This window comes from Kitasatospora sp. NPDC057936 (genome assembly GCF_042887525.1).
Taxonomy (GTDB): Bacteria; Actinomycetota; Actinomycetes; order Streptomycetales; family Streptomycetaceae; genus Kitasatospora.
The window spans coordinates 38,520-92,715 of sequence record NZ_JBHVPD010000014.1; the positions used below are offsets into that span (position 1 = coordinate 38,520).

The 54,196-nt window shown below is 74.2% G+C and carries 57 protein-coding genes (1 of these 57 running past the window's edge); 29 read left to right on the forward strand and 28 right to left on the reverse strand.

What is annotated here, in order from left to right; translation table 11 throughout:
- Positions 1-199: 199 nt before the first annotated feature.
- Positions 200-505, forward strand: coding sequence for an MTH1187 family thiamine-binding protein (locus tag ACFVU9_RS10300; RefSeq protein WP_380436267.1), 306 nt, complete (start codon positions 200-202; stop codon positions 503-505).
- A gap of 26 nt (positions 506-531) precedes the next feature.
- On the opposite strand, the gene ACFVU9_RS10305 is transcribed toward ACFVU9_RS10300, so the two are convergent.
- A complete protein-coding gene (locus ACFVU9_RS10305) occupies positions 532-1,017 on the reverse strand; it encodes a DoxX family protein (protein WP_387591885.1) in 486 nt (161 codons plus the stop codon).
- A gap of 220 nt (positions 1,018-1,237) precedes the next feature.
- On the opposite strand from ACFVU9_RS10305, the gene ACFVU9_RS10310 reads away from it, so the two are divergent.
- From ACFVU9_RS10310 to ACFVU9_RS10335, 6 genes are all read left to right on the forward strand, one after another.
- Positions 1,238-1,819 (forward strand): TetR/AcrR family transcriptional regulator, encoded by a 582-nt coding sequence (locus ACFVU9_RS10310; RefSeq protein WP_387591888.1) that lies wholly within the window; start codon positions 1,238-1,240, stop codon positions 1,817-1,819.
- Between the two features lie 130 nt (positions 1,820-1,949).
- Positions 1,950-3,377 (forward strand): MFS transporter, encoded by a 1,428-nt coding sequence (locus tag ACFVU9_RS10315; RefSeq protein WP_387591891.1) that lies wholly within the window; start codon positions 1,950-1,952, stop codon positions 3,375-3,377.
- Complete coding sequence (locus tag ACFVU9_RS10320) at positions 3,374-4,135, forward strand: SDR family NAD(P)-dependent oxidoreductase (protein WP_380500523.1); 762 nt, start codon at positions 3,374-3,376, stop codon at positions 4,133-4,135. The genes ACFVU9_RS10315 and ACFVU9_RS10320 overlap by 4 nt, the downstream gene beginning before the upstream one ends.
- Before the next feature lie 405 nt (positions 4,136-4,540).
- Positions 4,541-5,461: a carbohydrate ABC transporter permease gene (locus tag ACFVU9_RS10325; protein ID WP_380436279.1), complete on the forward strand. Its 921-nt coding sequence runs from the start codon at positions 4,541-4,543 to the stop codon at positions 5,459-5,461.
- Positions 5,458-6,342, forward strand: a complete 885-nt coding sequence (locus tag ACFVU9_RS10330; RefSeq protein WP_380500524.1) for a carbohydrate ABC transporter permease — start codon at positions 5,458-5,460, stop codon at positions 6,340-6,342. Before ACFVU9_RS10325 ends, ACFVU9_RS10330 begins: the two co-directional genes overlap by 4 nt.
- A gap of 44 nt (positions 6,343-6,386) precedes the next feature.
- Positions 6,387-7,781, forward strand: coding sequence for an ABC transporter substrate-binding protein (locus ACFVU9_RS10335; protein ID WP_380500525.1), 1,395 nt, complete (start codon positions 6,387-6,389; stop codon positions 7,779-7,781).
- A gap of 64 nt (positions 7,782-7,845) precedes the next feature.
- Here the strand turns inward: ACFVU9_RS10335 and ACFVU9_RS10340 are convergent, their stop codons facing one another.
- Positions 7,846-8,115 (reverse strand): helix-turn-helix domain-containing protein, encoded by a 270-nt coding sequence (locus ACFVU9_RS10340; RefSeq protein WP_380500526.1) that lies wholly within the window; start codon positions 8,113-8,115, stop codon positions 7,846-7,848.
- Between the two features lie 107 nt (positions 8,116-8,222).
- On the opposite strand from ACFVU9_RS10340, the gene map reads away from it, so the two are divergent.
- The 3 genes from map (at position 8,223) to ACFVU9_RS10355 (ending at position 10,253) form a co-directional block, all read left to right on the forward strand.
- Positions 8,223-8,990 (forward strand): type I methionyl aminopeptidase, encoded by a 768-nt coding sequence (map, locus tag ACFVU9_RS10345; RefSeq protein ID WP_380436285.1) that lies wholly within the window; start codon positions 8,223-8,225, stop codon positions 8,988-8,990.
- 85 nt (positions 8,991-9,075) lie between these two features.
- Positions 9,076-9,768, forward strand: a complete 693-nt coding sequence (locus tag ACFVU9_RS10350; protein WP_380500527.1) for an HAD-IA family hydrolase — start codon at positions 9,076-9,078, stop codon at positions 9,766-9,768.
- A gap of 59 nt (positions 9,769-9,827) precedes the next feature.
- Complete coding sequence (locus ACFVU9_RS10355; protein ID WP_380436289.1) at positions 9,828-10,253, forward strand: acyl-CoA thioesterase; 426 nt, start codon at positions 9,828-9,830, stop codon at positions 10,251-10,253.
- 5 nt (positions 10,254-10,258) lie between these two features.
- Here ACFVU9_RS10355 and ACFVU9_RS10360 read toward each other — a convergent pair whose 3' ends face one another.
- Entirely contained in the window at positions 10,259-11,557 is a 1,299-nt protein-coding gene (locus tag ACFVU9_RS10360) for a YibE/F family protein (protein ID WP_380500529.1), read from the reverse strand.
- Positions 11,558-11,752: 195 nt separating this feature from the next.
- Between ACFVU9_RS10360 and ACFVU9_RS10365 the strand changes: the two genes are divergently transcribed.
- Both ACFVU9_RS10365 and ACFVU9_RS10370 read left to right on the forward strand, forming a co-directional pair.
- Positions 11,753-13,246 (forward strand): alpha/beta hydrolase, encoded by a 1,494-nt coding sequence (locus ACFVU9_RS10365; protein WP_387591898.1) that lies wholly within the window; start codon positions 11,753-11,755, stop codon positions 13,244-13,246.
- A gap of 181 nt (positions 13,247-13,427) precedes the next feature.
- The gene (locus tag ACFVU9_RS10370) at positions 13,428-15,680 is read left to right on the forward strand and encodes a transglycosylase domain-containing protein (RefSeq protein ID WP_380436295.1); all 2,253 of its coding nucleotides are present in this window, start codon (positions 13,428-13,430) and stop codon (positions 15,678-15,680) included.
- Between the two features lie 85 nt (positions 15,681-15,765).
- Here ACFVU9_RS10370 and ACFVU9_RS10375 read toward each other — a convergent pair whose 3' ends face one another.
- Positions 15,766-16,341: a hypothetical protein gene (locus ACFVU9_RS10375; RefSeq protein ID WP_387591902.1), complete on the reverse strand. Its 576-nt coding sequence runs from the start codon at positions 16,339-16,341 to the stop codon at positions 15,766-15,768.
- 124 nt (positions 16,342-16,465) lie between these two features.
- Complete coding sequence (locus ACFVU9_RS10380) at positions 16,466-17,014, reverse strand: RBBP9/YdeN family alpha/beta hydrolase (RefSeq protein WP_380436299.1); 549 nt, start codon at positions 17,012-17,014, stop codon at positions 16,466-16,468.
- 209 nt (positions 17,015-17,223) lie between these two features.
- Between ACFVU9_RS10380 and ACFVU9_RS10385 the strand changes: the two genes are divergently transcribed.
- From ACFVU9_RS10385 to ACFVU9_RS10395, 3 genes are all read left to right on the forward strand, one after another.
- Positions 17,224-17,790, forward strand: coding sequence for a DJ-1/PfpI family protein (locus tag ACFVU9_RS10385; protein WP_380436301.1), 567 nt, complete (start codon positions 17,224-17,226; stop codon positions 17,788-17,790).
- Between the two features lie 213 nt (positions 17,791-18,003).
- Positions 18,004-18,519, forward strand: a complete 516-nt coding sequence (locus ACFVU9_RS10390; protein WP_387591905.1) for a hypothetical protein — start codon at positions 18,004-18,006, stop codon at positions 18,517-18,519.
- A 51-nt stretch (positions 18,520-18,570) separates the two neighbouring features.
- Positions 18,571-19,101, forward strand: a complete 531-nt coding sequence (locus ACFVU9_RS10395; protein ID WP_380436307.1) for a gamma carbonic anhydrase family protein — start codon at positions 18,571-18,573, stop codon at positions 19,099-19,101.
- Here the strand turns inward: ACFVU9_RS10395 and ACFVU9_RS10400 are convergent.
- Positions 19,098-20,318 (reverse strand): MFS transporter, encoded by a 1,221-nt coding sequence (locus tag ACFVU9_RS10400; RefSeq protein WP_380436309.1) that lies wholly within the window; start codon positions 20,316-20,318, stop codon positions 19,098-19,100. The two genes, ACFVU9_RS10395 and ACFVU9_RS10400, sit on opposite strands and share 4 nt — an antisense overlap.
- A gap of 214 nt (positions 20,319-20,532) precedes the next feature.
- Between ACFVU9_RS10400 and ACFVU9_RS10405 the strand changes: the two genes are divergently transcribed.
- The 3 genes from ACFVU9_RS10405 (at position 20,533) to ACFVU9_RS10415 (ending at position 21,982) form a co-directional block, all read left to right on the forward strand.
- Positions 20,533-20,772 (forward strand): DUF2277 domain-containing protein, encoded by a 240-nt coding sequence (locus ACFVU9_RS10405; protein WP_380500536.1) that lies wholly within the window; start codon positions 20,533-20,535, stop codon positions 20,770-20,772.
- Between the two features lie 73 nt (positions 20,773-20,845).
- Positions 20,846-21,082: a DUF6296 family protein gene (locus tag ACFVU9_RS10410; protein ID WP_380436313.1), complete on the forward strand. Its 237-nt coding sequence runs from the start codon at positions 20,846-20,848 to the stop codon at positions 21,080-21,082.
- A gap of 57 nt (positions 21,083-21,139) precedes the next feature.
- The gene (locus tag ACFVU9_RS10415) at positions 21,140-21,982 is read left to right on the forward strand and encodes a hypothetical protein (protein ID WP_380500537.1); all 843 of its coding nucleotides are present in this window, start codon (positions 21,140-21,142) and stop codon (positions 21,980-21,982) included.
- A gap of 43 nt (positions 21,983-22,025) precedes the next feature.
- Here the strand turns inward: ACFVU9_RS10415 and ACFVU9_RS10420 are convergent, their stop codons facing one another.
- The 5 genes from ACFVU9_RS10420 to ACFVU9_RS10440 form a co-directional block, all read right to left on the reverse strand.
- Positions 22,026-22,361 carry a hypothetical protein gene (locus tag ACFVU9_RS10420; protein ID WP_380436317.1) on the reverse strand — a complete coding sequence of 112 codons (336 nt, stop codon included), beginning with the start codon at positions 22,359-22,361 and terminating at the stop codon, positions 22,026-22,028.
- A gap of 139 nt (positions 22,362-22,500) precedes the next feature.
- Positions 22,501-22,668, reverse strand: a complete 168-nt coding sequence (locus tag ACFVU9_RS10425; protein ID WP_380436319.1) for a hypothetical protein — start codon at positions 22,666-22,668, stop codon at positions 22,501-22,503.
- 113 nt (positions 22,669-22,781) lie between these two features.
- A complete protein-coding gene (locus ACFVU9_RS10430; protein ID WP_380500538.1) occupies positions 22,782-23,996 on the reverse strand; it encodes a cytochrome P450 in 1,215 nt (404 codons plus the stop codon).
- A 66-nt stretch (positions 23,997-24,062) separates the two neighbouring features.
- Positions 24,063-24,296 (reverse strand): ferredoxin, encoded by a 234-nt coding sequence (locus tag ACFVU9_RS10435; protein WP_380436323.1) that lies wholly within the window; start codon positions 24,294-24,296, stop codon positions 24,063-24,065.
- A 200-nt stretch (positions 24,297-24,496) separates the two neighbouring features.
- Positions 24,497-26,041 carry an ATP-dependent DNA ligase gene (locus tag ACFVU9_RS10440; RefSeq protein ID WP_387591912.1) on the reverse strand — a complete coding sequence of 515 codons (1,545 nt, stop codon included), beginning with the start codon at positions 26,039-26,041 and terminating at the stop codon, positions 24,497-24,499.
- Between the two features lie 409 nt (positions 26,042-26,450).
- Here ACFVU9_RS10440 and ACFVU9_RS10445 point away from each other — a divergent pair, with 409 nt between their 5' ends.
- A complete protein-coding gene (locus ACFVU9_RS10445; RefSeq protein ID WP_387591915.1) occupies positions 26,451-27,278 on the forward strand; it encodes a CAP domain-containing protein in 828 nt (275 codons plus the stop codon).
- A 124-nt stretch (positions 27,279-27,402) separates the two neighbouring features.
- Complete coding sequence (locus ACFVU9_RS10450; protein WP_387591918.1) at positions 27,403-29,022, forward strand: sigma-70 family RNA polymerase sigma factor; 1,620 nt, start codon at positions 27,403-27,405, stop codon at positions 29,020-29,022.
- Positions 29,023-29,040: 18 nt separating this feature from the next.
- On the opposite strand, the gene ACFVU9_RS10455 is transcribed toward ACFVU9_RS10450, so the two are convergent.
- Complete coding sequence (locus tag ACFVU9_RS10455; protein WP_380494165.1) at positions 29,041-29,262, reverse strand: hypothetical protein; 222 nt, start codon at positions 29,260-29,262, stop codon at positions 29,041-29,043.
- 267 nt (positions 29,263-29,529) lie between these two features.
- Between ACFVU9_RS10455 and ACFVU9_RS10460 the strand changes: the two genes are divergently transcribed.
- On the forward strand, positions 29,530-30,627 hold the full coding sequence (locus ACFVU9_RS10460; protein ID WP_387591922.1) for a chemotaxis protein: 1,098 nt from the start codon (positions 29,530-29,532) through the stop codon (positions 30,625-30,627).
- 6 nt (positions 30,628-30,633) lie between these two features.
- On the opposite strand, the gene ACFVU9_RS10465 is transcribed toward ACFVU9_RS10460, so the two are convergent.
- The 5 genes from ACFVU9_RS10465 to ACFVU9_RS10485 form a co-directional block, all read right to left on the reverse strand.
- The gene (locus tag ACFVU9_RS10465; protein ID WP_387591925.1) at positions 30,634-31,329 is read right to left on the reverse strand and encodes a hypothetical protein; all 696 of its coding nucleotides are present in this window, start codon (positions 31,327-31,329) and stop codon (positions 30,634-30,636) included.
- An 89-nt stretch (positions 31,330-31,418) separates the two neighbouring features.
- Complete coding sequence (locus tag ACFVU9_RS10470) at positions 31,419-32,180, reverse strand: L,D-transpeptidase family protein (protein ID WP_387591928.1); 762 nt, start codon at positions 32,178-32,180, stop codon at positions 31,419-31,421.
- Between the two features lie 50 nt (positions 32,181-32,230).
- Complete coding sequence (locus ACFVU9_RS10475; RefSeq protein ID WP_387591931.1) at positions 32,231-33,082, reverse strand: hypothetical protein; 852 nt, start codon at positions 33,080-33,082, stop codon at positions 32,231-32,233.
- Positions 33,069-33,593, reverse strand: coding sequence for a SigE family RNA polymerase sigma factor (locus ACFVU9_RS10480; RefSeq protein WP_380436341.1), 525 nt, complete (start codon positions 33,591-33,593; stop codon positions 33,069-33,071). The genes ACFVU9_RS10475 and ACFVU9_RS10480 overlap by 14 nt, the downstream gene beginning before the upstream one ends.
- A 350-nt stretch (positions 33,594-33,943) precedes the next feature.
- On the reverse strand, positions 33,944-35,473 hold the full coding sequence (locus tag ACFVU9_RS10485) for a M1 family metallopeptidase (protein WP_387591935.1): 1,530 nt from the start codon (positions 35,471-35,473) through the stop codon (positions 33,944-33,946).
- Between the two features lie 283 nt (positions 35,474-35,756).
- Here ACFVU9_RS10485 and ACFVU9_RS10490 point away from each other — a divergent pair, with 283 nt between their 5' ends.
- Complete coding sequence (locus ACFVU9_RS10490; RefSeq protein WP_387591938.1) at positions 35,757-36,653, forward strand: carbohydrate kinase; 897 nt, start codon at positions 35,757-35,759, stop codon at positions 36,651-36,653.
- Positions 36,654-36,665: 12 nt separating this feature from the next.
- Here the strand turns inward: ACFVU9_RS10490 and ACFVU9_RS10495 are convergent, their stop codons facing one another.
- Positions 36,666-37,196, reverse strand: a complete 531-nt coding sequence (locus ACFVU9_RS10495; RefSeq protein WP_387591941.1) for a GNAT family N-acetyltransferase — start codon at positions 37,194-37,196, stop codon at positions 36,666-36,668.
- A gap of 210 nt (positions 37,197-37,406) precedes the next feature.
- Here ACFVU9_RS10495 and ACFVU9_RS10500 point away from each other — a divergent pair, with 210 nt between their 5' ends.
- Positions 37,407-38,465 (forward strand): polysaccharide deacetylase family protein, encoded by a 1,059-nt coding sequence (locus ACFVU9_RS10500; protein WP_380500546.1) that lies wholly within the window; start codon positions 37,407-37,409, stop codon positions 38,463-38,465.
- Between the two features lie 35 nt (positions 38,466-38,500).
- On the opposite strand, the gene ACFVU9_RS10505 is transcribed toward ACFVU9_RS10500, so the two are convergent.
- The 4 genes from ACFVU9_RS10505 to ACFVU9_RS10520 all read right to left on the reverse strand — a co-directional run bounded on the left by ACFVU9_RS10505 (position 38,501) and on the right by ACFVU9_RS10520 (position 41,271).
- Positions 38,501-38,938 (reverse strand): YchJ family protein, encoded by a 438-nt coding sequence (locus tag ACFVU9_RS10505; RefSeq protein ID WP_387591944.1) that lies wholly within the window; start codon positions 38,936-38,938, stop codon positions 38,501-38,503.
- A gap of 64 nt (positions 38,939-39,002) precedes the next feature.
- Positions 39,003-39,659, reverse strand: a complete 657-nt coding sequence (locus tag ACFVU9_RS10510; RefSeq protein ID WP_380436353.1) for an NADPH-dependent F420 reductase — start codon at positions 39,657-39,659, stop codon at positions 39,003-39,005.
- Positions 39,660-39,787: 128 nt separating this feature from the next.
- On the reverse strand, positions 39,788-40,861 hold the full coding sequence (locus ACFVU9_RS10515) for a polyprenyl synthetase family protein (protein ID WP_380436355.1): 1,074 nt from the start codon (positions 40,859-40,861) through the stop codon (positions 39,788-39,790).
- A complete protein-coding gene (locus ACFVU9_RS10520; protein WP_380494136.1) occupies positions 40,858-41,271 on the reverse strand; it encodes a hypothetical protein in 414 nt (137 codons plus the stop codon). The genes ACFVU9_RS10515 and ACFVU9_RS10520 overlap by 4 nt, the downstream gene beginning before the upstream one ends.
- 212 nt (positions 41,272-41,483) lie before the next feature.
- Here ACFVU9_RS10520 and ACFVU9_RS10525 point away from each other — a divergent pair, with 212 nt between their 5' ends.
- Positions 41,484-41,861, forward strand: coding sequence for a hypothetical protein (locus tag ACFVU9_RS10525; protein ID WP_380436359.1), 378 nt, complete (start codon positions 41,484-41,486; stop codon positions 41,859-41,861).
- Between the two features lie 85 nt (positions 41,862-41,946).
- Here the strand turns inward: ACFVU9_RS10525 and ACFVU9_RS10530 are convergent, their stop codons facing one another.
- Positions 41,947-43,572 (reverse strand): cytochrome bc complex cytochrome b subunit, encoded by a 1,626-nt coding sequence (locus tag ACFVU9_RS10530; protein ID WP_380436456.1) that lies wholly within the window; start codon positions 43,570-43,572, stop codon positions 41,947-41,949.
- Between the two features lie 398 nt (positions 43,573-43,970).
- Here ACFVU9_RS10530 and ACFVU9_RS10535 point away from each other — a divergent pair, with 398 nt between their 5' ends.
- From ACFVU9_RS10535 to efeB, 3 genes are all read left to right on the forward strand, one after another.
- Entirely contained in the window at positions 43,971-44,279 is a 309-nt protein-coding gene (locus tag ACFVU9_RS10535) for a hypothetical protein (RefSeq protein WP_380436361.1), read from the forward strand.
- Positions 44,280-44,535: 256 nt separating this feature from the next.
- The gene (gene efeU / locus ACFVU9_RS10540; protein WP_387591949.1) at positions 44,536-46,620 is read left to right on the forward strand and encodes an iron uptake transporter permease EfeU; all 2,085 of its coding nucleotides are present in this window, start codon (positions 44,536-44,538) and stop codon (positions 46,618-46,620) included.
- Complete coding sequence (gene efeB, locus ACFVU9_RS10545) at positions 46,620-47,975, forward strand: iron uptake transporter deferrochelatase/peroxidase subunit (RefSeq protein ID WP_387591952.1); 1,356 nt, start codon at positions 46,620-46,622, stop codon at positions 47,973-47,975. The genes efeU and efeB overlap by 1 nt, the downstream gene beginning before the upstream one ends.
- 69 nt (positions 47,976-48,044) lie before the next feature.
- Here efeB and ACFVU9_RS10550 read toward each other — a convergent pair whose 3' ends face one another.
- The 3 genes from ACFVU9_RS10550 to ACFVU9_RS10560 all read right to left on the reverse strand — a co-directional run bounded on the left by ACFVU9_RS10550 (position 48,045) and on the right by ACFVU9_RS10560 (position 51,137).
- Positions 48,045-49,436, reverse strand: coding sequence for an ATP-binding protein (locus ACFVU9_RS10550; protein WP_380436367.1), 1,392 nt, complete (start codon positions 49,434-49,436; stop codon positions 48,045-48,047).
- Positions 49,433-50,116 carry a response regulator transcription factor gene (locus ACFVU9_RS10555; protein WP_359971215.1) on the reverse strand — a complete coding sequence of 228 codons (684 nt, stop codon included), beginning with the start codon at positions 50,114-50,116 and terminating at the stop codon, positions 49,433-49,435. Before ACFVU9_RS10555 ends, ACFVU9_RS10550 begins: the two co-directional genes overlap by 4 nt.
- A gap of 64 nt (positions 50,117-50,180) precedes the next feature.
- Positions 50,181-51,137, reverse strand: coding sequence for a helix-turn-helix transcriptional regulator (locus ACFVU9_RS10560; RefSeq protein ID WP_387591956.1), 957 nt, complete (start codon positions 51,135-51,137; stop codon positions 50,181-50,183).
- Positions 51,138-51,196: 59 nt separating this feature from the next.
- Here ACFVU9_RS10560 and ACFVU9_RS10565 point away from each other — a divergent pair, with 59 nt between their 5' ends.
- Positions 51,197-51,673 (forward strand): hypothetical protein, encoded by a 477-nt coding sequence (locus ACFVU9_RS10565; protein ID WP_387591958.1) that lies wholly within the window; start codon positions 51,197-51,199, stop codon positions 51,671-51,673.
- A gap of 110 nt (positions 51,674-51,783) precedes the next feature.
- Entirely contained in the window at positions 51,784-53,253 is a 1,470-nt protein-coding gene (locus tag ACFVU9_RS10570; protein ID WP_387591961.1) for a glutamate synthase subunit beta, read from the forward strand.
- A 33-nt stretch (positions 53,254-53,286) separates the two neighbouring features.
- Here ACFVU9_RS10570 and ACFVU9_RS10575 read toward each other — a convergent pair whose 3' ends face one another.
- On the reverse strand, positions 53,287-53,856 hold the full coding sequence (locus tag ACFVU9_RS10575) for a hypothetical protein (protein ID WP_380436372.1): 570 nt from the start codon (positions 53,854-53,856) through the stop codon (positions 53,287-53,289).
- A 218-nt stretch (positions 53,857-54,074) separates the two neighbouring features.
- Positions 54,075-54,196, reverse strand: partial view of a TolB family protein gene (locus ACFVU9_RS10580; protein ID WP_387591964.1) — the final stretch only. 1,324 nt of this gene lie beyond the right edge of the window; only the last 122 of its 1,446 coding nucleotides appear in the window; the start codon falls outside the window, past its right edge; the stop codon is at positions 54,075-54,077.

Below are 54,196 nucleotides of genomic sequence, written 5' to 3' on the forward strand. Positions count from 1 at the left end.
CCTTGGGGTGGGGCGCTTTGGTGGGGGGCCCCAAAATATGGCTCAAATTTTTTGAGTTTTAATTGTGGGGTAAACAAAATCGAAAATTTTTGGGGGTGTGGGTGGGGGCGCGGGGGAGGGGGGCTCTTGGGGCGGCGCGGGGGCGGCGCCGGGGCGCGCCCCCCCCCGCGCACCAGTGCCGTTCGAGAGGAGTGCAGCCGTGATCGCTGCGTTTTCGGTCACCCCGTTGGGCATCGGCGAGGACGTGGGGGAGGCGGTCGCCGCCGCCGTCCGCGTCGTGCGGGCGAGCGGGCTGCCCAACCGCACGGACGCGATGTTCACCAGCGTCGAGGGGGAGTGGGACGAGGTGATGCCGGTGATCAGGGCGGCGATCGAGGCGGTGAAGGCCTACAGCGGCCGGGTGAGCACGGTCATCAAGATCGACGACCGGGCCGGCGTCACCGACGGCCTCACCGCCAAGGTCGCGTCCGTCGAACGGCACCTCGCGGAGGGGGAGCGGTCCTAGCCCGGCCGGCACCTCGCGGAGAACGGTCAGGGCTGGCTCACCCGGGCGCGCTCCGCCGCCGGCTCCGTGGCGTGGTCGGCGGCCTGGGCCCGGCCCGGCAGGAGCCGGTCCAGGGCGTACGGGCCGGAGCCGATGGCGGCGATGGCGAGGAACGCCCAGCAGAACATGACGGACGGCTCGCCGCCGTTCTGCAGCGGGAGCAGCGCGTGCTGCTGGTGGACGGTGAAGTAGGCGTAGGCCATCGAGCCGGAGCAGAGCAGCGCGGCCCAGCGGGTGCCGAGGCCGACCGCGACGAGGAGGCCGCCGGCCAGCTGGATCAGGGCGGCCCACCAGCCCGGCCACTGGCCGAACGGGACGGTGCCGCCGCCCTTGGCGCCGCCGAGGACGCCGAACAGGGAGGCGGCGCCGTGGCAGGCGAAGAGCAGGCCGACGACGACCCGGAAGGCCGCCAGGGCGAGCGGGCGGGTGGTGTCGGTCACGGCGCGCGGGGTGGTGGGGAAGTGCACGGACATGGGGCAACGCCTCCTGGTGTGGGGGAGGAGGGGTGGTCGGCAAGGGTAGCTATGGTCTAGTCCACTTGACAATGGTCCGTCAGATTCCCCTCGACTCTGGCGAATTCCGTCAAGTCGGCCGGCGTGCGGGCCGGCCGTCGATCGGCAGGAGAAGAGTCGGATGAGCCCCTTGCAAACTTCTATATTGACCGAGCGGTCCAGAAAGGTTTAGCGTTCCACCATGGCGCGAACGAAGGAATTCGACCCGGACGCGGCGCTGCAGGCGGCCCTGGAGCTGTTCTGGCGGCGCGGCTACGAGGCCACGTCCATGGCCGACCTGGTCGAGGGGCTCGGGATCGGCCGCGCGAGCCTGTACGCCACGTTCGGCAGCAAGCACGAGCTGTACCTGCGCGCGCTGGAGCGCTACGGCGAGCAGACCGACCCGGTGCTGCTCGCCGAGCTCTCCCGGCCCGGGCCGGTGCTGCCGGCGGTCCGCGCGGTGGTCCGCCGGTACGCGGCGGAATCCACCGGGAGCGAGCGGGAGCGCGGCTGCTTCGTCGTCAACACGGCGGTCGAACTGGCGCCGCACGACCCGTCGGCCGCGCGCCGGGTGGAGGCGAGCCTCGGCCACCTGGAGGCGCTGCTGACCGCCGCGCTCGTGCGCGCCGAGGCGCAGGGGGAGCTGTCCGAGGGGCGCGACCCCCGGGCGCTGGCGCGGACGCTCATGGTGCTGATGCAGGGCATGCGCGTGATGGGCAAGGTCGCGGACGGGTCGGCGCGCGTGCGGGACGCCGCCGAGCAGGCGCTCGTGCTGCTGGGCTGACCGAGGTCGCGGGGTGGCGGCCGCGCGGCCTTTTTGTGTCCTTATTCTGAACCGAACGGTCTACATAGGGGGAGTGGTCATGAGGGGGTTGTCCATGCCGGGCTCTCGGGCTCCGGCGAAGGCAACGGCAATGGCAGCGGCAATGGCAACGGCGCGAACAGGCTTCGCGCTGCTCGGCGCCGTCCAGGTCGCGCTGATCTTCACGCTCATGCTCCTCACCGTCCCGCTGCCCTTGGTGGCGCGGCAGTTCGGGCTCGGCCCGTCCGGCGTGCTGGTGCTGAGCGCGGCCTACGGGCTCTCGTTCAGCTCGCTGCTCCTGCTCGGCGGGCGGCTCGCCGACCGGTACGGCGGGCGCCGCGTGTTACGGGCCGGGCTCGCCCTGTTCGGCGCGGCCTCCGCCGCCTGCGCCGTCGCGCCCGGCTTCGCCGCGCTGTTGGCGGGCCGGTTCGGCCAGGGTGCCGGTGCGGCGCTGGTCGCCCCGGCGGCGGTCGCGGTGGTCCGGGCGCTGCACCCGGGGGCCGCCGACTACCGCCGGGCGATGGCGACGTGGGGCGGGCTCTCGGTGCTCGGGGCGACCGCGGGGAGCCTGGTCTCGGGCGTGGTCACGGCGTGGGCGTCCTGGCGCTGGCCGTTCGCCGTGCCCGTGCTGGTCGCGGCCCTGGCCCTGGTGCGCTCCGGTGGCCTGCCGCCCGCCGAGTCCGGTCGTGGGTCCGGGCCGGGCCTGGACCTGCGGGGTGCCGTCCTCGCCACCGCCGGTGTGTGCGCGGCCAGTTACGGTCTGGTCGCGTCCACCGACCACGGCTGGGGCACGTCCGTCGTGCTCGCCCCGCTCGCCGCCGGGCTCGTCCTGCTCCTCGCCTTCGCCGCCGCCGAACGGCGCGCCGTCGACCCGCTGCTGCCGCCCGGCTTCCTGGCCGACCGCCGCCGCGCCACCGCGCTCGCCGCCGTCATGGTGACCGCCACCGGCACCGCGCTGACCTTCCTGCTGCTCGCCCTCTACCTCCAACAGGTCCGCGACTGGGGCGTGTTGGCCACCTCGGCCGCCTTCCTCCCGTACGCGGCAGCGTTGGTGCTCGCCGGCCGCCTCGCCGCGCCGCTGACGGCCCGGTACGGCGCCGTCACGGTCACCGCGGGCGGCCTGGCCGTGGCGGCGACGGGCCTCGCCCTGCTGGCCGGCCTCGCACCCGGCAGCGGGTACGCCGTCGGGCTGCTGCCCGGCCTGCTCCTCCTGCCCGCCGGGGCCGGACCGGCCTTCGCCGGCGCGGCCGTCCTCGCCACCGGCGGGGTGCCGCCCGAGCGGACCGGCCTCGCCGCCGGCCTGTTCAACACGGCGATGGAACTCGGCCCCACGGCCGGCGTCGCCGCCCTGATGGCGCTCGCCGCCACCCGGCCGACCGTCGTCGGCGGCTACGCGGCGGCCTTCGCGGCCGGCGCCGCCGCCCTGGCGCTCACCGGCGCCGCGGTCGCGACGCTGCCCCGCTTCACCCGCACTACCCGCACTACCCGCACCACCAAGTCATCCGAAAGCACGATCCACATCAAGGAGTTCACGTCATGAGCAAGCGCTTCGCCGACCGCGCCGTCCTCGTCACCGGCGGCGGCACCGGCATCGGGCGCGCGGTCGCGCTCGCCTTCGCCCGGGAGGGCGCCCGGGTCGCCGTCGCGGGCCGCACCGGGGGCCCGCTCGCCGAGACCGTCGAGCTGATCGAGCGCGAGGGCGGCAAGGCCGTCGCGCTCACCGGCGACGTCACGGACGGCGCGGACGCGGCCCGGCTGGTCCGTGAGACCGTCGAGCACCTCGGCGCACTGGACGTCGCCGTCAACAACGCGGGCGTGTTCGGCGGCGCCGGCCCGGTCGCCGACATCGACGAGGCCGAGTGGGACCGCGTCATCGGCATCAACCTGACCGGCACCTTCCTCGCGATGAAGCACCAGATCGCCCACCTGCGCGCCAACGGCGGCGGCGCGATCGTCAACATCTCCTCCAACATCGGCGTGCACCAGCGCGTCGCCGGCCTCGGTGCCTATGCCGCCAGCAAGGCCGCCGTCACCGCGATCACCCGGGCCGCCGCCCGCGACCACATCGCGGACGGCGTGCGGATCAACCTGGTGAGCCCCGGCCCGGTGGAGACGACGATGTCCACCCGCCCCGGGGAGAGCGCCGCGGACAAGGCCGAGCGGATGAAGGACGCCGTCCCGCTGGGCCGGACGGGTTCGGTCGAGGAGGCCGCCGCCGCGGTCCTCTACCTCGCCTCGCCCGAGGCCGGGTACACCGTCGGCGCCGACCTCGTCCTCGACGGCGGCGTCACGGCCTGACGAGCGCACCACGGCCCAACGGTCCGGCCACGCCGGGCCGTTGGGCCGCAGCATTTTCAAAGCGCGTTCAACGCTTCCTCCGTACGGGCCCTGGCCGCGATGAGGTCGTCCTCGATCACGAGCACCAGTGCGTCCGGCCGGGCCTGACGAACGCCCAGGCGCCCTCCCGCCCCCGCAAGGTTTCGGCCATTCCGGCCCGCACGTCGACGATCCCGTCGTTCACGTGGGAACCGTACGCCGCACCACCGACGGCCCGAACGCTGCTCCGCGCACGACCGTCCGGATTTGACGCGAACGCGTAATCCCGTGGTCACCGGTTGATCACCGCAGGGTTCCCGGCGCGTCGCACGGGCAGGACACGGTTTCGGCCGGAACCGACATCACGAAAGGCGGACGCGCTCACCCATGCCGACCGCACCGCACCCCGCGCCCCACCCGCGGCGCAGCCGCCGCTGGGGCGAACACGGCCTCGCCTGGGCCTTCCTGCTGCCCTCGCTGGCCGTCTTCGTCCTGTTCATCGGCTACCCGCTGGGGCGGACCCTCTACCTGAGCGCCCACGCCAACGACCTGTTCGGCGCGCCCTCCCGCTACGTCGGGTTTCAGCACTACACCGACCTGCTGAGCTCCGCCGACTTCGGCCGCACACTGGTCACCACCGCCCTGTTTACGCTGCTCACCGTCGTGCCCGGGGTCCTCGGCGCGCTCGTGCTGGTGCTGCTCCTGGAGAACCGGATCCGCGGTGTGCGGCTGCTGCGGTCCGCGTTCGCGCTGCCGTTCGCCTTCTCGGTGGCCAGCGCGTCCGTGGTCTTCGCGGTGTTCTTCAACCCCGCGAGCGGGGTGATCAACGGTCTGCTCTCGCACGTCGGCCTCGGCCCGGTGGGCTGGCTCACCGACGACCGGTACGCGCTGGTGTCCGTCGCCGCCACGACCGTGTGGATGAACCTCGGCTACAACGTCCTGGTGCTCTCGGCCGGCGTCGGATCGATCCCCGGCGAGATCATGGAGGCGGCGCGGCTGGACGGCGCGACCGGCCTGCGGCTGGCCCGTTCGATCACCGTGCCGATGCTCGGCCCGCACCTGTTCTTCCTCACCGTGGTCTCCACCGTCCACTCGCTGCAGAGCTTCGGCCAGATCCACATCCTCACCAAGGGCGGTCCGGACGGCGCCACGCGCACGCTCGTCTACTCCGTCTACGAGAAGGCGTTCGCGTACGGCTCCAGCGACTTCGGCACCGCGAGCGCGCAGGCCGTCGTGCTGCTCCTGGTCGTCCTCGCCTGCACGGCCGTCCAGTTCGGCGTCCTGGAGCGGAAGGTGCACTACGCATGACCACTGTCGTCACGGAGGCCGCCGAGCCCCGTCGCCGCACGGGCGTCCTGGCCGGCCGGTCCCCGCGCGAGCTGCTCGCCCGCGCCGCCGTCTACCTGGTGCTCGCCGTCGCCGTCGTCACCGTGGCCTTCCCGGTGTACTACGCGGTGGCCGGCGCCTTCATGGGCCCGTCCGAACTCTCCTCGTACCCGCCGGCGCTGGTGCCCCACTCCGTCACCGGGCGGAACTTCTCCGGCGCCGTCGAGACCATCCCGCTGGCCCGCCAGTACGCCAACTCGGCGATCACGGCGACGGCCATCACCCTGGCCCAGCTGTTCACCTCGATCCTGGCCGCGTACGCCTTCGTCTTCCTGCCGATCCGGGCGCGGGCCGTGGTGTTCGGGGTGTTCCTGGCGACGCTGATGGTCCCCTGGGAGGCCATCATCATCCCCAACTACCTGACGCTGTCGGACTGGGGCCTCGGCAACACCTACTTCGGCCTGGTGCTGCCGTTCCTCGCCTCCGGCTTCGGCACGTTCATGCTGCGGCAGTCCTTCCGCCAGCTGCCCGCCGAGCTGCGCGACGCGGCCCGGATCGACGGCGCCGGCCACTGGCGCTTCCTGTGGAAGATCGCCGTCCCGCTCAACAAGCCGGCCCTGGCGGCGTTGTCGATCTACGTGTTCCTGTCCGCCTGGAACCAGTACTTCTGGCCGCTCATCATCACCCGCACGGCGAACATGCAGACGCTGCAGATCGGTCTGACCTCGCTGCGCGACTCCGAGATGTCCGACCCCGGCCTGATCCTCGCCGGCGTCGTCCTCTCGCTGCTGCCGACCCTCGCCCTGGTGGTCTTCGGCCAGCGGTTCATCGTCCGCGGCCTGACCGCGGGCGCCGTGCGCTGATCAGCTCGTCCGTCCCTCCCGCACCCCACAGAGAGAGAACCCCCGTGAAGAAGAGTGCACGCGCGCTCGCGGCCCTGCTGGTGGCCGGCCTGTCCCTGACCGCCTGCAGCTCCAGCGGCTCGACGTCGGGCTCCGGCGGCTCCGGTGACGCGGCGGCCCCCGGCGCCCAGGCCCTCGACCAGGCATCCGGCGTCACCACCGTCGAGTTCTGGCACTCGATGACCGGCAAGAACGCCGACGTGCTGAACGGCCTGGTGAGCCAGTTCAACGCGGCCCACCAGGGCAAGATCGAGGTCAAGGCGGAGTTCCAGGGCAAGTACGACGACCTGGTCGCCAAGTACAAGGCCGCGGTGCAGCAGAAGGGCACCCCCGCCGTCGTGCAGGTCTACGACATCGGGACCCGCTTCATGATCGACTCCAAGCAGACGGTCCCCGCCCAGGCCTTCGCGGACAAGGACGGCTACTCGCTCGCCGACCTCGACCCGAACATCCGCAACTACTACTCGGCCGGCGGCAAGCTCCAGAGCATGCCGTTCAACTCCTCGATGCCGCTGCTCTACCTGAACACCGACGCCTTCAAGGAGGCCGGCCTCGACCCGGCCAAGCCGCCGACGAACCTCGCCGAACTCGGCGACCTCGCGCAGAAGCTGACCAAGAAGGACGCGAGCGGCCAGACGGTGCGCTACGGCTTCGGCGCCGCCATCTACGGCTGGTTCGTCGAGCAGCTGCTGGCCGAGTCCGGCACGATGTACTGCGACCAGGACAACGGGCGCAGCAACAAGGCCGGCAAGGTCGTCTTCGACTCCGCCCAGGGCGCGCAGATCGTCCAGTGGTGGGCCGACCTGGTCAAGAACGGCTACGCGGCCAACACCGGGCGCAACACCGACGACGCCCAGGCCGCGTTCAAGGCCGGCACCGTCGCGATGCACCTGGAGTCCACCGGCGTCCTGAGCGGCTACACCCAGGCGGCCAAGTTCACCGTGGGCACCGCCGCCTTCCCGAAGGTCGCCGCGGGCGACCAGGGCGGCCCGGTGATCGGCGGCGCCTCGCTGTGGATCAGCGGTCCCGGCCACTCGGACGCCGAGAAGCGCGCCTCCTGGGAGTTCGAGAAGTTCCTGACCTCGCCGGAGCAGCAGGCCGCCTGGCACAGCGGCACCGGCTACTTCCCGGTGAACACCAAGTCCCTGGACGACCCCAAGGACAAGGAGTGGGTGGCCAAGTACCCGCAGTTCCAGACCGCCATCGACCAGCTGAAGGCCACCAAGCCGACCCCGGCCACGGCCGGCTGCCTGCTCGGTGTGATGCCGCAGGCGCGCAAGGGCGTCGAGACGGCCATCGAGCAGACGATCAAGGGCTCGAAGACGGCGCAGCAGGCGCTCGCCGACGCGGCCAAGGAGCTGCAGCCGGCGATCGACAGCTACAACAGCTCGGTCGGCTGACGCCCTCCGTCGATCCGAAGGCGACGCCCGCCCGGTGCACCTGCGCCCGGGCGGGCGTCCGCGTTCACGCCGACAGCGCCTCGCCGTCCTCCGGCAGCGCGCAGGCCGCGGCGATCTCGTCGAGCGAGAGGTCGAGCGCGTAGGCGAGCGCGGCGATCGTGAAGAACGACGGCGTCGGCGCCCGGCCGGTCTCGATCTTGCGCAGCGTCTCCGCCGAGATCCCCGCCGACGCGGCCACCTCGACCATGCTGCGCGTGCCGCGCGCCTCGCGCAGCAACGCCCCGAAGCGCTCGCCGCGCTCGCGCTCCCACGGGGTCAGCGGAGTCCTCACCATGCTGCCGATCCTAAGCCTTCCCGGGCGGAGAGGTGTCCCTTTCCCGCCCTCGACCGTGATACAAATACCGGTATAAGAATTGGATTCCGAGAGGACGCCCCACCCCCATGGTCGAGATCAAGTCCGACGCCGCCCTCGCCGCGATGCGCGAAGCCGGCCGCGTCGTCGCCAATGCCCACGCCGCCATGCAGGCCGAAGCGGCGGTCGGGGTGAGCCTGCTGGAGCTGGACGAGATCGCGCGAGGAGTGCTGCGGGCGGCCGGGGCCACCTCGCCGTTCCTCGGGTACCGGCCCTCCTTCGCGTCCGTCCCGTTCCCGGCCGTCATCTGCGCCTCGGTGAACGACGCCGTCGTCCACGGGATCCCCGACGGCTACCGGCTGCGCGACGGCGACCTCGTCAGCATCGACTGCGGCGCTCTCCTCGACGGCTGGGCGGGCGACGCGGCCGTCAGCTTCACCGTCGGCACCGCCCGGCCCGAGGACACCGCGCTGATCGACACCACCCGCCGCGCCCTGGAGGCCGGGATCGCCGCCGCCGTCGCGGGCAACCGCACCGGCGACATCGGGCACGCCGTCGGCACCGTCGCCCGGAGCGCCCGCTACGGCCTGCTGGACGGCTACGGCGGCCACGGCATCGGACGCCGCATGCACGAGGACCCGCACGTGCCCAACGAGGGCCGCCCAGGCCGGGGCTACCCGCTGCGCCCGGGCCTGGTGCTGGCCATCGAGCCCATGCTCATCGCCGGCGGCCGGGACGACTACGCCACCGACCCCGACGGCTGGACGCTCCGCACCACGGACGGCGCCCGCGCCGCCCACATCGAACACACCGTCGCCATCACCGAGGACGGCCCGCGGATCCTCACCCTCCCGTAGGGCGACATGTCCGTCCGCTGAACGTCCGCCGTCGAACCGCCGGACGCCGGCGAGCCCGCCCCCGGTGCCCGGTAGTCTCGGCGGCGTGACCAAAGGCGTGATGTTCGACTTCTCCGGGACGCTCTTCCGCGTCGTCTCCACCGCCCGGTGGCTCGACGCCCACACGGCCGCCGCCGGCCCGGCGCTGACCGACCGGGAGCGGGCCGAACTGGTCGCCCGCCTGGAGGAGTTCGGCGCCCTGCCGGGCGGCGTGGCGCCCCGGCGGATCCCGGCGGACGTCCAGGAGGCCTGGGACGTCCGGGACTTGAGCGCCGAGCTGCACCGGAGCGCGTACACCGCGCTGGCCCGCGCCGCCGAGCCGCCCGCCGGGCTCGACGTCGACACCCTCTACGACACGCACATGGCCCCGGCCAGCTGGCAGCCCTACCCCGACGCCGAACCGACGCTGCGCGAGCTGCGCCGCCGCGGCGTCCCGGTGGCCGTGGTCAGCAACATCGGCTGGGACCTGCGCCCGGTCTTCCGCGCGCACGGCCTGGACGAGCTCGTCGACGTCTACGTCCTGTCCGTCGAGGTCGGCGCGCAGAAGCCGGACCCGGTCATCTTCGAAGCGGCCTGCGCACGGCTCGGCCTCGCGCCGGCCGACGTCCTGATGGTCGGCGACGACCGCACCTGCGACGGCGGCGCGACGGCCCTCGGCTGCGCGTTCCACCCCGTCGACCACCTGCCGGTCGACCGCCGCCCGGCCGCCCTCGCCCCGCTCCTCGACCTCCTCCCGTGAGCCCCTGGTGACCGACGCCACACGGTGGCCCCGCCGGCCCCCGGAGTAGCGTGCCGACCATGACCGATCACGACTTCACGACGCGGGTGACGGTCCGCGGGTACGAGACCGACACCCAGGGCCACCTCAACCAGTCCGTCTACCTCCAGTACGCCGAACACGCCCGCTGGGAGTACCTCCGGGCCGCCGGCATCCGCCAGGCCGAGCTGGTCGCCAAGGGCGTCGGCCCGGTGGTGCTGGAGACGACCGTCAGGTACCTGCGCGAGCTGCGCGCCGGCGACACCGTCGACGTGAGCTGCGCGTTCGTGTGGCGCGACGGCAAGACCTTCCAGGTGGTGCAGCGCATCACCCGCACCGACGGCGTCGTCGCGGCCGAGGTCACCGGTGTCGGCGGCATCCTCGACCTGACGGAGCGCCGGCTGGTCGCCGACCCCCGCGAGGCGCTGCGCGCCGCCGCCTCAGACCCGGCGCTGCTGGGCCTGTAGAGCCCCTACGCGTGCCGGTGCCGACCGCCGCGCGCCGCCGCCCCCGGGTGGTCGGCCGCGGCGATCAGCGCGGCCAGCGCGGTGGTCACCGGCACGGAGGCGACGAGCCCGATGCTGCCGACGAGGGTCCGCGCGATCTCCTCGGCGACCAGCTCGCTCGTCGCCACGTCGATCACGTTGCGGTGCGCGATCGAGAACAGCAGGAGCAGCGGCAGCGCCGCGCCCGCGTACGCAAGCACCAGGGTGTTGACGGTGGACGCGATGTGGTCGCGGCCGATCCGCATGCCCGTCCGGTAGAGCTTGCGCACACCCATGCCGGGGTCGGCCGCGTGCAGCTCCCAGATCGCCGAGGTCTGGGTGACCGTCACGTCGAAGAGCACGCCGAGCGAGCCGATGACGAACCCGGCCAGCAGCAGGCCGCGGATCTGGATGCCCGGGTACAGGTCGTGGACCAGCCCGGTCTCCTCCGACGTGTTGCCGGTCAGGTGCGCCCAGGAGGCGAACACCAGGCTCAGCACGCCGATCAGGACGAGCGAGACGAGCGTGCCGAGCACCGCGACCGACGTCCGGGCGGACAGCCCGTGGCACAGGTAGAGCGCGATCAGCATGATCGCGCTCGCCCCGACGATGGCCACCAGCAGCGGGTCCGAGCCGCGCAGGACGGCCGGCAGGATGAACAGCGACAGCACCGCGAAGCTGATCGCGAGCGCGACCAGCGCGGCCAGCCCGCGCCACCGCCCGACGGCGACCACGGCCACCGCGAAGACGCCCGCGAGCACCCCCATCGGCAGGTTCCGGTCGACGTCGACCACGCTGTACTGGAGGTCCGGCGGAGCGTCCGGCGCGTACGTGAGGACGACTTCCTCGCCCACGTCGTACTGCCGCGGCTCGCCCGGGTGCACGACGACGGCGAAGGTGCGGCCCTTGTCCGGACCGGTGGTCACCTCGACGGTGTCCTGCCGGCAGGTGCCCTGGTCGGCCGGGTTGACCGCGCTGCACGGCAGTTCCTGCACCCTGGTCACCCGGCCGTGCCGGACCTGCTGGTCGAACCCGACCCCGGTGCGCGGGTGCGACGGCACGCCGCCGGGCCACAGCACCACGAGACCGGCCAGGACGGCCAGCGCGAACGGGATGAGCACGGCGGCGATGATCCGGCGCAGGCGGGCGGAGACGGGCGCCGCCGGTCCGTGGGAGTGCCCGTGCCCGTGCGCCGCGGCCCCCGCCCCGCCGTGCCCGTGCTCCTTGCCGTGCCCGTCCTGGTGACCTTCCTGCCCGTCGTCGTGCTCGTGCGTCCCCTCGTCCACCTCACGCCTCCTCAGCAGTCGCGCGGCTGCCAAGGTCCGCCGCAGCCCCCCGAAATCATCGGCGCCGGACCGGCCGGACCACCGCAGTGACCAACCCGTGGGCGTGCCGCAGCGGCCGGGCGGGGGATTACCCTACCGGGGACCGGCCGGTTGGCCGGATGGGGTCAAGTGGCGTTCCGGCGAAGAATTCTGACCATGCCGAACACGAAGTCGAACCTCAAGCGGGCCGCCGCCGTCGCCGCGGTGGCCGCGCTCTCCCTCACCGCCCTGCCCGCCGCGGCCGCAGCCGCCGACCGTCCGGGCCAGGGCCTCGCCTGGACCTCCTGCCAGGGCACCGTCGACCCCCGCCAGCAGTGCGCCACCGTCACCGTGCCGCTGGACTACGCCGATCCGCACGGCGAGCAGATCACGATCGCCGTCTCCCGGATCCGCGCCGCCAAGCCGGACGAGCGCCACGGCGTGCTGCTCACCATCCCCGGCGGGCCCGGCGGCTCCGGCCTGAACCTCCCGACGAGCGCGGCCCGGCACCTGCCGCAGTCCGTCCTCGACCGCTTCGACCTGGTCGGCTTCGACCCGCGCGGCGTCGGCCGCTCGACGCCCGTCGGCTGCGGCCTGGACACGCCCGACCTCGCGATGGTCAAGCTGCGCCCCTGGCCCGCCGCCGACGGTTCGATCGACGAGAACCTCGCCACCGCCCGCCGGGTCGCCGAGACCTGCGCCCGCAACGGCGGCCCGGTGCTGCGCAGCATCTCCACCCGCAACGAGGCCCGCGACATCGACCGCGTCCGCCAGGCCCTCGGCGAGCGCCGGCTCTCCGCGTGGGGCACGTCGTACGGCACGTACGCGGGCGCCGTCTACGCCACGATGTTCCCCGGGCGCACCGACCGGGTCGTCCTCGACAGCAACGACGACCCGGACCCGTCCCGCGTCGAGCGCGGCTGGCTCGCCAACTTCGGCCCCGGCGCGGAGGACCGGTTCCCCGACTTCGCCAAGTGGGCCTCGGCACCCGGGAACCCGGACCGCGTCGCGGACAGTCCCGAGGAGGTCCGCCCGCTCTTCCTCGACCTCGCGGCCCGCCTGGACCGCGCGCCGCTGCCCTGGCCCGGCGCCAACCCGGCCGAGCTGAACGGCAACGTACTGCGCGAGACGATGCTGCAGAGCCTCTACGCGGACGCCAAGTTCCCCGACCTCGCCCGCCTGATGCTGGCCGGTCTCGGGCGCCGTCCGCTGCCGGCGCCGGTCACGCCGCCCGAACAGGCCGTCCAGAACACCATCGCCGTCTCGGTCGGCACCCTGTGCAACGACGTCGCGTGGCCCACCGACCCCGCGGCGTACGCCCGGGACACCGCCGCCGAGCGCGCCGCCCGCCCGCTCACCGCCGGCATGCCCGTCAACGTCATGCCGTGCGCGTTCTGGCCGTTCAAGCCCGCCGAGCCGCCGACCCGCGTCACCTCCCGCGGCCCGGCGAACGTGCTCCTCGCCCAGAACCTCCGCGACCCCGCCACCCCCTACCAGGGTGCCCTGAAGCTCCGTGAGGCGTTCGGCCCGCGGGCCCGCATGGTGTCGATCGACTCGGGCGGCCACGACGCGTACGCCGCCAACGGCAACGCCTGCGGCGACGCGGCCGTCACCGCGTTCCTGCTCACCGGGCGGCTCCCCGCCGAGGACGTGACCTGCCCGGCCGGATGACGCGCACATGATCCACGCGTGCCAAACCGGGCGGGGGCCGACAAACCGTGAGTGATCGCCCCGGCCTCCGCCCGGACGTGTGACCGATCGTCTCGAATGAGTCGAACCTGTCGCGGTTTTGTGACAAAGCTTGGCCAACACCCGCTCCTCAGCGGCTTTTCGTGGCCGTAGTGTTCCAGCTATGTCACGGAAGAGCCGCATACCTGCCCCGGACCCCGGCGACACGTGGGTGCCACGACCCCGGCGCCGGGAAACTCCGCTCGGGCTGGTCGGGCACACGGCCACGTTCCTCGGCAGCAGTGTGCTCGGTGGCGTCCTGCTCGCGGGGATCGTGCTCCCCGGGGCCGGCGCGATCGGGCTGGGTGCGAAGAACGGTGCGGAAAGCTTCGAGAGCATCCCCGACGACTTCAAGACGCCTCCACTGACGCAGGCGACGCAGATCTTCGACGCCAAGGGCGGCCTGATCGCCAAGGTCTACGAGCGGGACCGCACGGTCATCCCGGCCGAGCAGATGTCACCGCTGATCAGGCATGCCCAGGTGGACATCGAGGACGCCCGCTTCTACGAGCACGGCGCCGTCGACCTCAAGGGCATCCTGCGGGCCATCACCAAGAACGCGGAGAGCGGCGCCACCGTCCAGGGCGCCTCCACGCTCACCCAGCAGTACGTGAAGAACGTCAACGTCGAGAAGGCCGGCGACGACCCGGTCGCGGTCGCCGAGGCCCAGCGCAAGACGCTCGGCCGCAAGATCCAGGAACTCAAGTACGCCATCAAGCTGGAGGAGGACCTGACCAAGGACCAGATCCTCACCAACTACCTGAACATCACCTTCTACGGGCACCAGGCGTACGGCATCGAGGCCGCCTCCCAGCGCTACTTCGCCAAGGACGCCAAGGACCTCACCCTCCCCGAGGCGGCCATGCTCGCCGGGCTGGTGCAGAACCCGTCCCAGTACGACCCCAAGCTCCACCCGGTGGCCGCGCAGAAGCGCCGGGACACCGTCATCGACAAGATGGTGGAGAACAAGCACATCACCGCCGATCAGGCCCGGGAGGCCAAGGCCGCGCCGCTCGGCCTCAACTACCGCGACCCGCAGAACGGCTGCATCACCGCCAGGGCGGGCATGGGCTTCTTCTGCGACTACGTGCGCCACGTCGTCAAGCAGGACCCGGCGTTCGGCAAGAGCGCCGCCGACCGCAAGAAGCTGTGGGACCAGGGCGGCCTCAACATCTTCACCACCATGGACCCGGAGAAGCAGGCCGCCGCCCAGAAGGCCGTTTCCGACCTGGTGTACGTGACCGACCCGGTCTCGGCGGCGATGACGATGGTCGAACCCGGCACCGGCGACATCCTCGCGATGGCCCAGACCCGCCCGTACGGCCTCGCGAAGGAGAAGAACGAGACCGTCGTCAACTACAACGTCGACGCGGTGATGGGCGGCGGCATCGGCTTCCAGCCCGGCTCCAACTTCAAGCCCATCGTGGCCGCCGCCGCCTTGGAGGCGGGGCTGCCGCCCACCCAGTCCTACTCGGCGCCGAACCGGATGGACTGGCCGACGATGTCGACTTGCAACGGCACGTGGAAGAACCTGAGCAAGGGCAAGAAGGAAGGCACCATCCCGAACGAGAGCGCGAGCGAGGTCGGCCCCTACGAGCTCAAGGAGGCCATGGCCAAGTCGGTCAACACCTACTTCGTGCAGATGGAGCAGGAGATCGGCCTCTGCGCCGTCAAGCAGATGGCCAACAAGCTGGGCGTGACGGCCAAGGCCAGCGGCGAGGCGCTCCAGGAGGTGCCCGCGATCGGCCTCGGCACGCAGGAGGTCAGCCCGCTGACCATGGCCAACGTGTACGCGACCTTCGCCGCCCGCGGGAGGTACTGCGCGCCGGCCGCGATCACCCGGATCTCGACGGTCGACGGCAAGGACGTCCCCGTGCCCCCCGCCAAGTGCGACCAGGTGATGTCCCAGAACACCGCGGACGTCGTCAACACCGTGCTCCTCGGCGTGACCGAGAAGGGCACCGGCAAGGACCTCGGCCTCGACGACGGCCGCCAGATCGCCGGCAAGACCGGCACCACCGACGAGAAGAAGTCGGCCTGGTTCACCGGCTACACCGGCAACCTGGCCGGCTCGGTGTGGCTGGGCAGCCCGGGCACCAAGGTGCCGATGAAGAACATCCGGATCGGCGGCCACTACCAGGAGGAGGTCTTCGGCGCGACCGGCCCCGGGCCGATCTGGCGGCAGGCGATGAGCGACGCGGTGAAGTCCATGCCGGAGGACGACTTCACGACCGTCTACATCCCGGACCCGCCGCCCAAGCGCGACCCGGCCGGCCCGAGCGGTAGCCCGTCCGCCTCCGGCAGCCCCGGCGGCACGACCCAGGGCCCCGGACGCCCGCACGGCACGCCCACACCCGACCACTCCGACGACGGCTGAGCCGGGCGGACGGCGGACGGCAGATGGCGGACGACGGACGGAGGGCCCCGCAGGAACGCTCCTGCGGGGCCCTCCGTCCGTTCGCCTACCGCGCCTCCACAGGCTCGCCGGTGTCCGGGTCGAGGGTGAACACCCGCTGGTAGGCGTCCGTCACGATGGTGATGCGGTCCCGGCCCGTCCAACTCGCCTGCACCAGCCGCCCGTCGCCCGGCGCACCGCCGACGTCGGCCAGCGTCCAGCGGCGGGCGTCCCAGCCGCTGCCGGACTCCAGCAGCACCTGCCAGTGCTCGCCCGGCTCCGGCCCCGTCCCGTACGAGCGGTGCACCACGACGAGCGCCCGCTCGGCCCCCGCCGGGGCGCTCTCGCGGCTGCGCGTCTCCGCCGCCGACACCTTGTGCACGGCGACCGCGCCGAGCAGGAACACCACCCCGGCGGTGACCGTGACCGCCCGGGTGGCCGACCGCACGGCACTGCGCCGGTCGGCCAGCCACGCGGCGCCGATCATCGCGGCCAGCGCCGCGCCGAGCAGCGCCTCGGGCCGGTTCAGCAGGTCGGCGACCTGCATCCGGCCGCCGGAGCGGCTCTCCCACTGCCCCACGGTGTAGAGCAGGACGGCCGCCAGCCCGGCGCCCGCGAGCGCCCGCACCAGTGTGCGCCGCATCCGCGGCGTGACTCGTCCGCGCATCCCCCGTCGTCCCCCCGGTCGTCGGTGCGAGGGCTCCCGGAGGGGGAGCCTCGGTGTCGTTGCCCGTCTTCGGTTGCCCGTCTTTGGTGGCCCGCTGCCGTCAGAGCTCGGCGAGCAGTGCCCGGCCCGCCGGCCAGTCTCCCAGTCCGGCCGCCGAGTTGAGGTGCCCGTGGGCCCCGGCCTCGACGAACCGGGCACCCCATGCCCCGGCGAACTCCCGCGCCCGATCGGTCGTCACCCACGGGTCGTCGGTGCTGGCGACCACCACCGCGGGGAACGGGAACGGCGCCAGCGCCACCGGGCGGAAGCCCGCCAGCACCGGGACGTCGGCGTTGTCGATGTCGGCGGGCGCGACCAGCAGCGCACCCCGCACGGCGGCCGTCCGCTCCGCGGCGGCACCGGCCACCCAGCGCGCCGCCGTGATGCAGCCGAGGCTGTGCGCGACGAGCACCACAGGCCCCGCCGCCGCGGCCTCCGCGACCGCGGCGTCCACCCGGGCCACCCAGTCCCCGGCCTCCGGCCGGTCCCAGTCGGCCTGCTGGACCCGACGGAACGCCTCCGGCTCGGCCTCTTCCCACCGGGTCTGCCAGTGCTCGGGCCCCGAGTTCTCGTAGCCCGCCAGGACGAGGTAGGTGGTGCGGTCCGACATGTGACTCCTTGGAACGTGGTTCGTGCGGTGAGGAGTCTAGGACGGCCAGGGCCCGGCGCGCACGGCCCTTTCGGGGCGCGCGAGAACCGTCACGCGCCGCAGTTCACCCGGTGCGCCCTGTTGCGAACGCCGCGGCGGGTGCGGGAGGTTGTACCGGGCCCGCGGCCCGTTTCGTGCCTGACGATCGATCACACGGAGGGATGTCGGCGATGACATCGAAGATCCTGCTCGTCACCGGGGACGCCGCCGAGTCGCTGGAGGTGCTCTACCCGTACCAGCGGCTGCGCGAGGAGGGCTACCAGGTCGACATCGCGGCGCCGACGAAGAAGCGCCTCCAGTTCGTCGTGCACGACTTCGTCGACGGATTCGACACCTACACGGAGAAATCGGGCTACACCTGGCCCGCGGACGTCGCCTTCGCCGACGTCGACCCGGCCGACTACGTGGCGCTCGTGATCCCCGGCGGCCGGGCCCCCGAGTACCTGCGCAACGACCCCGAGGTGCAGCGCATCGTCCGCCACTTCTTCGCGGGCGACAAGCCGGTCGCGCAGATCTGCCACGGCCCGCTGATCAGCGCCGCCACCGGCGACCTCGCCGGCCGCCGCAGCTCCGCCTACCCCGCGCTCGCCCCGGACGTGAAGGCCGCGGGCGCCGAGTTCGTCGACGCCGAGGCCGTCGTGGACGGCGTGGTCGTCTCCGCCCGCGCCTGGCCCGACCACCCCGCCTGGCTCCGCGCCTTCATCGAGGTCCTCCGCACGAAGGCCCCCGCCTCCTGACCTGCGCCCCCGCCGCGCCCCCGCCCCACCCCGGGGGCGCGGCTCCGGCGACCCCTCAGGGTCGGCCCCCTTCCCAGGGGGGAGGCCCCCCGTGCCGTCCTGCCCCCGGAGACTGACGACTCCTCCGCACCCGGACTGCCATGGTGGCAGCGGCCGGGACAGCGACGGGCGCCGAGTCCCGCCGGCCCGGCCAGGGACCAGGGAGGACGGCACATGACCACCGACCCAACCACCCCCACCCGGCGCCGCCCGCTCGTGCGCGCCGCCGTCGCGGCCGCCGTCGGCGCGGGCCTGCTCGCGGCACTCGCCCCGGCCGCGAGCGCGCGGCCCGCGGAGCGGCTGTCGGTCACGGCGGATCAACGGACCGACCACGCCGCCCTCGACGCCGCCCTCGCGGACCTCACCACCAAGCGCTACACCACCGCCGCCCTCGGCGCCGTCCGCGAACACGGCCGCCTGCTGCGCCCGGCCGAACTCGCCGCGATGCAGCAGACCACCGCCCGCGGCGGGGGCCACGACTACGGCCTCGGCCTCCAGCGCATGGACACCCCGTGCGGCACCTTCTGGGGCCACTCCGGAGGCATCCCCGGCTACAACACGATGATGCTCGGATCGGCCGACGGCGGGCGCCAGTTCGCGACCTCGCTGACGCCGTACGAGCTGACGGACCAGGCGGGCGCCACCGCGGCGCTGAACGCGCTGATCACCACCGGAACGTGTGGCGGCTGACGTGCGGCGGCTAAGGTCCCTTCTCGAAATCCCTTACGAGGAGGACGAGACATGGCAGAGCCGCTGATCGCCGCCGTCGGGGGCAGGGTGCCCGCCGTCGATCCCGGGGCGTTCGTCGCACCCAACGCCGTCGTGGTCGGGGACGTGACCGTCGCCGCCGGGGCGAGCGTCTGGTACGGCGCGGTGCTGCGCGGCGACGCCGAGGCCATCGCGGTCGGCGCGGGCAGCAACATCCAGGACAACTGCACCCTGCACGCCGACCCGGGCTTCCCGCTGGTGGTCGGTGAGCGGATCTCCGTCGGGCACAACGCGGTGCTGCACGGCTGCACCGTCGAGGACGACGTCCTGGTCGGGATGAACGCCACCGTCCTCAACGGCGCCCGGATCGGCGCCGGTTCGCTGGTCGCGGCCGGTGCCGTGGTGCCGCAGGGGATGCAGGTGCCGCCGGGTTCGCTGGTCGCCGGTGTGCCCGCGAAGGTCCGGCGCGAGCTGACCGAGGACGAGCGGGCCGGGATCAAGCTCAACGGCGCCGGCTACCAGCTCCTGGCCGACGCCCACCGGGACATCGAGCCCGTCGGCTAAGGCGTGCCCCAGACGGCCGCGGCCTCCCGGGCCTCCCCGGCCGGCACCGGCGCCGCGGGCGCACCGTCCGCGGGCCGGCGCCGGTCGGCGGCCCACGCGAGCAGCGCGACCACCGCGCCCGACGCCGCGAGCCCGGCGCCGACGAGGGTCGGCGAGGTCCAGCCGAGGCCGGCGTCCAGCGCGAGGCCGCCGAAGTACGCGCCCTGGGCGTTGGCCAGGTTGAACGCGCCCTGCACGGTCGCCGAGGCCAGCGTCGGCGCACTGCGCGCCTTCTGCATGACGAGGGTCTGCACGGCCGGCACGATCGCGAAGCCGAACAGCCCGATCAGCACGACGGTCACGGCCGCCGACCACTCCGCGTGCGCGGTCACCGCGAAGAGGCCGAGCGCGGCGGCCAGCAGCAGGAACGCCGCGCAGACGGTCGGTCGCAGCGCCCGGTCGGCGGCGAAGCCGCCCAGCACGTTGCCGATCGTCATCCCGACGCCGAACAGCGCGAGCACCAGCGTCACGGACCCGGTGGCGTACCCGGAGACCTCGGTGAGCAGCGGCGTGATGTAGCTGTAGCACGCGAAGAACCCGCCGCACCCGAAGACGACGGTGGCCAGCGCCAGCCACAGCTGCCCGCTGCGGAAGGCGCGCAGCTCGTGCCGGAGCCCGGACTGGGCGGGGGAGGGCAGGTGCGGCACGAGGCGGGCGATGGCGAGCGTGCCGGCGGCGGCGATGAGGACGACGACGAGCATCGTCGCCCGCCAGCCGAGGTGCTGCCCGAGCAGGGTCGCGGCGGGCACGCCGACGATGTTGGCGACGGTCAGGCCGGAGAACATGACGGCGACCGCGCGGGCCTTCTTGTCGGGGGCGACCAGTTCGGCGGCGGCCACCGCTCCGGCGCCGAAGAACGCGCCGTGCGGCAGCCCGGTGACGAGCCGGGCGGCGGCGAGCGTCCAGAAGTCGGGGGCGAGCGCGCACAGCAGGTTGCCGGTGGCGAAGACCCCGGCGAGGGCGACCAGCACCGCCTTGCGCGGGCGTCCGGCGGCGAGCGCGGTGAGCAGCGGAGCGCCGATCACGACGCCGACGGCGTACGCGGAGATCAGCCAGCCGGCCTGGGGGATCGAGACGTGCAGGCTGTCCGCCACCTGGGGGAGGAGCCCCATGGCGGCGAACTCGGTGGTGCCGATGGCGAACGCGGTGACGGCCAGGGCGACCAGCGCGAGAGGCAAGGGGGTGGCTCCGGGGGAGAAGTGCGGACGGATCGGGGCGCATTCGTTCGTCCGGCATCCTAATCCGCCCGGGTGACGGTCCCGTAAGCCGATCATGACGGGCCGGTGACGCGGGGTGGTGCGGAGGCGGCCGGCCGGGGCGGACACGCCGGGTGACGTCACGGGCTCGTCGGAAGGGCTCGCCAGCGGGCCGCCCGCGCGGGAGACTGGGGGCATGTGCCGCAACATCAAGACGCTGCGACCCCCCGTGACTCCCGACGCCGACGAGGACGACTTCCGCGCCGCCGCGCTGCAGTACGTCCGGAAGGTGTCCGGGTTCCGCGCCCCGGCCGCGCACAACCGGGAGGCCTTCGACCGGGCCGTCGAGGCGGTCACCGAGGCGACCGCCCGGCTGCTCGACGAACTGGAGGTCCGCGGCGCTTCCGCCCGGGCCACGGCCGAGGCCACCGCGTAGACCGCCGCCCACCGGGCCGGGAGACGGCCCCGGGACGCGGGCAGGGCGTACAGGTACCAGGAGGAGGTCGGTGATGAACCCGCCCACACGTTACGCACTCACCTTCCCCGGCACCCCCGGCACCCAGGCGCCGCAGGACGTGGTCGTGGTCGCGCGCACGAGCGCGACGGGCCCGGGCGGCCATCCGGTGTACGAGGACGCGAGCGGCATCGTCCGGGCCGAGATCAGCGACGCCGGCGAGGTCCGCATGCTCGCCAGCGGCGGTCACCAGTCCCCGCACCTTCCGGTGCACGCCGAGCCGCTGCCATAAGGGCCGGAGGGCGCGACGAACCGACTAGCACCCGCCCGGACCGGGTAGCGGATGTGCATGGCAATCTTCCGCAAGCCCGGCCGTTCGGACCGCTCCGAGCCCGGTGCCGCCGTCCCCGAGCAGCTCGCGGACGAGCTCGCCGGCCTGGTCGAGGAGGCCGAGCGGCCGGTCGGCGAGTGGCAGGTGGCCGAGTACCGGGCGGAGGGCGGCCGCGGCCGGTCCCTGGTGCGCGGCGTCGCCCGGCGGCTCGGCACGGGTGGCCGCGCCGCCGCCAAGGGCGCCGCGATCGGCGGCCGGGCGCTCACCGAGCAGCTCGTGCGGGCCGCGCCGCGCATCCCGGTCCGCAGCCTGGCCACGCTGCGGGCCCAGCACCCCGGCGCCGCCGACCCCGAGCAGCTCGCCGACCTGCTGGTGCTCGGCGCGACCAGGGCGTCGGGCGCGCTCGGAGCGAGTGTCGGCGCGGCGGCGATGCTGCCGGTGCCGCCCGCGATGCCGGTGGAGATCGCGGCCGAGACGCTCGCCGTGGCGGCCGTGGAGGTCAAGCTGATCGCCGAGCTGCACGAGGTCTACGGCGTCCCGGCGACCGGGAGCGTCACCCAGCGGGCCACCGCCTACCTCTCCGCGTGGGCCAACCGCCGGGGCGTCGACGCCACGCTGCTGGCCCGCCCGGCGGGCTTCGCCGCGCTGGCGCTCGGCGCGGAGGTGCGCCAGCAGGTCCGGCGCCGGCTGACCCGCAGCTCGCTGCGCCGGCTGCCCTCGGTGACGCCGCTGCTGGTCGGCGCGGGCATCGGTGCCACCGTGAACCGGCGCGACACCCGACGGCTGGCCGGCGAGGTCCGCGAGGACCTGCGCCGGCGCCGTCCGGCGGACGCCTCCTACTGGGACGCCGCCGCGCGGTAGCCGACTGCCCGGCTACCCCGCTGGCCGGCTCCCCGCTGCCCGGCTACCCCGCGACGGGCGGTGCCGCGGCGCCGCGGCCGGCCTTGACGCCGTTGACCATCGCCTGGTGGATCGCCCGCGCGGTCGTCTCGTCCGCCGCCGGGACGGGGCTGCCGGACACCGTGTACCAGTCCAGCGCGCCGGTGTACTGGACGGTCAGCCGGGCCTCGCCGTCCACCCACGTGGTGTGCACGGTGAGGTCGCCGGAGATCGGCCCGACCTCGGCGGTGGTGACCCCGCCGGGCCCGCTGATGATCGACTGCGTGGTCCAGGTCGCCCACGAAGCGCGCGGGTCCGCGGGCGGCTGGACCCGCCCGCCGCCCTGAGTGTGCTCGGTCATGCGCCTATCCTCCCCCGCCGGTCGGCCGCCCGTCCGGGAGCGACACCAGCGGTAGCCGGAGGCCGCCCGGGACGTCCGGGCGGCCTCAGGGCGCGTCTTCCGGCTCGGACCGGAAGACACGCCCTCGTCCGTCAGCTGGTCAGCTGCTGCTCGTACCGTTCTCGTCCAGCATGGGTTCGCCTTCCGCCCGGGACTCGTCCTGCGCGTGAAGGTTCTGCATCGAGGTGACGCCCTCCTCGGGGTCCGCGGCGCGGACGTCCTCGTCGGTCTCGGTGCTCACGTGGGCCCGGTCGCTCATGTCGGTCATCTGCGGGCTCCGTCTCCTCGGCCGGTCCGGGCACGCCTCGACGGGGCGCGGCAGGCCGGGTCTGTCGTTCGCCCTTCCAGCCTGCCCCCGCCCCGGCCCGGGGGCCAGCCGGGTCACCAGGTGACGGGCAGCGACTTCAGTCCGTAGATGATGTTCTCGGAGCGGAACCGCAACTCGTCCTCGGGCACCGCGAGCCGCAGGCCGGGCAGTCGGCGGAACAGGGTGGCGAGCGCGATCTGCAGCTCGGCCCGGGCCAGCGGCTGGCCGAGGCACTGGTGCACGCCGAAGCCGAAGGCCAGGTGGCGCCGGGCGTCGCGGTCGAGGTCGACGTCGTCGGGCGAGGTGCGGTCGGGGCCGCCGAACATGCCCTCGTCCCGGTTGGCGGTGGACAGCATCGCGAAGACGCCGTCCCCGGCCCGGATGAGCGTGCCGTCCAGCTCGATGTCCTCGACGGCCACGCGCGGCAGGCCGGTGTGGACGATCGTGGTGTGGCGCAGCAGTTCCTCGACCGCGCCGGGCACGGCGGCCGGGTCGGCGAGCTTCGCGATCCGCTCGGGCTGCCGGAGCAGCAGCACGGTGGACAGCCCGATCATGTTGGCGGTGGTCTCGTGGCCGGCGATCAGGAGCAGCACGCCGGTGGAGGCGATCTCGCGCAGGGTGAGGTCGTCCCGGGCGGCGAGGCGGCTGAGGATGTCCTCGGCCGGGTGCTCCTTCTTGTGGGCGGCGAGTCCGCCGAGGTAGTCGAGGATCTCGTCGTTGGCCCGGGCGACCTCCTTCTTGGGGGCGGAGGTGTTGAGCAGCGTGGCGCTGAGGGCCTGGAACATCTCCCGGTCCTCGTAGGGGACCCCGAGCAGGAGGCAGATCACCAGCGACGGGACCGGGAGGGCGAACGCGCCGACCAGGTCGGCCTCGGTGACGCCGTCGGTCATCCGGTCGAGGGCGTCGTCGACGATCTGCTGGATCTCGGGCCGCATCGCCTCGACCCGCTTGACCAGGAAGTCCCCGGTGACCATGCGGCGCAGCCGGGCGTGTTCGGGGTCGTCGAGCCGGATGAACGCCGGGTTCTCGGCGATGAGTTCACGCCGGTCGGGGGCGAACAGGGGGAAGGCGGGGTGGCGGGCGTCGGCGCTGAAGCGCTGGTCGGACAGGACGGTGCGCACCTCGGCGTAGCCGGTCACGAGCCAGATGGGGGTGCCGTCGGGCAGGGCGGCGCGGCTGACGGAGCCGGTGCGGGCGGCGTCGGTGTAGGCGGGCGGCGGGCTGAACGGGCAGCGCATGTCGTGCGGGGCGGGCAGCACCGGGGTGGTGGGCGCGGGCGTGGTCGTCAAGGCGGTACTCCTCGGCGTCGCGGTGGGGATCTCCCGGGTGGGGTCGGGTGGAGCGCAGGCGCTGGGCTAACGGCCGGTCGCGGCGGGTCCGTCGGCCGGGGCGGTGTCCTCGGTGACGGTGATCGCGCCGCACGGGCAGAGTTCGGCGGCGAGTCTGAGGTCGGGGTACTCGCTCGGCTGGAAGGTCGTCCGGCGCAGTCTCACCAGACTGTCGTGGTCGTCCTGGTCGAAGATCTCCGGGGCGTTCGAGACGCACAGGCCGGAGCTGCAGCAGCGGTCCCGGTCGAGGCTCACCTTCATGGGCGTTCCCTCCTGCACTCGTTGCTCGTTGGCAATGCCAACCTGGGCATTGCCAACCTAACCCGGTGGTGCGGCGCACCCGGAGGGTGTCGTGGCGGGTTTGCGCAGATTGGCCGATTCGGTCCGGGATGGAACGACCTTTGGCAGCACGAGGTTTGATTTGACGTCAGTTTGTCAAGGGTGGTTCGGCGCGACCCCGCTCACAGCCCTTCGGCGGCCGCGATCTCCCGGACGGCGGCGACCGTGTCGGCCTCGGCCGGGTCCTTGTCCGGCCGGTAGCGCACCACCCGGGCGAAGCGCAGGGCCAGCCCGGCGGGGTAGCGGGGGCTGCGCTGGACGCCGTCGAAGGCGATCTCCACGACGAGTTCCGGCCGGACCCGCACGGTCCAGTCGTCCCGGCCGGTCTCCCGGGCGAGGAGTTCGGCGGTCTGCCAGGCCAGCGTCTCGTCGGTGAGGCCCTTGAACGTCTTGCCGAGCATCACCCACGGGCCGAGCCCGGGCTCGCCCGCCGCCCGGGCGCCCAGGTGCAGGTTGCTGAGCCGGCCGCGGCGCCGGCCGCTGCCCCACTCGGCGGCCAGCACCACGAGGTCCAGGGTGTGCCGGGGCTTCACCTTGATCCAGCCCGCGCCGCGCCGGCCGGCCGCGTACCCGGCCGCGGGGTCCTTGACCAGCACGCCCTCGTGGCCGAGGGCCAGCGTGTCGCGGAAGAACGCCAGCGCCTCGGCGCGGTCCCCGGTCTCCGTGCGTGCCACCCGCAGGCCGGGCGGCACCACGTCGGCCAGCGCCGCCCAGCGCTCGCCGCCGGGGCGGTCGACGAGGTCCTCGCCGTCGTGGTGCAGGAGGTCGAAGAAGTAGGCGCTGAGCGGCACTTCGGCCCGCAGCCGGTCCGGGTCCCGGCGGGTGGCGGTCCGCGCCGCGGTCTCCTGGAACGGGCGCGGGCGGCCGTCCGGCCCGAGCGCGATCGCCTCGCCGTCCAGCACGGCCGAGCGCAGCGGCAGCGCGAGCGCCGCCTCGGCCACCTCGGGCACGCGCGCGGTGATGTCGTCCAGGCTGCGGGTGAACACGGCGACGTCCCCACCGTCCCGGTGCACCTGGACCCGGATGCCGTCCAGCTTCCACTCCAGCGCCGCCGGGCCGGTGCGCTCCAGCGCCGAGGCCACGTCGGGTGCGGACGCGGCCAGCATCGGCCGCACCGCGCGGCCCACCTCCAGCCGGAACGCGGCCAGCGCGGGCACCCCGCCGGTCAGCGCCGCCGCGGCCACCGCCCGGGCCGAGCCGCGGAACATCAGCGCCCGCCGCACCGCCGCGACCGGCACCCCGGCCGCCTGCGCGACGGCGTCCCCGACCACCGCGTCCAGCGCGCCCTGGCGCAACTCGCCGACCAGCACGGCCCGCAGGAACCCCTGCTCGACCTCGGTCGCCCGGCCGAACAGCTCCGTCAGCAGCCGCCGCCGCTCGCCCTGCGCCCCGGCCCCGTGCACCGCGGCGATCCGCTCCAGCTCCCGCTCGACCTCCCGCGCCCCGAGCTCGCCGGGCCCGTCGGCGGGCGGCGGAAGGTCGCGCAGGCCCGCGTACCCGACGCCGGTGCGCAGCCGCTGCGACTCGCCCGACAGGAGTGCCACGGCCGCCGGTGCCTCGTCCGGTCCCAACTCCCGCAGGCACGCGGCGAGCAGCGCGGTCTTCGCCTTGCGGCCGGACTCGGCGGCGACGGCCCGGGAGGTGAGGGCGAGCTCGCGCAGGGCCATGGCACCTCCTCGGGCGGACGGCTTCGGACACCTCCAGAATCCCTGTCGGGCCTCCGCAGCGCCCGCCGGGAGACGCGGCACGGAGACACGGCACGGGGGCACCGTCCGGACGGTGCCCGGTCCCCGCGGCGGGGTCCGTGACCGGTCCGCCGGACATTCGTTCGGAATTTTTTGTTATCGGCGGCGCGCCGGAGGGTCTCCCAGGTGTCGGCACCCGACCGCCGACCCGGACAGAAAGCGTGGCCAGGTGAACAGCGAAGACAGGACGACCATCCTCCCGGCGACCGGATCGGCCGACGGCGCGGGCGGCCGTTCCGGAGGGCGTGCCGCGCGCCGGGCAGCCGAGCGGCACACCGATCGCCACGGAGGGCGCGGCAGGCGGGGCCGCAGGCGCGGCGCGTTCGTCCCGGTGTCGACGGTCGTCGTCGCGGTGGCCGGGACGGGCCTGCTCGCGGCGCTGGCGGGCGCCGGGTACGCGGCGTACGCGGGCAAGCAGTCCGACCGGGACCCGGGGCAGGCGGTGGCACTGGACGCGCTGATGGCCGCCGAGGCCGGCACCCACGAGGGCATCCAGGTGCCCGGGGCCGGCGGGGGGCCGGCCCTCGTGCCCGGTACACCGCAGTCGCCCGTCAACCTGTCCGCGACCGACCCGGGCACCCCGTCGCCCACCGCGACCGCCACCGCCACGGCTTCCGCTTCCGCCACGGCTTCCGCTTCCGCGACGCCCACCCCGACCGCCACCGCCACCACCAAGCCGACCCCGACCGCCAAGCCCACCACCGCCCAGCGCACCGCCACGGGGAGCGCCCCCGCGGCGACGTCCGCGCCCACCCCGGTCGGCGGCGGCGCGTCCCCCTCGTACGCCCAGCAGGTCGTCGACCTCGTCAACGCCGAGCGGGCCAAGGCCGGCTGCGACCCGGTCGCGGCCGAGCCCCGCCTGGCCACCGCCGCCCAGTCGCACAGCGACGACATGGCCGACCGCAACTACTTCGACCACGCCAGCCCCGAGGGCTACCACGCCGACCACCGCATCGAGGCGACCGGCTACCGCTGGAGCACCTGGGGCGAGAACATCGCCCGCGGCCAGAAGGACCCGGCCGCCGTCATGGACGCCTGGATGAACAGCCCCGGCCACCGCGCCAACATCCTCAACTGCGCCTTCAAGCAGCTCGGCGTGGGCGTCCGGACCGGCTCCGGCGGCCCGTGGTGGACCCAGGTGTTCGCCGCCCCGGCGTGACCCCGCCGCGGGCCCGTCACCGGCCCGTTTTCCGATTCCGCGCAAATTGTTGTTATCTGATCACTCCCCAGGGGTCTCCGAGGAGGCATCGGCGGGCGGAAGACGGCAAGACGGAGTGCGGACGATGAACGCTGACGTGCAGAACGCTGACGTGCGCAACACAGACGTGCGCGGCACCGGGACGACCCTGGTGCGCGCCGCCCAGGCGGGCGACCGGCAGGCCCAGGAGGCGCTGGTCGCCGCCTGGCTGCCGCTCGTCTACAACGTGGCCGGGCGCGCGCTCGGCGGGCACGCCGACGTCGACGACGTCGCGCAGGAGACGATGATCCGCGCCCTGGACGGCCTGGAGGGGCTGCGCGACCCGTCGTCGTTCCGCTCCTGGCTGGTCGCGATCACGATGAACCAGGTCCGTCGCCGGCACGCCGCGGGCCAGCAGCAGCCGACCGTCGGCGGCCTCGACGAGACGTGGGAAGTCGCCGACCCCCGCGCCGACTTCACCGACCTCACCATCCTGCGGCTCGGCCTCTCCGGCCAGCGCCGGGAGGTCGCGGAGGCGACCCGCTGGCTCGACCCGGACGACCGCGAACTGCTCTCCCTGTGGTGGCTGGAGGCGAACGGCGAGCTGACCCGCGCCGAACTCGCCGAGTCGCTCGACCTCAGCCCGCAGCACACCGCCGTCCGGGTGCAGCGGATGAAGAAGCAGCTGGAGTCCGGCCGCGTGGTCGTCCGGGCGCTCGGCGCCTACCCGCGCTGTCCGGAGCTGGCCGAGGTCACCGCCGGCTTCGACGGGACGCCGAACTCGGTGTGGCGCAAGCGCATAGCCCGGCACATCCGCGGCTGCGCCACCTGCGACCGGCTGGGCCGCGACCTCTTCCCGGCGGAGGGGCTGCTCGCCGGGCTGGCGCTGGTGCCGATCCCGATGGGGTCGCCGGTGCTGCTGCACTTCAAGGTCACCGCGGCCGCGGTCGCCTCCGCGGCGGGGACTGGCGCCACCGGCGCGGGCGGAGCCGGCGGCGCGGCGGGCACCGCGGGCGCCACCGGGGCCGGCTCGCACGGCGGCTGGGCCGCGCTCGCCGCCAAGAAGGCCGTCCTGGTGAGCGGTGCGGCGGCCGCCGTGGCGGTCACGACGCTCGCCCTGGTCTGGCCGGCCCCCGCCGAGAAGCCGCTGGAGGCGGCACCGGAGCCGACCACCCCGGCCGCCGCGCCCGACACCCCGACCTGGACGCCGCTCGCCCTCCCGGTACCGGCCCCGGCGGCCGTGACCGACACTCCGACGCCGACCCCGAGCCCGACCGACACCCCCACGGCCACGCCCACGCCGACCCCGTCGCCCACCGCGTCCAGGGCGACCGCCCCGCCCAGCCTGGAGCGCCAACTCGTCGACCTGGTGAACGCCGAACGGGCGAAGGCCGGTTGCGCCCCACTGCGGATCGACCCGCGGCTGCACGGAGCCGCCCAGAAGCACGCCGACGACATGGTCGCCCGCAACTTCTTCGACCACGTCAACCCCGACGGCGTCCACCCCGACGCCCGGATCACCGCGGCCGGCTACCGCTGGTCCCAGTGGGGCGAGAACCTCGACCGCGGCACGACCAACCCCTCGGCCGTCGTGTCGCACTGGATGGACGGCGGCATCCACCAGTCCAACCTGCTGGACTGCGGCTTCAAGGACGTCGGCGTCGGCGTCGCCGCCGGGCCGGCCGGCACCTACTGGGCCCAGGACCTCGGCGCCCCGCTCTCCTGAGCCGGGCCGCCGCCCCGACTACGCGGGCGTGACCGGGACGAGCCCGTCCGCCTGCCCGGTCACGTAGCCGGTGGCGTGCCCGACCACGCCACCGGCGTCGCCGACCTGCCCCGGCGCCAGGTCGGCCGTCGAGCCGAGCGGTGCGGGCAGACCCTCCTGCCCGCCCACGGCGCTGGCGTGCGCGCTCGGGGCGGTCAGGGAGGCGACGACACCGACGGCGAGCGAGGCCACGGCAAGCATGCTGCGCTTCTTCATGCCCGGGCTAACGAGCCCGCACCGCGCGGGTCACGGGGCAGGGGGCGCGGGCCGGGCGCGCGGGTCGGGGGCCTGGCGCGCGGGCTACGGGCCCGGCGCGCGGGCGTTCCGGTGGCGGGGGGCTTAGGAGCGGGGTGGGATGGGGAGGGGTTCCGGAACGAATCCGGCAAATCGATCTTTCCGCCCCTCCCTTCCGGCCGGGTTCGCCGACCGTCCCAGGCCCCGCCACCCCCGCGACACGAAGGGCACCCGATGCACGCAGCCGAGCTCACCTCCGCCGTCCTCGCCGAGCTGCGCCGCCCCCGGCGCTACCCGGCCGTCTCCGTCCTGTTGCCGACCCACCGCAGCGAGCCCGACAACACCCAGGACCCGGTGCGCCTGCGCAACCTCGTCGCCGAGGCGAAGGCCAGGCTGCAGGCCGACGAGGCGGTCAGCCGGGCGGACCGGCTGGACGTCGTCGAGCAGCTGGACCGCGCGCTCGCGGAGGTCGACCTCGTGCACGCCGAGGACGGCCTGGTGATCTTCGCGGCGCCCGGCGAGCACCAGGTGTGGTCGCTCCCGCGCTCGGTGCCGGCCCGGGTCGTCGTCTCGGACACCTTCCTGACCCGCAACCTGGTCGCCGCGTACGTCTCCGGCGCGCCCTACTGGGTGCTCACCGTCTCCGCCGACCGGGCCGCCCTGTTCAGCGGCTCCGGGCCGAAGCTGGTGCCGCACGACGGCGGCTTCCCGGTCGACCAGGTCCGGCCGGACTGGGACGTCGAGCGCACGGAGCGGATCGGCAACGTGCCGAGCACCTTCACCGACGAGGAGACCCGCAGGTTCCTGCGCTCGGCCGACACCGCCCTGGCCGCCGTCCTGGAGGCCGACGCCCGCCCGCTCTACGTGCTCGGCGAGGCGGCGGCGATCTCCCTGCTCGACGACGTCGGCACGGCGGCCAAGCGCGCCTCCGCCCAGGTCGCGCGCGGCGGACTCGGCCACGCCTCCCCGGCCGCGGTGGCCGAGGCGGTCCGGGCGACGGTGGCCGACCAGGGCCGCAAGGCCGTCGCCGAGGTCCAGGAGCGCCTCAGCCAGGCCCAGGGCGTGAAGGGCCTGGCCGCCGGCATCGACGAGGTCTGGCAGAACGTCGCGCAGGGCCGGGCCGCCGTCGTCGCGGTGGAGGAGGACTACTGGCAGCCCGTCCGGGTGACGGACACCCACCTGGTGCCCACCGACGACGGCGGGCCGGACGTGCGCGTGGACATGGTCGACGAGATCGTCGAGCGCGCCCTCGACACCGGCGCCCGCGTGCAGTTCGTCCCGTCCGGCGAGCTCGCCTCGCGCGACCACATCGCGGCCGTCCTGCGGTACTGACGCCCGCTACGCCCCGGGGTCCAGGCCGAAGCGGGCGGCCACCCGGTCGGCCAGGTCGGCGGCCGGCGTGGCGCCGTCGACGGTCAGGACGTCGAGCCGGTGGCCGGCGGCCTGGGCACGGACCTCCGCGTCCCAGAGGGCGTCGCGCGCGAGCCGCTCGGCGAGCACCGCCGAGGGGTCGCGGCCGCCCCACGTGGCCCGCGCGCGCTGCGGATCCGCGTAGCGCGCGCGGAGCACGTCCCGCCGGAACTCCGCGGTCGGCAGGAGGAAGACGGCCTGGCCCGGCCGGCTCAGCAGCGGCGCGAGGTCGGCGGGCAGGATCCCGAAGTAGTCGACCAGGACGATCCGGTCGGTGGGCATGGCGAGGAGGTCGTCGACGACGAAGCCGAGCATCTCCCCGTGCATGCTCGGCATCGCGCGCAGCACCTCGTCCGCCGTGCGGCCGTCCCACATCGCACCCGGCGGCAGGTCGCGCAGGGCGGAGAGGTACGGGTGCTGCTCCGGCGTGCAGAGCGTCAGCCACCGGTGCTCCGCGAGGTCGCCGTCGTACACCGGGAGACCGTGGCGGGCGGCGAGCAGGCGGGCCAGGGTGCTCTTGCCGCTGCCGGTGCCGCCGGCGATCCAGCGGACGTGGGCCAGGGACGCGGAAGTCGAGGGGAGGGAGTCTCTGCTGGTCCCGGTGTCCGGGAGAGAAGAGGTCATGGGTGCCAGGGTCCCCCTCTCCGCCCGGAAATTGCAGTCTTGTTCTTCCCCGGCCGATCGCCGAATCTGGAAGAGAGGGGATGGACAGCTCACCGCGCCAGCGCCGCCGCGTCGCCCATGACGACCACCGGGTGCAGCGCCGGGTCGAGCGCGCGGAGCAGCTCGCGCATGTCGTCGACGCGCAGGCCGACGCAGCCGTGGGTCGGGCCGCCGTGGTCGACGTGGAGCCAGATGCCGCCGCCGCGGCCGCTGCCGTTCGGGCGGCGCGGGTCGAGCGGGGTCGAGCCGGGGACGCGGTTGTAGTCGATCGCGACGACGTAGTCGAAGGAGCCCGCGAGCGGTTCGCCCTCGAAGCCCGTGCCCGAGACGGTGAATCCCCCGTCGTGGTCGTACGGCAGGCGGGATCCCGGATCGGGCAGCCTGCCGCCGGCGGCGGTGAGGGTGAACACGCCCACGGGGGAGCGCAGATCGCCCAGGCGGTGGTCGGCGCTCCAGCCGCGGTTGCCGTTGCGGGTGGGCCAGGTCGGTCCGGCGAGCCAGCCGGAGCCGTCGTCGCGGTAGAGCGTGGCCCGCCCGGTCGAGAGGTCGGCGCCGTCGCCGGTGACGACCAGGGCCTGCCTGGTCCCGGCGGGGACATCGGCGAGCAACTGTGGTCCCACTCCGGGGAGTTGGGTGGGAAGTTCGGGCGGTGCGGGGCGGCCCGCGGAGGCGGGTGTGACGGCCGGAGCGGTCGCCGGTGGGGCGGTCTGTGCGGCGCTGACGGAGGTGGCGGGCGAAGCGGCCGGGCCGGGCGCGCAGCTCACCAGGAGCAGCGCGCCCAGCCCGACGAGGGCACAACGGGGTAGGGACATGGCGGTTCGGCTTTCGGAAGGAGTGCGGGGGAGGGCAGGGGCGGCGGAGCTCAGCCGACCGAGTCCTTGGCGGCAGGGCTGTTCCGCTCCGCGGAGCGGACCGACTCCAGCACCTGCGCCACCTGCTGGGCGGCGATCAGGGAGGGCCCCCGGAAGCACGCGGTCAGCTCGACCAGCGTCGAGGTCGCACCGGTCCCGACGGTCCGGTAGCCGACCAGCTGGTCGCTGCCTCCGGCGCTCGCGCACTCCTTGCCCACGGCGGTGACCGCGCCCGGGCCGGACTGGCCCACGTACCTGTAGAACGTGCCGGCGTCGTCGACGAGCCGGAAGGTCAGGACGACTCCGCCGGCGTACAGCTTCCCGACCGGGAAGCAGATCGACTGCTGCGCGGGGCAGCTGGACAGGGGGATGAGCTCCTGATTGGCGAGGGTGCCGATGCTGCGCTGGGGGCTCGACCCGCCGCTGTCCTGGGTGAACCAGCCCTTGGGCACGTTGACGACCATCTCCGGAACCGACCTGAACGAGATCGCCGGCCCCAACGGCCCCACGGCGTCCGGGCCTTCGGGCGCGGGGGAGGGCGAGGGCGCGGCCGTGCTCGGTGCGGGCACCGGGGCCCCTGCGGCCCCCAGCGAGCCCGAGTGGGGGCCCGAGGGCGCGATCGCCGGGGCGGCGGCCAGCACGGCGGCGAGCAGTCCGCCGGTGAGCCCGGCGCCCAGTCCGGCGGCCCGCCGGCGACGCCGGGTGCGGTCGGCGCGGTCGAGGATCCGCTGGATGCGGTCCTCGGGCGCGGCGAGGTGCGGCGCGGCCTGCTGGAGGAGGATCCGCAGCTCCTGCTCCTCCCCGGTGTCGGCGCCGCCGGGTCCGTCCGGCCGGTCCGGGTCGGTGAAGTCAGTTCCCGTCACGCCGTCCCCCGTCCAACATCAGTTCCCTGACCGGCAGTTTGCCGCGCAGCGAGGCGAGCGCCCGGTGCGTCTGGCTCTTGACGGTGCCGGTCGTGCAGCGCAGCACGTCGGCCGTCTCCTCGATGCTCAGGTCCTCGAAGAAGCGCAGCACCACCACGGCCCGTTGCCGTGGCGGCAGCGCCCGGACGGCGGTGGCCACCACCTGGCTGAGCACGACGTCCTCGAAGGGGTCGGCCCGCTGCACCGGCGGCTCGGGCAGCTCCTCGTGCGGGAGTTCGCCGGTCCAGCGGCGGCGCCACCAGGAGACGTGCGAGTTCACCAGGACCTTCCGCACGTACGCCTCGGGGTGCTCGATCGAGATCCGGTCCCACTTGGGCCACACCTTGGCGAGCGCGGTCTGCAGCAGGTCCTCGGCCTGGTGCGGGTCGCCGGTCAGGAGCCAGGCCGTGCGCAGCAGCTTCGGGCCGCAGGCGGCGACGAACTCCTCGAAGTCCGGTGTCGCGTCCCTCATCCCGCCGCCCCTGCCATGGTGTTCCCGTCGTTCCCGTCCGCCGTGGCGGCCCGGTCGGCCGCGTGCGTGGTGTTGTCCTCACGGCAGGTGGAACGCGGTGGCCCGCGGTTCGGGTTGTCTCCGTTCCGGGGATATTTTCCCAGGCCCCGGCGGACGGCCGCGGCCCGGCCCGGCCGGAACGCTGGACGGCCCGCGAGCCGGCCGGGACTGAGCCGGGCGGCGGGCGGGCCGTGGCACCACGATGCGCCGCCCGTCCCGTGCGGCGCAGGGGCGCGCACGGGGCGCCCGGACGCACGGGCCGGGCGCGATCGGGGCGTACCGGACCGGGGCGTACGGGATCGGCCCCGCCGTCAGAGTGTGCCGGAGCCGTGCTCCACGGGCCCGGCCGCCCCGCGGGCCGCCATCGGCTGCGCGCCGACCGTCCAGTCCGGGTGGCCCGGCATGGGCGGGGTGCGGTGGCCGTAGAGCCAGTCGGTGAGGAAGGCGGTGAGGTCCTGCCCGGAGACCTCGGAGGCGGTGCGGATGTAGTCGGCGGTGGTCGCGTTGCCGTACCGGTGGCGGGCGAGGAAGGTGCGCTCGATCGCGTCGAAGGCGTCCTCGCCGACGCGCTCGCGCAGCGCGAAGAGCACGAGTGCGCCGCCGGTGTAGCGCTGGCTGTCGAACAGGTCGGCCGCGGTGGGCGAGGCGACCGGTCCGGCGTCGTGGCGCCACTGGTCGCCGAGGCCGTACAGGTAGCGCATGCGGTCGACGAGGGTGGTGTAGCCCCACGCGTCCGGCCAGCCGCGCTCGTAGCGGTAGAGCAGGCCGTAGTAGTCGGCGTGGCCCTCGTTGAGCCAGAGGTCCGCCCAGGTGGCGGGGGAGACGCTGTCGCCGAACCAGGAGTGCACCAGCTCGTGCATCATGTGCGAGCCGATCGCCGCCTCGGGCTGGCGCAGGAAGTTCGGCTTGTACAGCGTCAGGGTCTGGGTCTCCAGGCCGGTGAAGCCGAACGCGTCCGGGTCGTCGGTGTCGGCCGGCAGGATCCCGTACGCCTCGAACGGGAACGGCCCGAGGTGCCGTTCGGCCCAGGCGAGCTGGTCGGCGGTGAGCGCGAGGGCCGGTTCTAGGTCGGCGGCGCGCGCGGTGGGCACGACGTCGCGCAGCGGCAGGCCGTGCGGGCCGGTGCGCTCGCGGACGGTGTAGTCCCCGACCGAGACCTGCACGAGCTCGGTGGCCATCGGCTCGCGGGAGACGTAGCGCCGGGTGGTGCGGCCGTCGCCCAGGGGCGTGGTCCGGGTGAGCTCGCCGCTCGCGACGCCGAGCAGCCCGTCCGGGGCGGTGACGTCGATCGTGAAGCGGGCCTTGTCCCTGGGGTGGTCGTTGGACGGGAAGACGGTGTGCGCACTGGCGGGCTGCCCGGCGACGGCGAAGCCGTTCGCGGTCGGCACCCAGCCGGTGTGGGGGAGCCTGGCGTGCGGGTCCGCGGTGTACGTGACCCGCACCCGCGCGGTGGTGCCGCGACGCAGCGCCCGGCCCGGGGTGACGGTGAGCTTCTCGTCGTGCGTGTGGAACGCGGCGGGCCGGCCGTCCACGTGGACCTCGTGGACGTCGAGGCCGAGCGCGTCGAGGTCCAGGCTCGCCAGGTCGCGGGAGGGCCGCGCGGTGATCACCGCGGTGGCGTCGACGGTGCGGGTGTCCGGCCGGTAGGCGAACGAGAGGTGGTAGGCGAGCGCGTCGTAGCCGCGGTTGCCGAGCAACGGGAAGACGGGGTCGCCCAGCCCGTCCGCCGCGGTGGCCGCGGGCCCGCCGGTGGTCAGCAGCGCCGCGCTGAGCGCGAGCACCAGGGCGAGCCCGGCACGGCCGCGGGCTCGGGTCCGACGCAGGGGGATCAGGGCGACCACCGCTCTCCGGGTTGACGGCACGGGAGATGTTCCGGGCACGGATGGTAGTGGACGGACGCGGCCTCCCGGGCGGGTTTACCGCGACACGGTCGCGTCCCCCGGACGGAGCACTGCGGTAGCGGCGCGGTGGCCCTCCGTCATACGGTCGAAGAGTTCCGCCCCCTGACGGGCGGGGCCACGGCCGTCGGAGAACCTGGCCAGGTCCGGCGGCCGTACTCTCATGCCCGCCCACAGCCGTAGGCTTGCGGTCCGACCCTTCCGCGCCGGACCGCCAGGAGCCGCTGTGACCACGTCCCCGAACTTCCTGGTGATCGGCGAGTGCGTCGCCGACGTCGTCCGCGCCGACGGCGTACCGGACCGAGTGCACCCCGGCGGGAGCCCGGCGAACGTCGCGTACGGCCTGGCGCGTCTGGGGCGGGCGGCGACGCTCCTCACACAGCTCGCGGACGACGCCCACGGGCGCCTGATCCGGGCGCACCTGGAGGCGGCCGGGGTGACGGTGCGCGCGGAGGCCGTGGCGCGGACGCCCTCGGCCGTCGTCGAGCTGGACGGCGAGGGGCGCGCGCAGTACGCCTTCGACATCGGCTGGACGCTCGGAACTCCCCACGGTGTCGATCTCCTGGGGCCTGACGTGCCCAAGTACCTGCACATCGGCTCGATCGCGGCCGTGACCGAGCCGGGCGCGGCGGCCGTGCTGGGGGTCGTCGAGCGCCTGCGCGGCCGGGCGAGCGTCAGCTACGACCCGAACGTGCGGCCCGCGCTGATGGGCGAGCGGGCCGGGGCCGTCCGCCGGGTCGAGCGCTGCGTGGCCCTCAGCCACGTGGTCAAGGCCAGCGACGAGGACCTGGCCTGGCTCTACCCGGACGAGGATCCGGAGTCCGTCGCCCGGCACTGGCTCGGGCTCGGCCCGGCCGTCGTCGCCGTGACGCTGGGGGTGGCCGGCGCCGTCGCGCTCACCGCCGACGGCGCCCGGGAGCAGGTCGCCGCCCGCCCGGTGCGGGTCGCGGACACCGTCGGCGCCGGGGACTCCTTCATGGCAGCCTTCCTGCACGCCCGCGCGGGCGGCGCCCCGCTCGCGGTCTGCCTCGCGCACGCGGTGACGGCCGCGGCCGTCACCGTCTCGCGCCCCGGCGCGAACCCGCCCTCGTCCGCCGAGCTGGCCGAGGCGCTGGCCCGGTAGGCCCCAAGTGCCTTACCGCGCCGCCTCGGTGAGGTCCTTGCCGTACCAGACCTCGGCGTACGGGCCCGTGCTGTAGGCGGGGATCTCGCGGTAGCCGTGGCGGGTGTAGAGGGCGCGGGCCTCGACGAGGTCGAGGCGGGTGTCGAGGACGATGCGCCCGGCGCCGAGGGCGAGGGCGGCGGAGTCGACGGCGGCGAGCAGGCGGGCGCCGCCGCCGGTGCCGCGCAGGCCGGGGCGGACGTAGACGCGGGTGAGCTCGACGGTGGCGGCGTCGAGGCGGCGCAGCCCGGCGCAGGACTGGGCGCGGCCGTCGTAGCGGCCGATCAGGAACAGGCCGGTGGGCTCGGCGAGGTCGTCGCTGGGGGTGTCGGCCAGGCCGGCCTCCAGGACCTCGGCGTCGAAGTCCTCGCCGTGGTGCAGCCGTCCGTACCGGTTGGCGACGTCGTAGTAGTACTCGCGCAGCAGGGCCAGTGCCTCGTCGGTGGTCACGTCGGCGGGGGTGACGGTCCAGGCCGGGCCGGGTGCGGTGGTGCCGGTGGTCATACCCCGCATGGTCGCCGTGCGGGCGGCCCGGCGGCAAAGGGTTTTCGCGGTGCGTGCGGGGCCGTCCGGCGGTCCTGCGCAGGGCAAAGCTTGGGCAAGGTCCCGGGCGGGTCGTTCTGCCGTGCGGGTGACGGGGGGATTGACGGGGGTGCCCTCCGGGGGAGCAGTGGCGTTATGAACGCACCATCAGATCATCGCATTAATGGGGGTTTGAAGGGCAGTCACCCGGCCCGGAGGGGTCTGCGGACCGGTCTGCTGGCCACCGTCTGCCTCTCCGCCGTCGTCGCCGGCTGCGCCGGGCCGTCCGGACCCGCCGGGCCCAAGGCCGCACCCGCCGGCGCCGCCAAGGCCGCCAAGGCCGCCAACGCCGCCAAGGCAGCGGAGGTCGCCAACGCCCCGAGCGCCGCACCGGCCGCCCAGGCGGAGGCGGCGGCCGCCGGGGAGCCCGCCGTCGACCGGGCGGGGGCCCGCCCGCCCGCCGCGCCGCCCATGCTGCCGGGCCTCGCCCGCAAGGAGGAGGAGAGCAGCAGCGAGGCCGTCGCCCGCCAGGAGACCGCCGTCCGCGCGGCGTTCGAGACCGCCCAGCGCTGGGGCCTGGCCGAGCCGCCGCTGAAGGCGCCCCCGCCCCCGGCCGCCAGGCCCCGGCTGCGTGCGATGCAGGGCGTGAAGCTCAAGGACGGCCGCCCGCCCGTGGTGTTCCGCGTCCCCACCGACGACAAGGTGGTGTTCCTGACCGTCGACGACGGCGCCGAGAAGGACCCGCAGTTCAACAAGATGGCCGCCGAGCTCGGGATCCCGCTCAGCGCCTTCGTCTCCGACTACCTCGCCCGAGAGAACTACGGCTACTTCCGCGACCTCCACTCCCAGGGCGTGGAGATCAACAACCACACCATCAACCACCGCAACCTGAAGATCCACGACTACGAGACCCAGCGCTACGAGATCTGCACCCAGCAGGACCAGCTGGAGCAGCAGATCGGCGTCCGCCCCCGGCTGTTCCGCCCGCCGTACGGCGAGTACAACGACGACACGCTGCGCGCGGCCGGGTCGTGCGGGGTCCAGGCGGTGCCGCTGTGGAACGAGGAGGCCTTCCCGGACCACATGGAGTGGCGCTACGACGACCAGAAGCTCCACCCGGGCGACATCATCCTCACCCACTTCCGGGGCACCGAGGACTGGAAGGCCACGATGCCGGACCTGCTCCGCAAGGTCCTGAACGAGGTCACGGCACAGGGCTACGCCCTCGGGCGTCTGGACGACTACCTGTAGCCGTGCGGGCGGGAGCCGGGAGCGGGCAGCCGGTCTCAGCCGAGCGAGAGGGCGTCGAGGTACACCCAGGCGCCCTCGTGCCGGACGAACCGGCTGTTCTCGCTGAGCACCCCCTCCTCGTCGCCCTCCGTCCAGTACGCGCGGAACGCGACGGTGCCCCCGGAGTGGAACGCGCCGCCCTCGGTGGTGGCGCCGACCTCCAGCCGGGTCCAGCGCAGCGCCGGGTCGAAGTCCACCGAGTCCGGCCGGGTGTCCGGGTGCCAGCTGCGCAGCAGGTACGCCTCGTCCTGCACGACGAAGGCGCTGAAGCGGGAGCGCATCAGCGCCTCGGCCGTGCGGGCCTCCGCCACACCGCGGTGCATCCGGCCGCAGCAGTCGCCGTAGGAGGCGGACAGGCCGCACGGGCACCGGGAGGAGGGCAGCAGCCGGGGCGCGGGGGCGGCGGCTCGGGGAGCGGGGCGACGTCGGGACATGCGGTCCATTGTCCCCCGTGCGCTCCGCTCCCCGCGCGCCGCCCCCGGGCCCCTCGGGCGGCCGTTACGCGTTGCGCTTGAACGAGTAGTTGAACTCGCCGGTGCCGAAGTGGCGGTAGAGCCGCAGCCAGAACGGCATCATCATCTCGGTCGCGCGGGCGCCGCTGATGTCCCCGAGATCGATGATCCACTCCGCCGGCCAGCCGAACTCGCCGAGCAGCGCGACCGCCTCGGCCTTGGCCGCGTCGTCGTTCCCGGAGACGAACAGGTTGTGCTCGCCCGGCAGGACGGCCGGGTCGACCATCACGGCGACGTTCATCGTGTTGAGCGCCTTGACCACCCGGGCCGCCGGGAACTCCCGCTGGATCCGCTCGCCGACGCTGTCGGTGTTCACCGGGTCGAGGGTGAGCTCGCCCTCGGGGGAGAACACCAGCGGGTTCGACACGTCGATCAGCAGCTTGCCCGCCAGCCGCTCGGCCCCCGCCGCCCGCAGCGCCGACAGCGCGACCGTGCCGCCGGTGGCGTTGAACACCACCTCGCCGAAGTCCGCCGCGTCGGCGAAGGTGCCGCAGTGGCCGTGCGGGCCCGCCGCGGCGGACCAGGCCAGCCCCTTCTCGTTGTCCTTGGTCCGCGAGCCCAGCGTGACCTCGTGGCCGAGCGACACCAGCTTGCTCGCCAGCGTCTGCCCGACCACGCCCGTGCCGATGATTCCGATGCGCACAGCTACTCCGCATCTCCCGTGAAACGCGCCCTCGTGGAGCGTTGCCGGCGACGACGATAGTTGACCCGGGCTCAGTCCCGAAGGACCGTCCGGCGAACGGGTCCCGGTTGCGGGCCGGCCTGCGGCAGTCAGCGTCCCCGCTCGACCACGAACCCCGGCAGCGCGAGGAGGAACTCCCGTGCCTCGTCCGCCTCTTGCTCCCCGCAGGCGTCGGTCGCGCCGAGCACCCCATCGATCTCCCGTTCCGCCGCCGCGACCAGCCCGGCCGCCGCCTGCCGCGCGCTCTCCACGCACTCGTACGCCGCGAGCCGGTCGAGCAGCCACCGCACGTCCTCGGCGGCCTCCGGGCCGCGCTGGGACCTCGTACGGCTCAAGTACCGCTCGGCTCTGGTGCGTTCGGCGGGGGAGCAGCGCTCCAGGAGGTGGATCAGCATCAGCGTCCGCTTGCCCTCCCAGAGGTCCCCGGCGATCTCCTTGCCGTACTCCTCCTGCGTCCCGGCGAGGTTCAGCACGTCGTCCTGGATCTGGTAGGCCGCGCCCAGGTACCAGCCGAACCGGTCCAGCCGGCCGGAGTCCGCCGAGGGGCCCTCGGCGACCAGCAGGCCCGTGCGGCACGGGTAGAGGAAGGTGTACCAGGACGTCTTCTTGAGGCACAGCCGGTAGTAGTCGCCGGGGACGAGGGCGCACGCGTTGTCGCGGATCCAGGCGATCTCCAGGGCCTGGCCCTCCAGCGACTGGCGGCACATGAGCTCGGTCTCCTCGAACAGCCGCCAGGCCAGCTCGCCCCCCAGCCCCCGCCGGTTGGCCATCAGCCGCTGGAGGCCGAGCAGGTGGGTGGCGTTGCCGACGTTGAGCGCGACCTCGACGCCGTACGCGGCCGGGAGGGTGGGTTCGCCGCGCCGCAGCTCGCTGCCGTCCTGGATGTCGTCGTGGATCAGGAAGGCGTTGTGGAACAGCTCGACGGTGACGGCCGGGTTGAGCGCGCGGCCCGGGTCGCCGCCGAAGGCCGCGCAGGTGGCGAGGCACAGCGCCGCGCGCAGGCCCTTGCCGGGGCGGGCCGGGTAGTCGGCGGCCAGGTCGTAGAGGTAGGGCGGACTCTGCTCGGGGATGTGCCGCAGCAGCGCGGCCACCGTGCGCTCCCGGTAGCGGGCCAGCACCCGTTCGACCAGTTCGGCGCCGCCCGTGAGCCGGGGCGGTGTCACTCCCCGGGCCGCTCGTCGGGCTCCCCGGCGGCGGTGCGCTGCGGTCCGAAGGCGGTGCTCAGGCCCTGGTTGGCGAGGGCCGGCGCGAGGCGGCTGAGGTTGAGCAGCAGGTCGACGATGTCGTGGGCGTTCTCGGCGATCCTGCGCGTGTGCTCGGCGGCGTCGCCGGCCGTGTTGCCCAGCACCCGGGCGCTGACGGCGTCGATCAGTTCGTGGGTGTTGTCCGAGACCCGGCGCACCAGCCGCCCGAACTCCTCCTGGTCGACGCGGTGTTCGTCGACGAGGCGCTCGCCCGCCGCCTTGGCGTCGGCCAGACCGGCCGCCAACTCGCGCTCCAGGACGGCGGCGGCTTCCGAGACCGCCCGCTCGCCCTGCTCGCCCGCCCCGCTGAACCGACCGGCATCGGGCATGGCCGACCTCCTGGCTCGTGCCCCGGCCAGCCCGGGGTGCACCGTCGCAATGCTTGCCGATGGTACACGCCCGTGCGCGGAGCGTGTCCGGAGTTCGCGGCCCCATTCGGCGCCCGGGGCTCGGCGAGTCGCCCGGCACCCTCCGTTCGTCACTGATAGTAGTTGCGTGGTTTCGCTGCGAAGGAGCTGGCGACGGCACGAAGGAGCGGTCAATGGGTGGCAGACAGCGTCCGCCGAAGGCGCGGACCCCGCGGCAGAAGGTGGACACCCGCGTGGAGATCGCCCGCCTGGAGGGCTTCCTGGCCTGGGAGGCGGAGGTCGCCGCGGCCGAACGGGACGCCCGGGCCTTCGCCGGCCAGTTCGCCTGGCTGCCAGCCGCCGAGCGCGAGAGCCTGGAGCGGGCCTACGCCGCCGACCGGCTGCGCTACGCCGAGGAGGTCGTGGACCGTGCCGTCGACCGCTGCCGCCGCCTCGCCGCCCGCTACCGCAGCGAGTGCCGGCGGATCTGCGCCCGGTGGGCCGCCCTCTGCCTGTCCGTGACGCTGGCGGCCGCGCTGTTCGCCGCCGTGCCCGCGATCCTGCGGGGCTGATGCTGCGACAGGGCGCCGCGACAGGAAGCCGAAACGCCGAGGGCCCGCCGCAGACGCTGCGGCGGGCCCTCGGCGTGTGCGGGGATCAGTGGTGGCCGTGGCCGCTGCTGATCTCCTGGTGCTCCTCGACGGTCGGCTTGGCGATCCGGCTGCCCTCGCCGTAGAAGCCGCGCGACAGCTTCGCCCGCGCGCGGGTGAACAGCCCGGCCCTGCGGGCCACGCCGTTCTCGTCCACCTCGGGCTCCAGCTCGACCGGCTCCGGCTGGTCGTGCGAGGTGAGGGTGTACATCCGGCCCTGCGGCAGCGGCGCGTGCACCTCGATGAACTCGCCGTGCTGGAGCCGCTGGATGACGCCGGTCTCGCGGCCGTGCAGCACCTTCTCCTTGTCGCGGCGCTGGAGGCCCATGCACCACCGCTTGGTGATCACGAAGACGACCACCGGCAGCGCGAAGAAGCAGATCCGCACCGCGTAGGTGATCGCGTTGATCGACAGGTGGAAGTGGGTCGCGAGCAGGTCGTTGCCGCCGCCGGCCAGCAGGATCAGGTACAGGCTGATCCAGGCCGCGCCGAAGGCCGTGCGCACCGGAGCGTTGCGCGGCCGGTCGGCGATGTGGTGCTCGCCGCGGTCCCCGGTGACCCAGGCCTCCAGGAACGGGTAGCACCAGATGACCAGCAGGACGGTCGGGAAGACCATCAGCGGGACGAACACCCCGAGGTTCAGGGTGTGGCCGCCCCAGACGCTGATCTCCCAGCCCGGCATGACGCGGATCAGGCCCTCGGAGAAGCCCATGTACCAGTCCGGCTGGGCGTCGGTGGACACCTGGTCGGGGCGGTAGGGCCCGTAGGCCCAGATCGGGTTGACCGTCGCGATCGCCGACATGAGCGCGATGATGCCGAACACCAGGAAGAAGAACCCGCCCGCCTTGGCGGTGTAGACCGGCAGCAGCGGCATGCCGACGACGTTGTCGTTGGTGCGGCCGGGCCCCGCGAAGTGGGTGTGCTTGTGGTAGAAGACCAGGATCAGGTGCGCCGCGAGCAGGCCCACCATGATCCCGGGGATCAGCAGGATGTGGACGGTGAACAGCCGCGGGATGATGTCGTGCCCGGGGAACTCCCCGCCGAACATGAAGAACTGCAGGTACGTGCCGACGATCGGCACCGCCAGGACGGCGCCCTCCATGAAGCGGATGCCGGTGCCGGAGAGCAGGTCGTCCGGCAGCGAGTAGCCCATGAAGCCGTCGAACATGCCGAGGAAGAGCAGCAGCGCGCCGAAGACCCAGTTGACCTCGCGAGGCTTGCGGAACGCCCCGGTGAAGAAGACGCGCATCATGTGCGTCAGCATCGCGGCGATGAAGACGATGGCCGCCCAGTGGTGGATCTGGCGCATCAGCAGGCCGCCGCGGACCTCGAAGCTGATGTTGACCGTGGAGGCGTAGGCCTCCGACATCTGGATGCCCTTGAGCGGGACGTACGAGCCGTTGTAGACGACCTCGCCCATGCTCGGGTTGAAGAACAGCGTCAGCCAGACACCGGTCAGGATGATGATGACGAACGTGTAGAGCGCGATCTCGCCCAGCATGAAGGACCAGTGGTCCGGGAAGATCTTGCGCAGGTTGGCCTTCGCCAGGGAGTAGATGCCGAGGCGGCCGTCGGCCCAGTCGGCGAGGGCCTCGGCCTTGTTCGCGGGCTGGTCACGCGTACTGGTGGTCACCGGTCCCGGCTGCGACTGCTGGTCGGTTCTCACGACGGGCTCCCCGGCGTCCTCGGCGTGCCGTGCTGGAGGCCCGTCGGCGAGAACGCCGGCCGGCGGAGTGATGTGATCATGGGACCTCTCGATACGGGACCGCCGGGCGGATCCGGCCCGCGGTGCTGGTGACCGCTGGTCCCGTTGCTCAGGGTGATGGATCGCTTACTCTGTCATGCTGTCGGCAGGGGGCCGACTGTGCACGTCCATCGGCCCGTCCGGCCGCTCGTGTCGGGCCGGACGGGGGTCCCGGGGCCCGCGATCGGCCGTCCGGGACGCGGCCGGTGCTGCGCTCGGGTGCCGCCGAACCGTTTCGGCGCGCGCCGCGGCCCGGGGTCGCGGGACCACCGGCCTACGCTGCGCCAATGGTGGATCACCGTGAACTCCTCGCTGACGTGACCGCGACCCTCTCCCGCGCCGGACTCGACGCCGCCGGCCCGTCCCCGCTGCGGATCGGCCCCGGTCCGGAGGGGGTGGTGGTCGGCTGGCCGCCGGGCGGCGATTCGCCCGAAGGGGTGCGCGCCGCCGTCCTCGGGGCGGCGGCGGTCGTCCTGCGGGAGGCCGGCCACGAGGTCGCGGAGGCGGACGGCGGCGACCTGCACGTGGCGCCCGTCCCGGATCCCGTCGGCGTCCCGGCCGAGCCGGAGACCGTTCCCGAGCAGTGGTGGGGCTGAGTCCTGGCGCTGGTGCGCCGGGAAGGCGGCGCGCCGGAGGCCGGGTCGAATGCTGAGACGGAAGGTGGGTTTCATACCTAACCCTTACCTTGGCGGCGGGTTCAGTGGCTCCCTGCACCTCTAAGGTTTGCCTAAGCTAAGCCGAGGCGCCCTGGACCGAACCAGTCCGGGGCGTTCGGCTGTGCCGTCCCCCGTCACCGCGGTGGGACTCCGAGGACAGGTACGACCCGGGGTGACCGGGGGAGGAGCCCGCTGCATGTGGGATGAAGCGTTTCCCAGCTTTTTGATCGGGCTGCGGGAGGGCCTTGAGGCCGGCCTGATCGTGTCGATCCTGGTGGCCACCCTCGTCCGGTTCGACCGCAAGGGGCGCCTGCCCCAGGTGTGGACCGGCGTCGCGGCGGCCGTCGCCGTCAGCCTCAGCTTCGGCGCGGTGCTCACCTTCACCGCCGCGAACCTGTCCGGCCACGCCCAGGAGGCGTTCGGCGGGATCCTGAGCCTGATCGCGGTCGGCTTCGTCACGGCCATGGTCTTCTGGATGCGCCGCTCCGCGCGCAGCCTGTCGGCCGAGATCCGCTCGAAGGTCGAGGCCTCGCTGGCGCTGGGCGCCGGCGCGCTGGTGCTCACCAGCTTCCTCGCCGTCGCCCGCGAGGGCCTGGAGACCTCCCTCTTCCTGTGGACCAACGTCCGCACCGCGGGTGAGTCCACCGGCCCGCTGATCGGCGCCGCGGTCGGCCTGGTGCTCGCCGCGGGCCTGTGCTGGGGCCTGTACCGGCGCGCGCTCAAGATGAACCTCACCCGGTTCTTCACCATCACCGGCGCCGGCCTGATCGTCATCGCGGCGGGCGTGCTCGGCTACGGCCTGCGCGACCTCCAGGAGTCCGGGCTGGTCGGCGGCTCCACGTCGTACGCGTTCGACCTCAGCGGGCACCTGGACGCGCAGTCCTGGTACGCCACGCTCGTGCAGGGCACGCTCAACCTCACCGTCACCATGACGGTCCTCCAGGTCGTCGCCTACGTCGCCTACCTGTGCATCGTCATGACGCTGTTCCTGCAGGGCCTGCGCGCCGGCCAGGCCGTGCCCGCCGCCGGGAAGACGGCGGAGAAGACGGCCGAGCAGGCGGCTGAGCAGACGGAGGAGAAGGCCACCGAGGCGGCTGCCGGGACCACCGCGCCCGCCGCCTCCGGCCGGCCGCGGTGGGTGCTCCCGGCCGCGCTGGTCGCCGTCCCGGCCGTCGTCGCCGGAGCCGTCATCGCCGTCAGCGACGGCAAGAAGGACAGCGCCGCCACCGTCGCCGTCTCCGAGCAGGAGTGCGGCAAGGGCTTCACCGCCCCGCTGCCCGGCCAGCAGGTCTTCCAGATGCGCAACACCGGCGACAAGGTCTCCGAGGTGTACCTGGTCAACCCGGCCAGCGGCGCCGTCTACGGCGAGGTCGAGGGCCTCGCGCCCGGCACCACCCGCGCCCTGACCGCCACCATCGGCACCGGCGACTACGCCTGGCGCTGCGTGCCCACCGGCGGCAAGTCCGTCACCTCCGCCTCCGTGCACGTCACCGGCGGCAGCGAGGTCAAGGCCGTCAAGCCGGTCGGCGACGGCGACCTCAACGCCCCGCTCGACGCCTACAAGGACTACGTCAACAAGGGCCTCGCGACCCTCATGACGCAGTCCCAGAAGCTCCAGGCCGACATCCACGGCGGCGACCTCGCGACCGCCCGGGCGGACTGGCTCACCGCGCACCTCCAGTACGCCTCGCTCGGCGCCGCCTACGGCACCTTCGCCGACCTCGACGGCAAGATCGACGGCCGGGCCGACGGGCTCCCCGACAAGACCGCGGACCCGGGCTTCACCGGCTTCCTGCGCCTGGAGTACGGCCTGTGGCACGGCCAGTCCGCCGCGGACCTCACGCCCGTCGCCGACGGCCTCGCCCGCGACGTCGCCACCCTCGTGCACGACTTCCCCACCCAGGACTTCGACCCGGCCGACCTGCCGCTGCGCGCCCACGAGATCCTGGAGAACACCCTCCAGTTCGAGCTCACCGGCGACACCGACATGGGCAGCGGCACCAGCCTCGCCACCACCCAGGCCAACCTGGCCGGCACCCAGGAGCTGCTGACGCTCCTCCAGCCGCTGCTCGACGAGCGCGACCCGCAGGTCCTCGTCCGGGTCAACACCGGGATGAAGCGCGTCGGCGACCTCGTCGCGGCCGCCCGCACCGCCGACGGCTGGACCCCGCTGGACAAGCTGCCCGCCGACGCCCGCCGCCGGCTCAACGGCGCCACCGGCCAGCTGCTCGAAGACCTGTCCCCCATCCCCGCCCTGCTCGAGATCCGGAAGGCCGCCTGATGACCGACCACACCGCAGCCACCGGCTCCTGCCCGTTCCCACACGGCGCTTCCGCCGCTGCCGCCGCGCAGCAGGCCGCCGCCGAGGCCGCCGGCCAGGGCGGCTGCCCGGCCGGCCCGGCCCGCCGCAGCTTCGTGCGGGCGGCGCTCGGCGCGGGCGCGGGGGCGGCCGTCCTGGCGGGCACCGGTGCGGCGTTCACGCTCTCCGCCGAGCCGGCCGCCGCGGGCGACGGCCACCCGGCCTCCAACGGCGTCGTGCCCTTCCACGGCGCGCACCAGGCCGGCGTCACCACCCCGGCGCCCGGCTACGCCGCCTTCGTCTCCTGCCAGGTGATCGCCCAGGACCGCAAGGCCCTGGAGGACCTGTTCAGGACCCTGACCGAGCGGATCCGCTTCCTCACCGCCGGCGGCACCCCGCCGGACCTCGGCGTCGGCGCGCCGCCCTCCGACAGCGGCCTCCTCGGCCCGGTCGTGGCCACCGACAACCTGACCGTGACGGTCGGCGTCGGCGCCTCGCTCTTCGACGACCGCTACGGCCTCGCCAAGGCCAAGCCCGTCAAGCTCGCGCCGATGAAGACCTTCCCCAACGACAACCTGCAGGCCGCCGAGCTCCACGGCGACCTCTCGCTGCAGATCTGCGCCGACCGCCAGGACACCGTCCTGCACGCCCTGCGCGACATCACCCGGCACACCCGCGGCGCGATGCAGATCCTCTGGCGGATCGACGGCTTCCAGAACCAGTCCCGCCCCGACGGCGCCCAGCGCAACCTGCTCGGCTTCAAGGACGGCATCGTCAACCCGGACACCGCCTCCGCCCGCGAGATGGACCGGCTGGTGTGGGTCACCGACGGCATGGGCGAGCCCGCGTGGGCGACCGGCGGCAGCTACCAGGTCATACGGATCATCCGGATGCTGATCGAGTTCTGGGACCGCGTCACCCTCACCGAGCAGGAGAAGATGTTCGGCCGCCGCCGCGACACCGGCGCCCCGCTCGACGGCCACCAGGAGAACGACGCCCCGGACTACGCCAAGGACCCGGACGGCAAGGCGATCCCGCTCAACGCGCACATCCGCCTCGCCAACCCGCGCACCGCGGACACCGACACCTCGCGCATCCTGCGCCGCGGCTTCAACTACGACCGCGGCATCGACAAGGCCGGCAACCTCGACATGGGCCTCGTCTTCTGCTGCTACCAGCAGGACGTGGTGCGGCAGTTCGAGGCCACCCAGACCCGCCTCGTCGGCGAGCCGCTGGTGGACTACATCTCGCCGACCGGCGGCGGGTACTTCTTCGTCCTTCCGGGCGTGAAGGACGACGCCGACTGGCTCGGCCGGGGGCTGTTCGCCGCCGCCTGACGCCCCCGCGCGCCACGGCCCCCGGAACTCTGGAGGAGTTCCGGGGGCCGTTCGCGCGTCCGCGGCCCGTCAGTCGCCGAGGGTGAAGCCGATGACGGCGCCGCCGCCGTCCCGGTTGACGGCGAACGCGGTGCCGCCGTGCGAGGTGGCGACCTCGTGGACGATGGCCAGGCCGAGTCCCGAACCGGGCAGGCTGCGCGCGGCGGTGGCCCGGTAGAAGCGGTCGAAGACGCGCTCCAGGTCGGCCGGGTCGATGCCGGGACCGCGGTCGCGCACCTCGACCCTGGGACCGCTCACGACGACGTCGATCGGGGCGGCCCCGGCCGGGTCGAACTTGGCCGCGTTGTCGAGCAGGTTGCCCACCGCGCGGGCCAGCGCGTCCGGGCGGGCGGTGACCACGGTCGCGTCGGCGTCCACGGCGATCTCGCGGCCGGTGCGCCGGCGGGCCTGGGCGGCGGCCTCGCGGACCACGTCCGCCAGCACCACGTCGACCGGGTCCTCGTCCGCCTTCTGCTCGGCGGCCAGCGCCACTAGCTCGTCCACCAGCAGGGTCAGCTCCTTGGCCTCCTCGGCCAGGTCGTCCAGCAGCGCGGTGCGCTCGGCGGGCGGCAGGCGGTCCAGGCTGGGGAGCACCGAGAGGTTGGTGCGCAGGCTGGTGAGCGGCGTGCGCAGCTCGTGCCCGGCGTCCTGGACCAGCCGGCGCTGGTTCTCCTTGGCGGTGGCGAGCCGGCCGAGCATCCGGTCGAAGGCCCGGCCGAGCCGGCCGACCTCGTCGCTCCCGGCGGCCGGCACCGGGACGTCCAGCCGGCCGCTGTCGGCGACCAGTTCGGCGACGTCGGTCAGCCGCACCAGGCGTCCGGTGATCCGGCGGGCGAGCAGCCAGCCGGCCGCACCCGCGAGCAGGGCGACGGCGGCCACCACGGCCGCCATCTGACCCCGCAGGGCGTACAGCAGGTCCTCGACGTCGCCGGTCTCCTGCACGACCTGGACGGCACCCCGGCCGCCGCCGAGCGAGACGACGCCGACCCGGTAGGTCGCGTCGCCGACGTGCCGCACGCCGATCACCGTCCGGGCGGGGGCGGTGGCCCGGGCGAGGTCGCCGTCGTCCGGCGCGCCCGGGAGGACGACGTGGGAGCTGCCCGGGAGGACGGCGCCGTTGGCGTCGAGCGCCTGCGCGGTGACCCGGATCGGGCGCAGCAGCTGCTCGCTCAGACCGGTCGGCCCGTTGAAGTCGCCGGGGTACAGCGTCTGCCGCGTGACCTGGTTGCCCACCGACTGGAGCGCGGTGGTGAAGTCGGCCTTCTCGTCGTCGCGGATCAGCGCGGCGGCGGCGTGGTAGCCGAGGGCGCCGATCAGCACCGCCACCAGGACGGCCAGCGCGGCGAACGCCAGCGACATGGTGGTGCGCAGGCCCGGGCGCGGCCGGAGCCGGCGCGGGTCGAAGCGGCGCGGGCGGGTCACGAGGCGCGCAGCGTGTAGCCGACGCCGCGGACGGTGTGGATCAGCGGTGCCAGGCCGGGGCGGTCGAGCTTGCGGCGCAGGTAGCCGATGAACACCGCGAGGTTCTTGGAGCCGGGGCCGAAGTCGTAGCCCCAGATCCGCTCGTAGACGGTGGCCTGGTCGAGCACCGAGCCGGCGTGCCGGGTGAGCAGCTCCAGCAGGTCGAACTCGGTCCTGGACAGCTCCAGCTCCTCGCCCGCGCGCCAGGCCCGCCGGGCGCCCGGTTCGACCCGCAGGTCGGCGACGGCCAGGACGTCCTCGACGGGCTGCTCCGGGGGGTTGCGGCGCAGCAGGGCGCGCAGGCGGGCGAACAGCTCGCCGACGTCGAAGGGCTTGACCAGGTAGTCGTCCGCGCCGGCGTCGAGCCCGGCGATCCGGTCCTGGACCTCGACCCGGGCGGTGAGCATCAGCACGGGCGTGCGGTCGCCCGCGGCGCGCAGCCGGCGGCAGACCTCCAGGCCGTCCGGGGCGGGCATCATCACGTCGAGGACCAGGACGTCCGGGCGCTGCTCGTCGAGGGCGGCCAGCGTCCGGGCGCCGTCCGCGGCGGTGCGCACGCGGTAGCCCTCCAGCTGCAGGGCGCGGGTGAGGGAGTCGCGGATGGCGCGGTCGTCCTCGGCGATCAGCACGGTGTGGGTCATGCGTGGGATTCTCCCTGGCGTGTGCACGGCGGTTCCAGGCGGGGGGCGGGGCCGGCCGGCGGGCTCACCTGTCGGCGTAGCGGTCGGCGAGGGCGCGGGCGGTGGCGGCGAGGCGGGCGCGGAGTTCGGGCGGGGCGAGGACCTCTATGTCGGTGCCGAGCGCGAGGAAGGCCGCGTGGGCGTGGTCGAGCGACTCGATCGGAAGCACGGCCCGCGTCCGGCCGTCCGGCTCGGGGGCGCCGGTGGCCTCGGCGGCGCGCGCGGCGGCGGTGCTCAGGCGGGCGGCGGCGCCGGGGGCGAGCAGGACGAGGGCCTCGCCGCGGTGCAGGCGGGCGTGGAAGTCGGCCTCGTGGCGGCGCCAGTGGGACGCCAGGGAGAAGTCGTCGGGGATGGTGAACTCCTCGTCGGTCTCGGTGAGTTCGAGGATCTGGTCGACCCGGTAGGTGCGCGGCCCCGGCCCGGCGACGACGTACCAGCGGCCGGCCTTGAGGACGAGGCCGTACGGTTCCAGCCGGCGGTCGACGTCCGTCGGCGCCTTCCAGCGGCGGTAGCGCACCCGCAGCACCCGGCCGCGCCACACGGCGTCGGCGACCTGCGCCAGGAACGGCACCTCGTCGTCCTCCGCGTACCAGCCGGGCGCCTCCAGGTGGAAGCGGGTGCGCAGCCGGTCGGCGTCCGCGCGCAGCCCGGGCGGCAGCGCGGCGCGCAGCTTGAGCTGGGCGGCGGCGAGGGCGGGGCCGAGCCCGAGGGCGGCGGCCGGGCCGGGCAGCCCGGCGAGGAACAGCGCCTCGGCCTCGCCCGCGTTGAGCCCGGTGAGACGGGTGCGGTAGCCGGCCAGCACCTCGTACCCGCCGCCGTGCCCGGCGTCCGCGTACAGCGGCACGCCGGCGGCCTGCAGCGCCTCGACGTCCCGGTAGACGGTGCGCACCGAGACCTCCAGCTCCTCGGCCAGCCGCTGGGCGGTCATCCGGCCGTTGGTCTGGAGGAGGAGCAGGATCGACAGCATGCGGGCGGACTTCACGGGGACCCCTCGGACTTCACTGACACACGATGTCAGGGAACCCGGCTTAGCGTCCAGGCATGGGACTTGAGAACAACACCGGACGAACCGACTTCGACTTCCTCGTGGGCGAATGGGACGTGGCCAACCGCCGCCGCGCCGACTTCCTCGACCCGCGCAGCCCGTGGGAGGAGTTCCCGGGCGTGACGCGGGGCTCGCGGCACTTCGGCGGCAACGCGAACGTCGACGAGATCGACTTCCCGACCGAGGGCTTCTCCGGGCTCACCCTGCGGCTGTACGACCCGGCGCGCGAGGTGTGGTCGCTGTACTGGTCCAGCACCCGCACGGGCACGCTGTTCCCGCCGGTCGCCGGGCGGTGGGCGGACGGGCGCGGCGAGTTCTTCGGGGACGACGAGTACGACGGCACGCCGGTGCGGGCGCGGTTCGTGTGGTCGGGCGTGACGGCGGACTCGGCGCGCTGGGAGCAGGCCTTCTCCACGGACGGCGGCGCGACCTGGGTGACGAACTGGACCATGGAGTTCACCCGGCGCGCGTAGGTCCGGCCGCCCTCGCGCCCCCACCCTTCGTGGGCGTACGGTGGCCACACGGTGGCGCGTCCGGCGCGCCCCGGACGTTCCCTGCACGGCACGTCCTGCCGGAGGCCGCTATGGCAGACCGGATGGCCTTCTTCACCACCCCGCGCGCGGAGCGGGCGCGGCGGGACGCGCACGAGCGGGTGGGGGACTGGCGCGAGGTGTACCGGCCCGGGGCGCTGCTCCCGGTCGTCGGCGGGCAGGCGGGCCGGTGCATGGACTGCGGCCTCCCGTTCTGCCACGACGCGTGCCCGCTCGGGAACATCGTGCCCGAGTGGAACCGGCTGGCGGCCGACGGCGACTGGCGGGCGGCGGCCTCCCGGCTGCTCGCCACCAACAACTTCCCCGAGTTCACCGGCCGGCTCTGCCCGGCGCCCTGCGAGAGCGCGTGCGTGCTCGCGATCGACGGCGCCGCCGTGACCATCAAGAACGTCGAGCTGGCGATCGCCGACCGCGCGTGGGAGAGCGGCTGGGACCGGCCCCGCCCGCCGGACGTACCGAGCGGGCGGCGGGTGGCCGTGGTCGGCTCGGGCCCGGCCGGGCTGGCGGCGGCCCAGCAGCTCACCCGCGCCGGGCACGCCACGACGGTGTACGAGCGGGCCGACCGCCCCGGCGGGCTGCTGCGCTACGGCATCCCGCCGTTCCGGCTGGAGAAGCACCGGCTCGACCGGCGGCTCGACCAGATGCGGGAAGAAGGCACCGGCTTCCGCTGCGGCGTGCGCGTCGGCCGGGACGTCGCGGCGGGGGAGCTGCGGGCCGGGTGCGACGCGCTGGTGGTCGCGGTGGGCGCCACGGCCTGCCGCGAACTTCCGCTGCCGGGCCGCGACCTGCCCGGCGTGCACCAGGCGATCGCCTACCTGACCTGGGCGAACCGGGTGGACGAGGGCGACCGCCCGGACTCGCCGCTGTCCGCCGAGGGCCGGCACGTCGTGATCGTCGGCGGCGGGGACACCGCCGCGGACTGCCTCGGCACGGCGCTGCGCCAGGGCGCCGCGTCCGTCACCCAGCTCGACATCAACCCGCGCCCGCCGGAGCGCCGGGCGGCGGGGCAGCCGTGGCCGGTGCACCCGAAGGTCTACCGGGAGACGACCTCGCACGAGGAGGCGGGCGCGGCGGCGGCCGGGCCACGGGTGTTCGCGGCGGTGGCCGTCGGCTTCGAGGCGGGCCCGGACGGGCGGCTCGCGGCCGTGCGCTTCGCCGAGGCGCAGCCGCCGGACCGCGGGCCGCGGCCGGGCACCGAGCGGAGCCTGCCGGCCGGGCTGGCGCTGCTCGCGCTGGGCTTCGCCGGGCCCGAACCGGACCAGGAGCTGATCCCCCAACTCGGGCTCGCCACCGGCCCGGACGGCGCGCTGACCCGGGACGACGGCTTCGCGACGGGCGCGGACGGCGTGTTCGTCGCGGGCGACGCGGGGCGCGGGCAGTCGCTGATCGTGTGGGCGGTCGCCGAGGGGCGGGCGGCGGCCGCGGCGGTGGACCGCTACCTGCGGGGCGTCACCGAGCTCCCGGCTCCGATCCGGGCGTCGGCGCGGGCGTTGACGCTGTGAGGGGGCAGCGGTCCTGCCCCCTCACCCGGGCCGTCAGCTCAGGCCGAGGACCGACAGGGCGGTGGTCCAGTCGGTGACGATCGCCTGCTGGGCGGGGACGAGGTCCACCTGGTGGTTGCAGACGGCCCGGTAGAGCTTGTACTCGACGCTGTCCTTGTCCGTCGAGGTCGACCCGTTGCTGCCGGTGGCGTAGTGCGGCTGCGGCCACAGGTTGTTCGGGTCGGTCGGGTGGCCGCCGAGGGAGAGGGGGATGAAGTGGTCCTCCTCGTAGTCGGACGTGTTGGTGTCGCTGTAGCCGTACGCCGCGATCTGCTGGATCTTCAGCTTGGTGGTGTAGCTGGACGGCGGGCGGATGGACGTGCTGTAGCCCGGCACGCAGATGGTGTCGTCGATGGTGGCCTGGGTGACGTCCGGGTTGGTGGCGCCGGGGGTGCAGGCCGGGTCGGGCAGCGGGAGGTAGGCCTGCGAGCAGGTCTGGTCGAGCGGCGCTGCGGCGCGGTGCTGGGTGGGGGCGGCGGCGTGCGCGGTGCCGCCGGCGGCGAGCGCGCCGACGGTGAGGACGACGGCGGCCACGGCGGGGGCGAGGCGCTGGGAACGAAGCATGTGGGGAGCTTCCTGTGGCGGCCCGGCTTCCTTCGCCGGGCGGTGTGTCCATGCCACCACCATGGGATCTATGCGGGTAGACCGTGAATGGTGAACTGTTGACAAAGTGTCAGTCAACAGAGTCGTGGAAACTATTCGCTTGACGTGAACAGAACGGGCCTGCTGCGCGGTTGATCGCGCGGCAGGCCCGGTGGGGTGGCGGAGGCGGTGGCGGTCCGTCAGAACCGGTACCTGTGGACGAACACGTCGGGGAGCTTGTTGGAGTCGTCCGGCACGAGCGTGCCGTCCTCCGACGTGAACAGCACCGTGGTGCCGAACGCGTCGACGAACGGGGCGCTCG

What these genes read in the sequence shown, in the direction of transcription:
- ACFVU9_RS10305 (WP_387591885.1), bottom strand. Translation starts at nt 1,017, where the DNA reads ATGTCCGTGCACTTCCCCACCACCCCGCGCGCCGTGACCGACACCACC.
- ACFVU9_RS10310 (WP_387591888.1), top strand. Translation starts at nt 1,238, where the DNA reads ATGGCGCGAACGAAGGAATTCGACCCGGACGCGGCGCTGCAGGCGGCC.
- ACFVU9_RS10315 (WP_387591891.1), top strand. Translation starts at nt 1,950, where the DNA reads ATGGCAGCGGCAATGGCAACGGCGCGAACAGGCTTCGCGCTGCTCGGC.
- ACFVU9_RS10320 (WP_380500523.1), top strand. Translation starts at nt 3,374, where the DNA reads ATGAGCAAGCGCTTCGCCGACCGCGCCGTCCTCGTCACCGGCGGCGGC.
- ACFVU9_RS10325 (WP_380436279.1), top strand. Translation starts at nt 4,541, where the DNA reads ATGCCGACCGCACCGCACCCCGCGCCCCACCCGCGGCGCAGCCGCCGC.
- ACFVU9_RS10330 (WP_380500524.1), top strand. Translation starts at nt 5,458, where the DNA reads ATGACCACTGTCGTCACGGAGGCCGCCGAGCCCCGTCGCCGCACGGGC.
- ACFVU9_RS10340 (WP_380500526.1), bottom strand. Translation starts at nt 8,115, where the DNA reads ATGGTGAGGACTCCGCTGACCCCGTGGGAGCGCGAGCGCGGCGAGCGC.
- map (WP_380436285.1), top strand. Translation starts at nt 8,223, where the DNA reads ATGGTCGAGATCAAGTCCGACGCCGCCCTCGCCGCGATGCGCGAAGCC.
- ACFVU9_RS10355 (WP_380436289.1), top strand. Translation starts at nt 9,828, where the DNA reads ATGACCGATCACGACTTCACGACGCGGGTGACGGTCCGCGGGTACGAG.
- ACFVU9_RS10365 (WP_387591898.1), top strand. Translation starts at nt 11,753, where the DNA reads ATGCCGAACACGAAGTCGAACCTCAAGCGGGCCGCCGCCGTCGCCGCG.
- ACFVU9_RS10370 (WP_380436295.1), top strand. Translation starts at nt 13,428, where the DNA reads ATGTCACGGAAGAGCCGCATACCTGCCCCGGACCCCGGCGACACGTGG.
- ACFVU9_RS10375 (WP_387591902.1), bottom strand. Translation starts at nt 16,341, where the DNA reads ATGCGGCGCACACTGGTGCGGGCGCTCGCGGGCGCCGGGCTGGCGGCC.
- ACFVU9_RS10380 (WP_380436299.1), bottom strand. Translation starts at nt 17,014, where the DNA reads ATGTCGGACCGCACCACCTACCTCGTCCTGGCGGGCTACGAGAACTCG.
- ACFVU9_RS10385 (WP_380436301.1), top strand. Translation starts at nt 17,224, where the DNA reads ATGACATCGAAGATCCTGCTCGTCACCGGGGACGCCGCCGAGTCGCTG.
- ACFVU9_RS10390 (WP_387591905.1), top strand. Translation starts at nt 18,004, where the DNA reads ATGACCACCGACCCAACCACCCCCACCCGGCGCCGCCCGCTCGTGCGC.
- ACFVU9_RS10395 (WP_380436307.1), top strand. Translation starts at nt 18,571, where the DNA reads ATGGCAGAGCCGCTGATCGCCGCCGTCGGGGGCAGGGTGCCCGCCGTC.
- ACFVU9_RS10405 (WP_380500536.1), top strand. Translation starts at nt 20,533, where the DNA reads ATGTGCCGCAACATCAAGACGCTGCGACCCCCCGTGACTCCCGACGCC.
- ACFVU9_RS10410 (WP_380436313.1), top strand. Translation starts at nt 20,846, where the DNA reads ATGAACCCGCCCACACGTTACGCACTCACCTTCCCCGGCACCCCCGGC.
- ACFVU9_RS10415 (WP_380500537.1), top strand. Translation starts at nt 21,140, where the DNA reads ATGGCAATCTTCCGCAAGCCCGGCCGTTCGGACCGCTCCGAGCCCGGT.
- ACFVU9_RS10420 (WP_380436317.1), bottom strand. Translation starts at nt 22,361, where the DNA reads ATGACCGAGCACACTCAGGGCGGCGGGCGGGTCCAGCCGCCCGCGGAC.
- ACFVU9_RS10425 (WP_380436319.1), bottom strand. Translation starts at nt 22,668, where the DNA reads ATGACCGACATGAGCGACCGGGCCCACGTGAGCACCGAGACCGACGAG.
- ACFVU9_RS10435 (WP_380436323.1), bottom strand. Translation starts at nt 24,296, where the DNA reads ATGAAGGTGAGCCTCGACCGGGACCGCTGCTGCAGCTCCGGCCTGTGC.
- ACFVU9_RS10440 (WP_387591912.1), bottom strand. Translation starts at nt 26,041, where the DNA reads ATGGCCCTGCGCGAGCTCGCCCTCACCTCCCGGGCCGTCGCCGCCGAG.
- ACFVU9_RS10450 (WP_387591918.1), top strand. Translation starts at nt 27,403, where the DNA reads ATGAACGCTGACGTGCAGAACGCTGACGTGCGCAACACAGACGTGCGC.
- ACFVU9_RS10455 (WP_380494165.1), bottom strand. Translation starts at nt 29,262, where the DNA reads ATGCTTGCCGTGGCCTCGCTCGCCGTCGGTGTCGTCGCCTCCCTGACC.
- ACFVU9_RS10460 (WP_387591922.1), top strand. Translation starts at nt 29,530, where the DNA reads ATGCACGCAGCCGAGCTCACCTCCGCCGTCCTCGCCGAGCTGCGCCGC.
- ACFVU9_RS10465 (WP_387591925.1), bottom strand. Translation starts at nt 31,329, where the DNA reads ATGACCTCTTCTCTCCCGGACACCGGGACCAGCAGAGACTCCCTCCCC.
- ACFVU9_RS10470 (WP_387591928.1), bottom strand. Translation starts at nt 32,180, where the DNA reads ATGTCCCTACCCCGTTGTGCCCTCGTCGGGCTGGGCGCGCTGCTCCTG.
- ACFVU9_RS10480 (WP_380436341.1), bottom strand. Translation starts at nt 33,593, where the DNA reads ATGAGGGACGCGACACCGGACTTCGAGGAGTTCGTCGCCGCCTGCGGC.
- ACFVU9_RS10495 (WP_387591941.1), bottom strand. Translation starts at nt 37,196, where the DNA reads ATGACCACCGGCACCACCGCACCCGGCCCGGCCTGGACCGTCACCCCC.
- ACFVU9_RS10505 (WP_387591944.1), bottom strand. Translation starts at nt 38,938, where the DNA reads ATGTCCCGACGTCGCCCCGCTCCCCGAGCCGCCGCCCCCGCGCCCCGG.
- ACFVU9_RS10520 (WP_380494136.1), bottom strand. Translation starts at nt 41,271, where the DNA reads ATGCCCGATGCCGGTCGGTTCAGCGGGGCGGGCGAGCAGGGCGAGCGG.
- ACFVU9_RS10525 (WP_380436359.1), top strand. Translation starts at nt 41,484, where the DNA reads ATGGGTGGCAGACAGCGTCCGCCGAAGGCGCGGACCCCGCGGCAGAAG.
- ACFVU9_RS10535 (WP_380436361.1), top strand. Translation starts at nt 43,971, where the DNA reads ATGGTGGATCACCGTGAACTCCTCGCTGACGTGACCGCGACCCTCTCC.
- efeU (WP_387591949.1), top strand. Translation starts at nt 44,536, where the DNA reads ATGTGGGATGAAGCGTTTCCCAGCTTTTTGATCGGGCTGCGGGAGGGC.
- efeB (WP_387591952.1), top strand. Translation starts at nt 46,620, where the DNA reads ATGACCGACCACACCGCAGCCACCGGCTCCTGCCCGTTCCCACACGGC.
- ACFVU9_RS10555 (WP_359971215.1), bottom strand. Translation starts at nt 50,116, where the DNA reads ATGACCCACACCGTGCTGATCGCCGAGGACGACCGCGCCATCCGCGAC.
- ACFVU9_RS10565 (WP_387591958.1), top strand. Translation starts at nt 51,197, where the DNA reads ATGGGACTTGAGAACAACACCGGACGAACCGACTTCGACTTCCTCGTG.
- ACFVU9_RS10570 (WP_387591961.1), top strand. Translation starts at nt 51,784, where the DNA reads ATGGCAGACCGGATGGCCTTCTTCACCACCCCGCGCGCGGAGCGGGCG.
- ACFVU9_RS10575 (WP_380436372.1), bottom strand. Translation starts at nt 53,856, where the DNA reads ATGCTTCGTTCCCAGCGCCTCGCCCCCGCCGTGGCCGCCGTCGTCCTC.